The organism is Achromobacter sp. GD03932 (genome assembly GCF_029839485.1).
Lineage (GTDB): Bacteria > Pseudomonadota > Gammaproteobacteria > Burkholderiales > Burkholderiaceae_B > Achromobacter > Achromobacter bronchisepticus_A.
Window position 1 is genome coordinate 1 of the sequence record NZ_JAOCAT010000003.1, and the last position, 56,643, is coordinate 56,643.

Annotated in this window: 48 protein-coding genes and 3 tRNA genes (1 of these 51 only partly in view); 31 read left to right on the forward strand and 20 right to left on the reverse strand. The window is 66.7% G+C overall.

What is annotated here, in order from left to right:
* Positions 1–8: 8 nt before the first annotated feature.
* The 6 genes from N5C88_RS03285 to radC form a co-directional block, all read right to left on the reverse strand.
* A complete protein-coding gene (locus tag N5C88_RS03285; RefSeq protein ID WP_059379294.1) occupies positions 9–1,409 on the reverse strand; it encodes an MATE family efflux transporter in 1,401 nt (466 codons plus the stop codon).
* Positions 1,406–3,136 (reverse strand): hypothetical protein, encoded by a 1,731-nt coding sequence (locus N5C88_RS03290; RefSeq protein ID WP_059379293.1) that lies wholly within the window; start codon positions 3,134–3,136, stop codon positions 1,406–1,408. The genes N5C88_RS03285 and N5C88_RS03290 overlap by 4 nt, the downstream gene beginning before the upstream one ends.
* Before the next feature lie 123 nt (positions 3,137–3,259).
* Entirely contained in the window at positions 3,260–3,526 is a 267-nt protein-coding gene (locus tag N5C88_RS03295; protein WP_054450976.1) for a type B 50S ribosomal protein L31, read from the reverse strand.
* Positions 3,527–3,785: 259 nt separating this feature from the next.
* Entirely contained in the window at positions 3,786–4,634 is an 849-nt protein-coding gene (gene kynA / locus N5C88_RS03300) for a tryptophan 2,3-dioxygenase (RefSeq protein WP_054450977.1), read from the reverse strand.
* A gap of 179 nt (positions 4,635–4,813) precedes the next feature.
* Positions 4,814–5,440, reverse strand: coding sequence for an arylformamidase (gene kynB / locus N5C88_RS03305; RefSeq protein WP_059379291.1), 627 nt, complete (start codon positions 5,438–5,440; stop codon positions 4,814–4,816).
* 85 nt (positions 5,441–5,525) lie between these two features.
* Entirely contained in the window at positions 5,526–6,203 is a 678-nt protein-coding gene (radC, locus tag N5C88_RS03310) for a DNA repair protein RadC (protein ID WP_280014683.1), read from the reverse strand.
* A 50-nt stretch (positions 6,204–6,253) separates the two neighbouring features.
* Here radC and N5C88_RS03315 point away from each other — a divergent pair, with 50 nt between their 5' ends.
* The 3 genes from N5C88_RS03315 to maiA are packed head-to-tail and all read left to right on the forward strand — an operon-like array spanning position 6,254 to position 8,407.
* Positions 6,254–6,730, forward strand: a complete 477-nt coding sequence (locus N5C88_RS03315) for an FKBP-type peptidyl-prolyl cis-trans isomerase (protein ID WP_118934218.1) — start codon at positions 6,254–6,256, stop codon at positions 6,728–6,730.
* Positions 6,730–7,707, forward strand: coding sequence for a 4-hydroxy-3-methylbut-2-enyl diphosphate reductase (ispH, locus tag N5C88_RS03320; protein WP_118934220.1), 978 nt, complete (start codon positions 6,730–6,732; stop codon positions 7,705–7,707). The genes N5C88_RS03315 and ispH overlap by 1 nt, the downstream gene beginning before the upstream one ends.
* Before the next feature lie 55 nt (positions 7,708–7,762).
* A complete protein-coding gene (gene maiA / locus N5C88_RS03325) occupies positions 7,763–8,407 on the forward strand; it encodes a maleylacetoacetate isomerase (protein ID WP_054450982.1) in 645 nt (214 codons plus the stop codon).
* A 23-nt stretch (positions 8,408–8,430) separates the two neighbouring features.
* Here maiA and N5C88_RS03330 read toward each other — a convergent pair whose 3' ends face one another.
* The 4 genes from N5C88_RS03330 to N5C88_RS03345 form a co-directional block, all read right to left on the reverse strand.
* Positions 8,431–9,873, reverse strand: coding sequence for a DegQ family serine endoprotease (locus tag N5C88_RS03330; RefSeq protein ID WP_059379342.1), 1,443 nt, complete (start codon positions 9,871–9,873; stop codon positions 8,431–8,433).
* A 64-nt stretch (positions 9,874–9,937) separates the two neighbouring features.
* Positions 9,938–11,266 carry an ATP-binding protein gene (locus N5C88_RS03335; RefSeq protein ID WP_280014684.1) on the reverse strand — a complete coding sequence of 443 codons (1,329 nt, stop codon included), beginning with the start codon at positions 11,264–11,266 and terminating at the stop codon, positions 9,938–9,940.
* Complete coding sequence (locus N5C88_RS03340) at positions 11,263–11,922, reverse strand: response regulator (RefSeq protein ID WP_059379341.1); 660 nt, start codon at positions 11,920–11,922, stop codon at positions 11,263–11,265. Before N5C88_RS03340 ends, N5C88_RS03335 begins: the two co-directional genes overlap by 4 nt.
* A gap of 138 nt (positions 11,923–12,060) precedes the next feature.
* Positions 12,061–12,136, reverse strand: a tRNA-Thr gene (locus tag N5C88_RS03345).
* A gap of 213 nt (positions 12,137–12,349) precedes the next feature.
* Here N5C88_RS03345 and N5C88_RS03350 point away from each other — a divergent pair.
* From N5C88_RS03350 to N5C88_RS03360, 3 genes are all read left to right on the forward strand, one after another.
* A tRNA-Asn gene (locus N5C88_RS03350) sits at positions 12,350–12,425 on the forward strand.
* A gap of 78 nt (positions 12,426–12,503) precedes the next feature.
* Positions 12,504–13,502 carry a GTP-binding protein gene (locus tag N5C88_RS03355; RefSeq protein WP_280014685.1) on the forward strand — a complete coding sequence of 333 codons (999 nt, stop codon included), beginning with the start codon at positions 12,504–12,506 and terminating at the stop codon, positions 13,500–13,502.
* Positions 13,503–13,623: 121 nt separating this feature from the next.
* Positions 13,624–14,529, forward strand: coding sequence for a LysR family transcriptional regulator (locus tag N5C88_RS03360; protein WP_251877233.1), 906 nt, complete (start codon positions 13,624–13,626; stop codon positions 14,527–14,529).
* Between the two features lie 651 nt (positions 14,530–15,180).
* Here the strand turns inward: N5C88_RS03360 and N5C88_RS03365 are convergent.
* Positions 15,181–15,257 (reverse strand) — tRNA-Met (locus N5C88_RS03365).
* 62 nt (positions 15,258–15,319) lie between these two features.
* On the opposite strand from N5C88_RS03365, the gene scpB reads away from it, so the two are divergent.
* The 9 genes from scpB to N5C88_RS03410 all read left to right on the forward strand — a co-directional run bounded on the left by scpB (position 15,320) and on the right by N5C88_RS03410 (position 27,264).
* Positions 15,320–16,567: an SMC-Scp complex subunit ScpB gene (gene scpB / locus N5C88_RS03370; RefSeq protein WP_118934228.1), complete on the forward strand. Its 1,248-nt coding sequence runs from the start codon at positions 15,320–15,322 to the stop codon at positions 16,565–16,567.
* 35 nt (positions 16,568–16,602) lie between these two features.
* Positions 16,603–18,390, forward strand: a complete 1,788-nt coding sequence (locus tag N5C88_RS03375; RefSeq protein WP_280014687.1) for a pseudouridine synthase — start codon at positions 16,603–16,605, stop codon at positions 18,388–18,390.
* Between the two features lie 391 nt (positions 18,391–18,781).
* The gene (gene rimP, locus N5C88_RS03380; protein WP_059379281.1) at positions 18,782–19,285 is read left to right on the forward strand and encodes a ribosome maturation factor RimP; all 504 of its coding nucleotides are present in this window, start codon (positions 18,782–18,784) and stop codon (positions 19,283–19,285) included.
* Entirely contained in the window at positions 19,282–20,760 is a 1,479-nt protein-coding gene (gene nusA, locus N5C88_RS03385) for a transcription termination factor NusA (RefSeq protein WP_118934803.1), read from the forward strand. The genes rimP and nusA overlap by 4 nt, the downstream gene beginning before the upstream one ends.
* 91 nt (positions 20,761–20,851) lie before the next feature.
* The gene (gene infB, locus N5C88_RS03390) at positions 20,852–23,902 is read left to right on the forward strand and encodes a translation initiation factor IF-2 (RefSeq protein WP_280014688.1); all 3,051 of its coding nucleotides are present in this window, start codon (positions 20,852–20,854) and stop codon (positions 23,900–23,902) included.
* Positions 23,903–23,926: 24 nt separating this feature from the next.
* Positions 23,927–24,328: a 30S ribosome-binding factor RbfA gene (gene rbfA, locus N5C88_RS03395; RefSeq protein ID WP_006388333.1), complete on the forward strand. Its 402-nt coding sequence runs from the start codon at positions 23,927–23,929 to the stop codon at positions 24,326–24,328.
* Between the two features lie 37 nt (positions 24,329–24,365).
* Positions 24,366–25,118 carry a tRNA pseudouridine(55) synthase TruB gene (truB, locus tag N5C88_RS03400; RefSeq protein WP_059379278.1) on the forward strand — a complete coding sequence of 251 codons (753 nt, stop codon included), beginning with the start codon at positions 24,366–24,368 and terminating at the stop codon, positions 25,116–25,118.
* On the forward strand, positions 25,115–26,938 hold the full coding sequence (typA, locus tag N5C88_RS03405) for a translational GTPase TypA (RefSeq protein ID WP_059379277.1): 1,824 nt from the start codon (positions 25,115–25,117) through the stop codon (positions 26,936–26,938). The genes truB and typA overlap by 4 nt, the downstream gene beginning before the upstream one ends.
* Before the next feature lie 158 nt (positions 26,939–27,096).
* On the forward strand, positions 27,097–27,264 hold the full coding sequence (locus tag N5C88_RS03410; protein WP_223283508.1) for a hypothetical protein: 168 nt from the start codon (positions 27,097–27,099) through the stop codon (positions 27,262–27,264).
* Between the two features lie 4 nt (positions 27,265–27,268).
* Here the strand turns inward: N5C88_RS03410 and cynR are convergent, their stop codons facing one another.
* Positions 27,269–28,180: a transcriptional regulator CynR gene (gene cynR / locus N5C88_RS03415; RefSeq protein ID WP_059379275.1), complete on the reverse strand. Its 912-nt coding sequence runs from the start codon at positions 28,178–28,180 to the stop codon at positions 27,269–27,271.
* A 153-nt stretch (positions 28,181–28,333) separates the two neighbouring features.
* Here cynR and N5C88_RS03420 point away from each other — a divergent pair, with 153 nt between their 5' ends.
* The 4 genes from N5C88_RS03420 (at position 28,334) to N5C88_RS03435 (ending at position 32,784) form a co-directional block, all read left to right on the forward strand.
* The gene (locus tag N5C88_RS03420) at positions 28,334–29,560 is read left to right on the forward strand and encodes a muconate cycloisomerase family protein (protein ID WP_280014689.1); all 1,227 of its coding nucleotides are present in this window, start codon (positions 28,334–28,336) and stop codon (positions 29,558–29,560) included.
* A gap of 42 nt (positions 29,561–29,602) precedes the next feature.
* Entirely contained in the window at positions 29,603–30,517 is a 915-nt protein-coding gene (locus tag N5C88_RS03425; RefSeq protein ID WP_280014690.1) for a dioxygenase, read from the forward strand.
* 109 nt (positions 30,518–30,626) lie between these two features.
* On the forward strand, positions 30,627–31,973 hold the full coding sequence (locus tag N5C88_RS03430; RefSeq protein WP_280014691.1) for an MFS transporter: 1,347 nt from the start codon (positions 30,627–30,629) through the stop codon (positions 31,971–31,973).
* 22 nt (positions 31,974–31,995) lie between these two features.
* Positions 31,996–32,784: a 1,6-dihydroxycyclohexa-2,4-diene-1-carboxylate dehydrogenase gene (locus tag N5C88_RS03435; RefSeq protein WP_059379271.1), complete on the forward strand. Its 789-nt coding sequence runs from the start codon at positions 31,996–31,998 to the stop codon at positions 32,782–32,784.
* A gap of 35 nt (positions 32,785–32,819) precedes the next feature.
* Here N5C88_RS03435 and N5C88_RS03440 read toward each other — a convergent pair whose 3' ends face one another.
* Entirely contained in the window at positions 32,820–33,767 is a 948-nt protein-coding gene (locus tag N5C88_RS03440) for a LysR substrate-binding domain-containing protein (protein WP_251877218.1), read from the reverse strand.
* Positions 33,768–33,871: 104 nt separating this feature from the next.
* On the opposite strand from N5C88_RS03440, the gene N5C88_RS03445 reads away from it, so the two are divergent.
* Both N5C88_RS03445 and N5C88_RS03450 read left to right on the forward strand, forming a co-directional pair.
* Positions 33,872–34,855, forward strand: a complete 984-nt coding sequence (locus N5C88_RS03445) for a tripartite tricarboxylate transporter substrate-binding protein (protein WP_118934812.1) — start codon at positions 33,872–33,874, stop codon at positions 34,853–34,855.
* 43 nt (positions 34,856–34,898) lie between these two features.
* Complete coding sequence (locus N5C88_RS03450) at positions 34,899–36,323, forward strand: M20 family metallopeptidase (RefSeq protein WP_280014692.1); 1,425 nt, start codon at positions 34,899–34,901, stop codon at positions 36,321–36,323.
* A gap of 111 nt (positions 36,324–36,434) precedes the next feature.
* Here the strand turns inward: N5C88_RS03450 and N5C88_RS03455 are convergent, their stop codons facing one another.
* Positions 36,435–37,061: a TIGR00730 family Rossman fold protein gene (locus N5C88_RS03455; protein WP_059379267.1), complete on the reverse strand. Its 627-nt coding sequence runs from the start codon at positions 37,059–37,061 to the stop codon at positions 36,435–36,437.
* Between the two features lie 64 nt (positions 37,062–37,125).
* Between N5C88_RS03455 and polA the strand changes: the two genes are divergently transcribed.
* From polA to N5C88_RS03470, 3 genes are all read left to right on the forward strand, one after another.
* The gene (gene polA / locus N5C88_RS03460; RefSeq protein ID WP_280014693.1) at positions 37,126–39,843 is read left to right on the forward strand and encodes a DNA polymerase I; all 2,718 of its coding nucleotides are present in this window, start codon (positions 37,126–37,128) and stop codon (positions 39,841–39,843) included.
* 117 nt (positions 39,844–39,960) lie between these two features.
* Complete coding sequence (locus tag N5C88_RS03465; protein WP_059379265.1) at positions 39,961–40,800, forward strand: ZIP family metal transporter; 840 nt, start codon at positions 39,961–39,963, stop codon at positions 40,798–40,800.
* 72 nt (positions 40,801–40,872) lie between these two features.
* The gene (locus tag N5C88_RS03470; RefSeq protein ID WP_088139343.1) at positions 40,873–41,661 is read left to right on the forward strand and encodes a dienelactone hydrolase family protein; all 789 of its coding nucleotides are present in this window, start codon (positions 40,873–40,875) and stop codon (positions 41,659–41,661) included.
* A 79-nt stretch (positions 41,662–41,740) separates the two neighbouring features.
* On the opposite strand, the gene N5C88_RS03475 is transcribed toward N5C88_RS03470, so the two are convergent.
* Entirely contained in the window at positions 41,741–43,402 is a 1,662-nt protein-coding gene (locus N5C88_RS03475; protein WP_059379264.1) for a Na/Pi cotransporter family protein, read from the reverse strand.
* A gap of 173 nt (positions 43,403–43,575) precedes the next feature.
* On the opposite strand from N5C88_RS03475, the gene N5C88_RS03480 reads away from it, so the two are divergent.
* A complete protein-coding gene (locus N5C88_RS03480) occupies positions 43,576–44,967 on the forward strand; it encodes an L-serine ammonia-lyase (protein ID WP_059379339.1) in 1,392 nt (463 codons plus the stop codon).
* 40 nt (positions 44,968–45,007) lie between these two features.
* Here N5C88_RS03480 and N5C88_RS03485 read toward each other — a convergent pair whose 3' ends face one another.
* Positions 45,008–46,135, reverse strand: coding sequence for a lactonase family protein (locus tag N5C88_RS03485; protein WP_280014694.1), 1,128 nt, complete (start codon positions 46,133–46,135; stop codon positions 45,008–45,010).
* 232 nt (positions 46,136–46,367) lie between these two features.
* On the reverse strand, positions 46,368–47,249 hold the full coding sequence (gene htpX, locus N5C88_RS03490; protein ID WP_013392481.1) for a protease HtpX: 882 nt from the start codon (positions 47,247–47,249) through the stop codon (positions 46,368–46,370).
* Positions 47,250–47,400: 151 nt separating this feature from the next.
* Here htpX and N5C88_RS03495 point away from each other — a divergent pair, with 151 nt between their 5' ends.
* Together N5C88_RS03495 and N5C88_RS03500 are read left to right on the forward strand one after the other, a co-directional pair.
* Positions 47,401–48,255, forward strand: a complete 855-nt coding sequence (locus N5C88_RS03495) for a DMT family transporter (RefSeq protein WP_054451009.1) — start codon at positions 47,401–47,403, stop codon at positions 48,253–48,255.
* A gap of 37 nt (positions 48,256–48,292) precedes the next feature.
* Positions 48,293–49,147 carry a sulfurtransferase gene (locus N5C88_RS03500; RefSeq protein WP_280014695.1) on the forward strand — a complete coding sequence of 285 codons (855 nt, stop codon included), beginning with the start codon at positions 48,293–48,295 and terminating at the stop codon, positions 49,145–49,147.
* Here the strand turns inward: N5C88_RS03500 and N5C88_RS03505 are convergent.
* Positions 49,141–50,073, reverse strand: a complete 933-nt coding sequence (locus N5C88_RS03505) for a LysR family transcriptional regulator (protein WP_280014696.1) — start codon at positions 50,071–50,073, stop codon at positions 49,141–49,143. The genes N5C88_RS03500 and N5C88_RS03505 overlap by 7 nt on opposite strands.
* A 116-nt stretch (positions 50,074–50,189) precedes the next feature.
* On the opposite strand from N5C88_RS03505, the gene N5C88_RS03510 reads away from it, so the two are divergent.
* Positions 50,190–51,422, forward strand: coding sequence for an MFS transporter (locus tag N5C88_RS03510; RefSeq protein ID WP_280014698.1), 1,233 nt, complete (start codon positions 50,190–50,192; stop codon positions 51,420–51,422).
* Here the strand turns inward: N5C88_RS03510 and N5C88_RS03515 are convergent.
* Together N5C88_RS03515 and N5C88_RS03520 are read right to left on the reverse strand one after the other, a co-directional pair.
* Complete coding sequence (locus tag N5C88_RS03515; RefSeq protein ID WP_280014699.1) at positions 51,400–51,969, reverse strand: phosphonate degradation HD-domain oxygenase; 570 nt, start codon at positions 51,967–51,969, stop codon at positions 51,400–51,402. The two genes, N5C88_RS03510 and N5C88_RS03515, sit on opposite strands and share 23 nt — an antisense overlap.
* Positions 51,970–52,007: 38 nt before the next feature.
* Positions 52,008–52,871, reverse strand: coding sequence for a LysR family transcriptional regulator (locus N5C88_RS03520; RefSeq protein ID WP_059379260.1), 864 nt, complete (start codon positions 52,869–52,871; stop codon positions 52,008–52,010).
* Between the two features lie 146 nt (positions 52,872–53,017).
* Between N5C88_RS03520 and N5C88_RS03525 the strand changes: the two genes are divergently transcribed.
* The 3 genes in view from N5C88_RS03525 to phnX are tightly spaced (at most 23 nt apart) and all read left to right on the forward strand, a layout consistent with a single transcriptional unit that may run on beyond the window.
* Positions 53,018–54,091 (forward strand): putative 2-aminoethylphosphonate ABC transporter ATP-binding protein, encoded by a 1,074-nt coding sequence (locus tag N5C88_RS03525; protein ID WP_118933358.1) that lies wholly within the window; start codon positions 53,018–53,020, stop codon positions 54,089–54,091.
* Between the two features lie 7 nt (positions 54,092–54,098).
* Positions 54,099–55,865, forward strand: a complete 1,767-nt coding sequence (locus N5C88_RS03530; protein WP_280014700.1) for a putative 2-aminoethylphosphonate ABC transporter permease subunit — start codon at positions 54,099–54,101, stop codon at positions 55,863–55,865.
* Positions 55,866–55,888: 23 nt separating this feature from the next.
* Positions 55,889–56,643: the 5' portion of a phosphonoacetaldehyde hydrolase gene (gene phnX / locus N5C88_RS03535; protein ID WP_118933356.1), read on the forward strand. It continues 67 nt past the right edge of the window; the window shows 755 of its 822 coding nt (coding positions 1–755); the start codon lies at positions 55,889–55,891; its stop codon lies off the right edge, out of view.

The following is a 56,643-nucleotide window of genomic DNA, read 5'->3' on the forward strand; positions in this document are numbered from 1 at the left end:
TGCTTTTTTTACTTGATCGTCCCACGCACGATGCGCCGGTACCAGTAGTGCAGCAAGGCCGCCGACAGTCCCAGGCCGACCATGGCCATCAGCCACATGCTGCCGGCGCCCTGGGGAGATCCAGGGACCAGGATGGCGCGCACGCCGTCCAGGCCGCCGCGACCCGGGCCGAAGCCGAACCACCAGCCGCCGACCAGGCCCACGCCCGCCAGCGCCACCACTTGCAGCAGCAGCGGCACCACCGCGACCTTGTAGGCGCGCAGCAGGTAGGAGTTGATGCACTGCATCGAGTCGAACAGGTGGAACAGGGGCAGGACGGCCAGCAGCGTGGTCGCCACCGCGGCCACCTCGGGGTTGTCGGTGTAGGCGGCCAGGATCAGCGGGCGGCCGGCCAGCAGCACCGCCGCCGTCAACAGCGCGCCCAGTATGCCCAGCGTCAGGCCGGCCATGCCGGTGCGGTGTGCATGGGCGAGGTTGCCCGCGCCGATGGCCTGCGCGGTCAGGGCCGCCGTGGCTACGCCCAGCGCCATGGGCATCATGTAGCAGAGCGCGGCCAGGTTCGACATGATCTGATGGCCGCCGGTCACGTAGGTGCCTTCGCGCGCCACCAGCAGGGCCATGAAAGTGAAGGCCGACACTTCGACCAGGTAGGAGCCGCCCATGGGGATGCCCAGGCGCAGCAGCTCCTTGAGCGTCTTCCAGTCGGGCTTGCCGACGTGCAGCTTGAAGCGGCGGTAGTAGCGGTCGTGGGTGATGACCCACAAGCCGAGGCCCAGGCTCATCCACGACACCACGGCGGTGGCCAGTCCGGCGCCGGTGGCCCCCATGGCGGGCAATCCCAGCTTGCCGTAGATGAACAGCCAGTTGAAGAAGGCCTTGAAGCCAATGGCCGTCAGGTTGATCGCCATGACCAGCTTGGGCCGCGAGACCGACGTGCCCAGCGCGTAGATGGTGCGGAACACCAGCGCGGCGGGCAGGGCCAGCACCAGGGCCTGCAGATACGAGCCGATGCGTTCGCGCACGCCGGGAGCGACCTCGCCGGACATGGACAGCCACATGTTGGGGAACAGCATCAGCACGGCGCCCACCACGGACAAGCCCAGCGCCAGCCAGACGCCCTGGCCCCAGCTGCGGCCGACCTCGAGGTTGTTGCCTGCGCCGAAGTGCTGGGCCAGGATGGGAATCAGGGCGTGCACCACGCCCATCAGTCCGACGAAGATAGTGATGTAGATCGATGCGGACAGCGCCATTGCCGCCAGGTCGGCGGCGCTGGAATGGCCGGTCATGGCGGTGTCGAGCACGCCGAAGGAGATGCCGGCCCACTGGCTGACCAGCACCGGCCAGGCCTGCCTGGCGATGCCGCGCAGGGTGGCGCCGAAACTCATCGGCGCGGCGGGAGCGGGCGTCATCGGGGGGCGCCGACTCGCAGCAGGCGGAAGACTTCCTGGCGGTCGGCGCGCCGGCCGCCTTGCCACAGCACCTCGGCGCCGTCGCTGTAAGCGGCGGTGTTGTCGCGCAAGCTCTGATTGCTGGTCTGCTGCAGCACCAGCGTGCACTTGGAGTCGAACGTGAACGTCAGGTTATCGAAGATCAGGAACGAGGCGCGCTGCCCGCTGCCCAGGCTCAGCCCGCGCACGCACTCGCCGGGGCGCGCGTTCTCTTTCAGCGCATGGGCCAGCTGGCCCGACACGGTGCGGTAGCTGCGGGCGTAGTCCACGGCCGGTTGCCACAACAGCACCAGCAGGATCCAGGTCACGGTCAGGCCGCCGGCCGACAGCACCGTGCCGCGCCACAACGCCTGCGGCCGCACCCGCAGCCGCCACACCACCAGCGCGATCCAGCCCACGGTGAAGCCCACGGCCAGCGCGAACGCCACCCAGGAGATCTCGGGTTCGTAGCCGGTGGTCTGGCGGGCGATATTGCGGGAAATCTGCGCCGGCCAGCCGAAGTGCAGGGCGACCCAGCCCAGCCAGACCGTGGTGGCCGTCAGCGAAAAGCACATGACGGCGAACCAGTCCAGCGTGTTGACCACGCCGCGGCGCAGCGTGGGCAGCGAGAACGCGCCCAGCACCGCGCAGGGCACGGCCAGCAGCACATATTCGGAATCGGAAGCTTCTTCCAAGCCGAACAGCACGACCGCCGAGCACACCAGCAGGGCCAGGGGCAGCCAGATGTGCGGCGCATAGAGCCAGGCGCGCCAGCGCCAGATGGCCAGCAGGGCCAGCGGCCAGGTCGGCCACAGGTACCAGGGCAGATCGCGCAGGGTGCGCCCGATGTCATGCCACGGCGGCACGGTGAAGGACGACAGGTTCCAGATCTTCCAGTTGCGGATCCAGTACTCGCTGCTTTGGCTGGCGGGTATCCACCAGGCCAGGATCAGAACGGCGGCCAGCAGCGCGGCCCACAGCAGCCAGCGGCGGCATTTCCACAGCCGGCTGCGCGGATAGAACGCCAGTGCCGCGCCCACCATGATGGGGATGGCGCCGACCCAGCCGCGGGTCAGGAAACTGGCCGCCAGGGCGATGCCCAGAGTGGTGCTGCCGGTGAACGGCCGGTCTATGCTGCGCGCCAGCGAATAGAAGGCAAGCGCCTGCCACGCCATGATGGCGGGCACGACGGTGGTTTCGTGGGTGCGCTGCAGGATGCCGACCGTGGCCAGCAACAACAGCAGCGCGGCGTCCGCCAGCATGCGTCCGTAGTCGCGCGGCTCGGGTTCGCCGCCGAAGGGCAGGGCCAGCGGTTGCGCCTCGGCGCGTCGGCCCAGCAGATAGGTGCCGTACCAGACGCTGGTGGCGGTGATGCCGAACCACAGCAGATTGGGCAGGCGGCCGGCGGTGATGTCGCCGATGAAGGGGCCGAACAGCCAGATGCAGATCGCGCCCACCCAGGTGATCAGGGGGCCTTCCTCGGCGTGCGCCAGATGTCCCACCTGCGGCAGCAGCCAGGTGATGCCGCCTTCGCGGATCGCCGTGATCATGGTCGCCAGCCCCACGGCATCGTCTGTTTTCCACGGGTCGCGCATGAACAGGCCGGCCACGATATAGGCCAGCGACAAGCCCAGCAGTATCAGTCTGGGCAGTTTCGCGGTGGCCACGGACGTGAGCCGGGCCGGAGTGGAAATGGAAAGTGGGGACACGGGCGTTAATGTAACCGAGTGGTCTGGTTGCGCTAGTACCCAGCGTCAGAATCGGACGGCCAGGGAGAAAAAAAAGCAGCCCGGAGGCTGCCTTTTCGCTGCGGCTCCCGGGGGAGCGACAGATCAGGAAGCGGACTTGACCGTGCCTGCGGTGCGGGCGAAGCGGGCGCGGAATTTTTCCACGCGGCCGGTTTCGACGATACGCGTCTGGGCGCCCGTGTAGAACGGATGCGATTCGGAGGTCACGTCGCACTTGAAGAGCGGGTACGTCTTGCCATCCAGTTCGATGCTTTCGCGCGTTTGGACGGTCGAACGGGTGATGAACTTGTTGCCCGTTTGCAGGTCGGCGAAGACGACTTCGCGGTATTCGGGGTGAATGCCTTCTTTCATGGTGCTTTCCTAGGGCTCGGTCGAGCCTTGCAAGTTGTTAGGGTCGCCAGCCGGGTGTCCGGTGTCCCGCCAGCCTGGCGAACCCGTCGACATGCGGATCGGGTTTGCCCAGCGGCCGGATACTCGTCGACTGTTCCAGCCACGTATCCAAAAAGTAACCCCAAATTCTAGCATGGGAATTTTGGCCAGGCCAAGAGGAAAGGACTCGCCGCGTAGCGGGCGGTCCTTGCCAGAAATTGGGGTCGGATTGTTTCGGCGCTTAGAGATCCGTGCGCAGCTTCCAGATCTCGGGGAACAGCACCACTTCCAGCATGCGCCTCAGGTAATCCACCCCCGACGTGCCGCCGGTGCCGCGCTTGAAGCCGATGACCCGTTCGACCGTGGTGACGTGGCGGAAGCGCCACAGGCGGAACGCGTCTTCCAGGTCGGTCAGCTTTTCTCCCAGCTGGTACAGGTCCCAGTAGCGGTCGGGCTGGCGGTAGACCGTCAGCCAGGCGGCTTCCACGCCAGCCGACGATTGGTAGGGCTGGGTCCAGTCGCGCTCGAGGTGGTCGGCCGGCACGTCCAGGCCGTGGCGCGCCAGCAGCCGCAGCGCCTCGTCGTACAGCGATGGGGCTTCATAGGCGCTGCGCACCTGGGCCAGCAGGTCCTCGCGGTGCGCGTGCGGCTTGAGCATGGCCGCGTTCTTGTTGCCCAGCAGGAATTCGACCTGGCGGTACTGATAGCTCTGGAATCCGCTGGAACGCGCCAGATAGGGGCGCAGCGCCGAATACTCGGGCGGCGTCATGGTCGCCAGCACGTCCCAGGCGTGGACCAGCTGTTCCATGATCTTGCTGACGCGGGCCAGCATCTTGAAGGCGGGCTGCAGCCGGTCGGCGGCCACGTTGGCGATGGCGGCGCGCAGCTCGTGCAGCATCAGCTTCATCCAGAGTTCGCTGGTCTGATGCTGGATGATGAAAAGCATCTCGTTGTGCTCGGGCGACAGCGGATGCTGCGCGCCCAGCAGTTCGTCCAGATGCAGGTAATCGCCGTAGGTCATGTCGCGCGTGAAATCCAGCTGCGCTTTTTCCTGGCGGACGATGTCCTCGGGGCGTTCGGAGTGGCTCATGCGCGGCCTCCCTTGCAGGGCGGGGCGGCGCGGCGGGCCGAGGCGGGCAGGGCGCGCCACGAGGGCGCGTGGGGGCGGACGCAGGCAAGCGCCGCATGCAAATCGGAATGGTCTTTCATGGTCGTGCTTCCAGAACCGGCGGCCGACTTCGGATCGGCCGCCATGGCCAGCGGACCAGCCTACAGTTCGCGCAAGACGGCGCGAACCGGGCTGGCATCGGCCTGGACCAGCGCCAACGGCAGTGCGATCAACTCGTAATCGCCTTCCGGCACATCGTCGAGCACCAGGTTTTCCAGTACCCGCATGTCGTGCCGCAAGATCGTGTGGTGGCTGTCCAGGGTCTTGCTGGAGGCGGGGTCGATGCTGGCCGTATCCAGGCCGATCAGCATGACGCCGCGTTCGGCCAGCCATTCGATGGTCTGGGGCGCGTAAGCGGAGAAATCGTCGGTCCACCAGTCCTGCGCGGCGTGCTTGGCGGTGCGGACCAGCACGCGGGGCGGCAGGTTCAAGGCCGCATGGGCCAGGTGGTCCACCGTGATGAGGGGGCCGCAGTCGACGGCGTGGATGACGCGGCAGGGCCCGAGGAACGGTTCGAGGGACACCGCGCCGATGGCGGCGGCGCCGTTCTGGTAATGCAGGGGCGCGTCAGCATGCGCGCCGATGTGCGGCGACATGGTGATTTCGCTGACGTTGACCGGGCAGCCGGGCGCAAGCGACCATTTCCATTGCTGGCGGTACGGCGTGTCGCCAGGAAAGACTGGCGACGCCGTGGAGACGGGCGGGGAGATGTCCCACAAGCGTTTCATGTCAGGCGGGGTGGGTCGAGAGATGCGTTAAGCCTAAAACAATTGCGGGCGCTAGTCTAACGAATTCGGGCGCCGGCCGCAGCCCCTAAAGGCCGCCGAGTTCGGCCATGGACACGACGGTGCCGGCGGCCACGATCAGGTGGTCCACCAGCCGGATGTCCACCAGGGCGAGCGCCTGCTTCAGGTGCTGGGTGAATCCGCGGTCCGCGGCGCTGGGCTCGGCCAGGCCGGACGGATGGTTGTGGGCGATGATCAGGGCCGCCGCGTGGTGGCGCAGGGCTTCGCGCACGACCTCGCGGGGATAGACCGATGCCTGGGACAGGGTGCCGCGCGCCAGTTCGCCCGTGGCGATCAGGCGCAGGCGGTTGTCCAGGTAGAGCGCAATGCAGTGTTCCACCTGGCGGTGCCCCAGCGCCATCTTGCAATATTGTTTTACCTGCAGCGGGTGATCCAGGTTGCTGTTGCGGGCCAGGTCTTCCTCGATGGCGCGGCGGGCCAGTTCCAGCAGGGCGGCCAGCATGCACGCCTTGGCGGTTCCCAGGCCGGGAACCGCGGTCAGCTCCTCGGGCGTCGTGCCCAGGAGGCCCCGCAGGCCGCCGTATCTGGCCAGCAGCCGGCTGCCCAATTCCACCACGTCCAGGCCGGGAACGCCGGTGCGCAGGGCGATGGCCAGCAGTTCCGAGTCCTGGAGCGCGGCGGCGCCGTGGCGCAGCAGTCGCTCCCTGGGACGCTCGTGTTTGGGCAGCCGGTCGGACAATTTCATAAGAGGCTCTAAAATCAAGGTTTATTCAATTGCATATACGGTGGCAGATCTTGAGCATCGCCTCTAATGAAGTGAACGTTTTGGTCCGTCCGGATTCCTACCTGACGCTGCACTACCGCATCACGCTGGCCTCGGGACCGGGCAAGGATTCCGTGTTCGCCGATACCTTCGACGGCCGTCCCGGCACGCTGCAGATGGGTAGCGGCCAATGGGCGCCCGGGCTGGAAGCCGCGCTGGTCGGCCGCGCTGAAGGCGAGCGCTTCAGCGTCACGGTGGAACCCGCCAATGCCTACGGCGAACGCAACCCCGAACTGATCCAGCGCGTCACGCGCGCCATGCTGGCCGAGCATGCCGGCGCCGACGCCGCCTTCGAGCCGGGCGACCTGGTGGAATTCACCGCGCCCAATGGCGGCCGCTATTCGGGCGTCCTGAAGGAAATCAACGACGAATCGGCCCTGTTCGATTTCAACCACCCGCTCGCGGGCATCAGCTTGCGGGTCGACGTGGCGCTCTTGGGAGTCCTCTGATGAGCCAGGTTGTCACCGCCGCCGACGCCGAAGTCCTGCTGGCGCAGCCGCGCGGCTTCTGTGCCGGCGTGGATCGCGCCATCGACATCGTCGAGCGCGCGCTTGAACTGCACGGCGCGCCCATCTATGTGCGCCACGAAATCGTCCATAACCGCTACGTGGTGGAAGACCTGCGCGCCAAGGGCGCCATCTTCATCGACGAGCTGGATGACGCGCCTGCCGGCGCCATCGTGGTGTTTTCGGCGCACGGCGTGTCCAAGGCGGTGCGGGCCGAAGCCGAAGCCCGCGGGCTGCGCGTGTTCGACGCCACCTGCCCGCTGGTCACCAAGGTCCACATCGAGGTGGCCCGCATGCGCGCCGCCGGCCGCGAGATCATCATGATCGGCCACAAGGGCCATCCCGAGGTCGAGGGCACGCTGGGCCAGGCCCAGGGCGGCATGTACCTGGTCGAGACCGTCGAGGACGTCGCCGGCCTGCAAGTGACCGATCCCGAGAACCTGGCCTACGTCACGCAGACCACCTTGTCGGTGGACGACGCGGCGGCCGTGTCGCGGGCGTTGAAAGAGCGCTTCCCCAATATCGTCGAGCCCAAGAAAAGCGATATCTGCTACGCCACCCAGAACCGCCAGGACGCGGTCAAGGTGATGGCGCCGGATTGCGACCTGGTGCTGGTGGTGGGCAGTCCCAACAGTTCCAACTCCAACCGGCTGCGCGAAGTGGCCGAACGCAAGGGCGTCGCTTCCTATCTGATCGACGGCGCACAATCGATCGACCCTGCCTGGCTGGTGGGCCGCAAGCGCATCGGCGTGACCGCGGGCGCGTCCGCGCCCGAGATCCTGGTGCAGCAGGTGATCGACCGCGTCAAGGAATTGGGCGCGGTCTCGGTACGCACCATGCCCGGCCTGGAAGAGAATGTGGCGTTCCCGCTGCCCAAGGGGCTGTCCCGCAAGTCGGCGCAGACGGAATCGCTGGAATAAGCAGACGGACGCCGCGCGCATGCGCGGCGCCGCAACAGAAAATCAAGGAGACTTCATGCAGTTGTACAGCTACTTTCGCAGCTCGGCCGCGTACCGCGTGCGCATCGCCCTGAACCTGAAGGGCTTGCCCTACGAATACCTGCCCGTGCATCTGCTGAAGGACGGCGGCCAGCAACTGTCGGCGGATTACCGCAAGGTGAATCCGACCGCGCTGGTGCCCACGCTGGTCGATGGCGACGCCGTCATCGGCCAGTCGCTGGCCATCATCGAATACCTGGAAGAAACGCATCCCGAAGTGCCGTTGCTGCCGGCGGACGCGGTCGGCCGCGCGCGGGTGCGCGACCTGGCGCTGGGCATTGCCTGCGACACGCATCCCTTGAACAACCTGCGCGTGCTGAAGTACCTGAAGCACACCCTGGGCGTGGACGAGGCGGCCAAGACCGCCTGGTACAAGCACTGGGTGCATCAGGGTCTGGAAGCCCTGGAGGCGCAACTGGCGGGCTCTTCCGCCACCGGCCTCTTCTGCCACGGCGATACGCCCACGATCGCCGACCTGTGCCTGGTGCCTCAGGTGGCGAACGCCCAGCGTTTCGACTGCGACCTGTCGGCCATGCCCAACGTCGTGCGCATCGATGCCGCCTGCCGTGCGTTGCCGGCGTTCGACGCGGCCGCGCCGGGCAAGCAGCCCGACGCGGAGTAGCGCCTAGCCGGGTGTGGACCGGCTCAGCCGATCTGCACCGGCACGAAGATCTTGTCTTCGCCGCGCTGCACCAGCAGGGCGACCGTCTTACCCGCCTTGGACAGCGCGTCCTTCACCTGCGCGACGTTGTGCACCGGCACGCCGTTCAGCGACAGCAGCACGTCTCCCGGTTCGATCCCGGCCTTGGCGGCCGGTCCGATCGAGCGTTCGATCAGCAAGCCCTCGGTGCCCGCCGCCTGCTGCTCCTGCGGACTCAACGGCCGCAGCGCCAGGCCGAGCTGACCGCGCTGCACCTCCTGGTCGCCCGCCGAGGCCTGCGTCTTGTCCTTGGGCACGCCGCCCAGGGTGGCGACCAGCTCCTTCTGCGAGCCGTTGCGCCAGACGTCCAGCTTGATCTTCTCGCCCGGCGTGGCCAGCGTGATGGTGGAGGCCAGGTCGCCCGAGGACACGATGGTCTTGCCGTCGATCTTGCGCACCACGTCGCCGGGCTGCAGGCCGGCCTTGTCGGCGGCGCTGCCTTTCTCCACGCTGGAAACCAGCGCGCCCGAGGGCGTATCCAGCTTGAAGGAGTTGGCCAGGTCCTGGTTCACTTCCTGCACCGTCACGCCCAGCCTGGCGTGCTGCACCTTGCCGTGTTCCAGGATCTGGTCCTTGATCTTGTAGGCCACATCGATCGGGATCGAGAACGACAGGCCCTGGAATCCGCCGGTGCGGCTGTAGATCTGCGAATTGATGCCCACGACTTCGCCGCGGTCGTTGAACAGCGGGCCGCCCGAGTTGCCGGGGTTGACCGCCACGTCCGTCTGGATGAAAGGCACCGAGGTGTCGTCGGGCAGCGAGCGGCCCTTGGCGCTGACGATGCCGGCAGTGGCCGTGTTTTCCAGGCCGTAGGGCGAGCCGATGGCCAGCACCCATTCGCCCACCTGCAGCTGGTTGACGTCGCCCACCTTCACCACCGGCAGGTTCTTGGCGTCGATCTTGAGGACGGCCACGTCGGTCTGGGGATCCGAGCCCAGCACCTTGGCCTTGTATTCACGGCGGTCGGTCAGCTTGACCGTGACTTCCTTGGCGTCCTGGACCACGTGCGCATTGGTCAGGATGATGCCGTCGGCGCTGACGATGAAGCCGGAGCCTTCGCCGCGCATGGGTACTTCACGCGCAGGCCGCTGGCCGCGCGCGCCGGGAATCTGGCCGAAGAACTGGGCGAAGGGATCGCCTTCGTCGGCCGACACCTTGCGCGTGCCGCTGACGCTGATGTTCACCACGGCCGGGCCGAAGTCGCGCGTGATCTGCGCGAAATTCGGCGGGCTGGACGTGCCCGGCGTTTGGATGGAGGAGGTGATGGCCGGCGCGTTGGCCGCCATCGAAACGCCGCCGGTGAAGGCGGTTGCGCCCGCGCCGCCTATGGCGCCGGCAGCCAGCAGCGCCAGCACCAGGCGCGAGGGTTTCATTTGGGTGGTCTTCATGTCGGCTCCTGCGTTCATGTTGAAGGACATGGCGCTATCTTCGGGCCTGACACTTAGGCGAGCCTTAAGTCGGAAAAACCACCTTCACGCGCAGGCCTGAGCCAGCCGGCGTGTCCTGCAGTTCTATGGCGGCGCCGTGCTGGTCGGCGATGCTGCGCGCGATCGCCAGCCCCAGGCCGCTGCCGTGCTGCGCATTGCCTTCGACGCGGTAAAAGCGGTCGAACACGCGCTCGCGTTCTTCGGGGGCGATACCCGGGCCTTCGTCGTCGATCAGCAGGGCGGCTTCAGCGGAAGTCTGTTCCAGATGGAGGTGGATGCGCTTGCCGGCGGGCGTGTACTTGATCGCGTTGTCGAGCAGATTGCGGACCAGCAGTGTCAGTGCGTCGCGGTGTCCCTGCACCCAGGCTTGCGGCGCGCCGTCCAGATCGATGCCGAGTGACTTGGCGTTGGCCTGGGGCAGCATTTCAGAGAGCGCCTGGCGCAGCACGTCGGCCAGGTCCACGGCTTCGGCGGGCGCCTGTTCCGCCGCGCTTTCGTGGCGCGCCAGGGAGAGCAGTTGCTCCACCAGGCGCGTGGCGCGGTCGATGCCCGCGGCCAGCCGTTGTTCGGCAAGCCGGCGCGCATCCGCATCGCCCGCGCGTTGCAGGGCCTGCAACTGCAGGCGCAGCGCCGTCAGGGGCGAACGCAGTTCGTGCGCCGCATCGCCGACGAACTGTTTCTGCTGCGCGAAGGCGCCGCGCATGCGCTCCAGCAGCAGGTTCAGTTCCAGCACCAGCGGCCGGATCTCATCGGGCAGGCCCTCCACGCTGACGGGCGACAGGTCTTCGGGCTGGCGCGCCGCAACCTGGGAGCGCGCGCGCTTCACTGGCCGTAGCGACCAACTGACCACGCACCAGACGATCAGCATGAGCAAGGGGGCTGCTGCGGCGATGGGGGCGATGGTGCGCAGCGCCAGCGCGCGCGCCATGCTGGTGCGCACGGCCATGTCCTGCGCCACCTGGATGACCTGGAAGGGCGTGGCCAGCGAATACACGCGATAGGTGCTGCCCTCCATCTTCGCGTCGGAGAAGCCGAGGATGATCTGGTCCGGCAACGGCCGGCGGGATCGGGAATTGAAGACGCGCACGCCGTCGGGTGTCCAGATCTGGATGATCAGGTCGTCCGCCACGGGCGATCCCGCGCCGCGCGCGTGCGCCGGGCCTGTGCTGAGCAGTCCGTCGCCCGTGCCCAGCGACAGGGCGGTGCGCTGCAGCAGCGAGTCGAAGATATCGTCGGCCTGCGCCAGGGTGCTGCGGTAGGCGATGACGCCTTGCACCAGCGCGCCGACCATGATGGCGGCCAACAGGAAGAAAAGCAGCCTGGCTCTCAGTGAGTAGCTAAGCGGAATGCTCATGTTTTGGGGATGACATAGCCGACGCCTCTGACGTTCTGGATCAGGTTCTGACCCAGCTTCTTGCGCAGGCCATGAATATAAACCTCAACCGCGTTGCTGCTGATGCCGTCTTTCCAGCTATACAGCTTTTCTTCCAGCTGGGCGCGCGAAAAAATCATGCCCGGGCGCGCGATCAGCGGTTCCAGCACCGCCCATTCGCGCGCGGTCAGCGTGACCGGAGCGCCGTCCACCATGGCGGCGTGCGACTGGGGGTCGATGGTGATGCCCTCGTGCTCGAACACCGGTTCCGCGCGGCCCGCGCTGCGGCGGATCAGGGCGCGCATGCGGGCCAGCAGTTCATCCACGTCGTAGGGTTTGACCACGTAGTCGTCGGCGCCGGCGTCCAGTCCCGCGATCCGGTCGCTCACCGCGTCGCGGGCGGTGGCGATCAGCACCGGCGTGCGGTCCTTGCGCGTGCGCAGATCGCGCAGCAGCGACAGGCCGTCGCGCTTGGGCAGGCCCAGGTCCAGGAGTATGAGGTCGTAGGTATCGGTGCGCAGCGCGAGTTCCGCGGCATTGCCGTCCTTGACCCAGTCTACGGCGTAGTGCTCGGCGCGCAGGCAGTCCAGCACGCTCTCGCCTATCATGAGGTCGTCTTCGACTAGAAGGATGCGCATGGTGATGTCCGCCAGGATGGTCCAGCAGGTTGGACGCATGGCGGCGGGCGGGAGTTCCCGGGTGGAGGGGGAGAAGGGTGGTGCGCGAACCGGCGCGGAAATGAAAAAAGCAGCCCGAGAGGGCTGCTTTTTGGAATCTGGTGCCGGCAATAGGAGTCGAACCTACGACCTTCGCATTACGAATGCGCTGCTCTACCAACTGAGCTATGCCGGCAAGACCATTTGCTCCGCTTTTCTCTTGTAAGAACCGCAAGCAAAACATCTTTGTTTTTTCCGGTCCGTCACCCTGTTTATGGGGTCCGATCTGGAAAGACCGAGATCATATCAGAGTTTTTTTGCGATGGGAAACCAAGCAGGCCAAACAGGCGAAAAAATCAGCGATTTGCACAGTTCGAATTTTTAGTTCATAATCTCGTTTCTTAGCAGTTCCCCGATAGCTCAGTCGGTAGAGCGACGGACTGTTAATCCGCAGGTCGCTGGTTCGAGCCCAGCTCGGGGAGCCAAAGAATTCAGGGCCATTCACGCAAGTGAATGGCCCTTTTGGTTTTCTCCATCGGAATGGCTTGCATGGAAGGTCGGGTATGGACGACAAGCGCATAGGCGTGACGGTGATTTCCGGTTTCCTGGGCAGCGGCAAGACGTCGCTGCTCAACCGGTTGCTGCGGGATCCGTCGTACGCCGATAGCGTTGTCATCGTCAACGAATACGGCGAGGTGGGCGTCGACCATCATCTGGTGCGCCAGGCCCGCGACAACATCGTCCTGATCGAGGGCGGCTGCCTGTGCTGCGTCGTCAGCGGCGCGGTGGTCGAAGCCTTGCGCGAGTTATTCATGTTGGCGCTCAGCCGCAAGATCAAGCCCTTTCGTCGCGTGATCATCGAAACCAGCGGCTTGGCCGATCCCGCGCCCATCCTGTTCACCCTCAAGCACGACCGCTTCCTCGCCGAGCGCTATGCGTACCGGGGCGCGATCGTCCTGGCGGACGCGCGCGGCGGATCGGACCAATTGGAACGGCAGCCCGAAGCGTTGCGGCAACTGGCCCTGGCGGATGTCGTGGTGTTCAGCAAGCCCGATCTGGCGGACGCGGCGAGTCTGGATCTTCTGGAGCAGGCGGTGGTCGCCATCAATCCAGGGGCGCGGCGCTGCGTGCAATGGCCCGATGCGCCGCTTGCGGATCCGCTGCGCGCGGGCCTCGATCTGCAGGCCAGGCGCGATGGCGTCGCTCTGGCGAATTGGTTGCGGCCCTTCGCGCAGCCGCGGGGCGCCGTTCATGGGGATGTGGGCAGTTTCTCGCTGGTACTGGCCGCTCCCGTCGGACGGGCGGCGTTTCTTGCCGGCATGTCGCGGGTTCTGGAGCGCTATGGGCAGGGCTTGCTGCGCGTGAAGGGGCTGGTGTGCTTCGAGGGCGAGGCGCTGCCGTGCGAGGTGCATGGCGTGCATGGCGAGCTCTATCCGATCAATCAGCTGGAGCGCTGGCCGGACGAGGGGCGGGCGTCGCGGCTGGTCTGCATCTTGCGGGGGCTTGAGGCGGGCGAGGTCCGTGCTGCCCTGAGCGTCGCGCTCGGGCAGCCGACCTCTTGAACGCCTGCGTCTGAACGTCTGGCCCGGTCAGGGTTCGCGGGCGGCGGTCTCGATTATGGTGTCGATGTTGCGCCGAAATACGGTATAACCGGAGCGGTCTGGTGCAAGAATCGAGACAATCATGGATCGTTTGAAAGCCATGCAGGTATTCGTGGAAGTCGCTGACAGGGGCAGCCTGTCGGCGGCGGCGATTCATCTGGACATGTCGCGCGCCATGGTGTCGCGCTATCTCGCGGAAATGGAGCAGTGGGTGGGGGTGCGCCTGCTGCATCGCACGACGCGGCGTCTGAGCCTGACGCCCGCTGGCGCCGAAACGCTGCCGCGCTGTCGGCAGATGCTGGACATGGTGGGGGATCTGCGCAATGCGGTATCGACCCCGGACGATACGCCCCGCGGCCTGCTGCGCATCACCACCAGCATGTCGTTCGGCTCGCGCCATCTGGCCAGCGCCATTACCGACTACGTCAAGCTGCATCCGGGCACCTCGGTCGACCTGATGCTGGTGGATCGCGCCGTCAATCTGGTGGAAGAGCGCGTGGATCTGGCTGTACGCATCACCAACGACCTGGATCCCAACCTGATTGCCCGCAAGCTGGCGGTCTGCCGCTCGGTGGTGTGCGCCTCGCCCGAGTATCTGCAGCGCGAAGGCGTGCCGGCGCGCATCGAAGACCTGTCCTTGCGCAACTGTCTGACCCATTCGTATTTCGGCAAGAGCCTGTGGCGTTTCGAGCGCGATGGCGAGCCGGTGGATGTGCCCGTCAGCGGCAATATCAGCGCGAACGAGGTCTCGGTGTTGGCGCGCGCGGCGCTGGAGGGCGCGGGCATTGCGATGTTGCCGACCTACTATGCCGCGGACGACATCGCATCGGGCCGCCTGCGGGCCATCCTGACCCAAAGCAAGCCCCAGGAGTTGGGCATTTACGGCGTTTATGTCTCGCGTCGCCAGATGCCCCTGATCTTGAGATCCATGCTGGATTTTCTCGTGAGCCGCCTGGAGTCCACGCCATGGGACAAGCCTGCTCCGTAGTTTTTGCGCCGCGCAAGGCGCCGTGCGGGCTTGAGGGTGGGGTATATGGCGGTATAATGAAACAACTGCTTGAATATGTTGGGCGCGGTCGGCGGATGCCTGCTGTGTGTAGTTAGAAAACATCCAAGAATCGTGGTTGCGGCTCGGGTGAGCCGCGGCATCGCGGAACCGGTTTTTCGCGTGCGCCAGGGGAAACATATCGGGTTTGTGGGGTGCGGCGGTCTGTCCGTGGCGCCCGAGCCTCGATGATTCAGGTCCTTGATATCGATTGCCGCGGGAAAGCGGCGCCGGGTTGCCGGCGTGCTCCGCGGGCTGGCTGGCGATTTGTGCCGGCTTTTCCAGAATTTGCTTGAGTGTTTGCTGCGCCAGGCGCGGCAGGCATCCCGCTCAATCCCGATTGGCGCGGTCGTTTCGGCACATGTCCAGGGTACCTCTACCCGGGGCGCATGGCGGTAAACACAGGAATCCCGTGAGAACTACGCAAACCAATGCTGTCTGTTGCTGGCGAGCCGCCGAGGCTGCCGGCGTGGCGGCGGGTGTCTGTGCTGGCGCGCCGCGCGCGCTGGTGCGGTCGGGTTTGCCGGACTCGCTGATTTTTTCCGGCGCCGCAAATGAAAAAGGCCCGGCGAAATCGCCAGGCCTGAATCAATTTGGTTGCGGGGGCAGGATTTGAACCTACGACCTTCGGGTTATGAGCCCGACGAGCTGCCAGACTGCTCCACCCCGCGTCTGAGAAATGAATAGTAGCCTTATTTTCAACCTAGCGCAAGTTAGCCCTTTTTGAATTTGAATGTCGATGAACGATAGCGAGGCAATACTCGTGTTGGAAACCGCGCTGCTTTGCGCGGCGCAGCCGATGCAACTGTCCGATATGCGCAAGCTGTTCGGGGACGATGAACAATTCGACAACAGCGCATTGCGCACGCTTCTGGAAACGCTGCAGGCCAATTGGGCCGATGGCGGGCTGGAACTGGTGCAGTTGGCCACCGGATGGCGCTTTCAGAGCCGTCCGCGCATGCAGCGCTACCTTGAGCGCCTCAATCCGGAAAAGCCGCCCAAGTACTCGCGCGCCGTGATGGAGACGCTGGCCATCGTGGCCTGGCGCCAGCCGGTGACGCGTGGCGACATCGAGGATATCCGCGGCGTCACCGTGTCTTCGCAGATCGTGAAGGCGCTGGAAGACCGCGGTTGGATCGAGGTCATCGGCCACCGCGACGCGCCGGGCCGTCCGGCGCTGTTCGGCACGACACGCCAGTTTCTCGATGACCTGGGCCTGCGCGCCCTGGACGAATTGCCGGCGCTGGAATCCGCGCAGGCCGCTGCGGCGCTCGCCGGGCTGGACCTGGGCGAAGTGCAGCAGGTGCTGGGTGGGGAAGCGCCCGCCGCAGAGGCTGATGCGTCTGCCGAGGGCGCCGAGGCAGCCGACCAAGCCATTGCCGAGGTCGAGCAAGGTGCCGAAGGTGAGATAAGTGCCGAGGGCGGGGCTGGCGGCGAAGCCGAGGCTCGTCCCGAGGGCGAACCTGCGGTCACGGCAGGCGAGCCCGACGTGTCCGAAAGCAGTATTCCGGTTGCGGAATTGTCTGTTTCGGAACAGGATATACCCATCGCTCCCGTCGATAGCGTAGAATCCATGCTTTCGCGCACAGAAGAAGGCGCGGATCCCGCCGACGAATCCACCGTCCGGGAGCAAGCCGAAGGCTTGTCCAATACGTCAGCCACGTCCGGTTTTCCCGACGATACGGCTGACAACGACATTTCCGATATGGCCGCCGATGCCCCAGAAGCCGGCGCTGCAAAGGAAAACGTCGAGAACGCAAAACACGCGGAACCGACCGACCCGATTGACGAGACCGATACCGCGGCGCCTGACGCCGCCGGGCATGAGCCCGCTTCCGGTCTTGCCGATCCTGTTCGGCCTGGCCCGGATGCCGCCTCTCCGGAATCGGACGAGGCAGGCTTCGAGCGGCCCGAGACCGATCGAGAGCCGGCGTCCCCAGATGATGACGAGCCTGCCGCAGGCAGGCCCACCCAAGTTTGAAATTCGGAGCTGTCCCAGTGACAACGAATACAGCAATGCAGGACGACAATCCCCGTTCGGATGATGCCGTTTCCAACGGCCAGCCGGAATCCGCCGCGCGTGAGCCGGCGGCTGAAGGCGAGACGGGAGCCCGCGGCAGGGGCCGCAAGCTGAGAACGCCGTTCCGCCGCCGCCGCGGCGATACCGCCGCCGAGCAGGCGCCGGCCGGCGAGGCGCAGCCCGCGGCGGCCGCCGCCCCTCAGGCCGAGCCGCAGGAATCGCGCGGCACCGAGCAGGAAGCCGAGCAGGCGCTGTCGTACCTGGAAACCGCTGACCGCATGGAGCAGCGTCTGGGCAAGTACCTGAACAGCGATTCGGTCATGCCCAAGCTGCACAAGGTGCTGGCGGATGCCGGCATCGGTTCGCGCCGCGAAATGGAAGAACTGATCGTCGCGGGCCGCGTGTCGGTCAATGGCGAGCCGGCCCATATCGGCCAGCGCGTGGCACCCAATGACCAGGTGCGCGTCAACGGCAAGCCCATCATGCGCGTCAACACGAAAAAGCCGCCGCGCGTGATCCTGTATCACAAGCCCGCCGGCGAGATCGTCAGCCACGACGACCCGGGTGGCCGCGCAAGCGTTTTTGCCCGTCTGCCCAAGCTGCGCACGGGTAAATGGCTGTCGGTCGGCCGCCTGGACCTGAATACTGAAGGCCTGTTGATCTTCACGACCTCCGGCGACATGGCCAACCGCATCATGCATCCGCGCTACGGCACGGAGCGCGAGTACGCGGTGCGTGTGCTGGGCGAGATGGACGAGGCCCAGCGCCAGTCGCTGGTCGACGGCATCGAGCTGGACGACGGCATGGCTGCCTTCGGCGCCTTGGACTACCTGGGCGGCGACGGCAGCAACCGCTGGTATCGCGTCACGCTGCAGGAAGGCCGCAATCGTGAGGTCCGCCGCATGTTCGAGGCCGTGGGCGTCACGGTCAGCCGGCTGATCCGCACCCGTTTTGGCGACGTGGTCCTGCCGCGTACGTTGCGCCGCGGCCGCTGGGAAGAGCTGGATTCTTCCCTGGTCACGGCCTTGATGGTCCAGTTGGGCCTGGTGCGCGACGACGACGAATCCGGCGGCAACCGCCGCCGCTCCAAGCAGCCGCAATCTCATGACAGCGCGCTGCCTCCGGGTTTCGGCACCATGGACCGCAACGGCATGAACGGCGCGCGCATCGGCCGCCGCGGCAAGCTGCAAGGCGGCCGCTTGGGCAGCGCAGGCCAGGCGGCCGCGTGTCCGTCGGATCCTTTTGGCACGGGCTTGATGATTGCTGGCGGTTACGCCAATGGCCACCCCCTGTCGGGCGAGGGCGCTGGCGGCAACCGCAAGGGCGGCAAGCCTGGCGGCGGCCGTTCCGCAACGGGAACGGGCGGCGGCAAGGCTGGCGGCAAGCAGGGCGGGGGCAAGCCTGGCGGCAAGTCCAGCGGCAAGCCGCGCGGTCCGCGCGCGGCTGCGGCAGGCGGTCAGCCTGGCAATGCCATGTCGGTCGAGGCTGGTGCCGGCAACGTCGCGGAAGCGCCGGCCGGCGGTCGTCGGCCGGCCGGCGGCAAGCCTGCCGGCGCGCGTGGCAATAGCGGTCGCGGCGGCAAGCCGGCAGGCGCTGGTGGTGGCCGTAGCGGCAATAAGTCGGGCGGCGCCGGCGGCAACAAGGGGCCGAACGCTGGCGGCAAGCCGCGCGCACCCCGCAATGCCTCGTCGTCTCCGCGTGGCGATGACTGGCAGCCGCGCGGCGCTTCGGCGCACGAATCCCGTCTCGGTGTGATGGGCGGGCGCGGTCGTCAGGGGCGCTGAAGGTCCGCGGGCGGCGCGCCGGACGCGCCGCCGCGCGGGATATGTCCCGCATAAGCGTAAGCCCGCGACGAATCAGGCGTTTTTCCAGTTTATCTGGTAAAATCAATGGTTTTCATGGCTTCGCGCCGTTGTCTTTTGCGTGCCCGCAAGGAAAAAGCACGCAAATACAGGGGGCGGCGAGAGCCTGGCAGTTTGCATCGGACTTTGCGCCTGGTGCTGCCTGGCCCGGATTGCGGGTTGGGGCGGCGGTCTTAATGGCCTGGGCGGCGCAAGCCAAATTTAGGTCGCAATATAGGGCACTGCCCAGCATTGCTCCTTACGTGCAGTAGGGTGGCGGCTGGGCGCTGTGCAATACGGTGGGCTGGGCGTGCAGCCCATTTTTTTTGAGTATATGGCTGATTTATTCGCATTGACCAAAGAGGCTCTGGCCGGCATGGACGTCGAACTCGTGGACGTCGAGCGTGCCGCCCTGGGCCTTTTGCGCGTCACGATCGATCGGGTCGGCGGTGTGCGCATCGAAGACTGTGAACAGGTGTCCCGCCAGTTGTCGCGGGTGTTCGAAGTCGAGAACGTCGACTACAAACGACTGGAAGTCGGTTCGCCGGGCGTCGACCGCCCGCTGCGCAACGAGGCCGACTTCCGCCGGTTCGCAGGCGAGCGCATCGAAATCAAGCTGCGCGAGGCATTGGACGGCCGCAAGGTCTTTGCCGGCACCCTGACGGTGCCCGAAGACGATGCCGCAGCCTCCGACGCGGCTGCTGGAATGCAAAAGACCGTGTTCGGTCTCGAATTTGAGGCAAAAAAGAACGAAGTCCAGGTGTTGAATTTCACGGTCGACGATATCGAACGTGCAAAACTGGATCCCGTTCTGGATTTCAAGGGCAAAAAGCGATGAGTCGCGAAATTCTTCTGTTGGTCGATGCCTTGGCGCGTGAAAAGAACGTCACGCGCGACGTCGTGTTCGGAGCGCTGGAAAGCGCGCTGGCCTCGGCGATGAAAAAGCGCTTCAAGGATGATGCTGACATCCGTGTCGCCATCGATAGGGACACGGGCGATCACGAAGGCTTCCGCCGCTGGCTGGTCGTGCCCGATGAGGCAGGCCTGCAAGAGCCCGACAAGCAGGAAATGCTGTCGGACGCGCTGGAAATCGTTCCCGGCATCAAGGAAGGCGAGTACATCGAAGAGCCGCTCGAACCCATCGAGTTCGGCCGCATCGGCGCGCAGGCGGCCAAGCAGGCCATTCTGCAGAAGATCCGCGACGCCGAGCGCGAACAGGTGCTGAACGACTTCCTGGACCGTGGCGAAACCATCGTGTCCGGAACGATCAAGCGCATGGACAAGGGCGACGCCATCGTCGAAACCGGCAAGATCGAAGCGCGCCTGCCGCGTTCCGAAATGATCCCGAAGGAAAACCTCCGGGTGGCCGACCGCGTTCGCGCCTTTGTGTTGCGCGTAGACCACGCCGCGCGCGGCCAGCAGGTGATCCTGTCGCGCACCGCGCCGGAATTCATCCGCCAGCTGTTCGAGAACGAAGTCCCCGAAATCGAGCAAGGCCTGCTCGAGATCAAAGCCGCGGCCCGCGATGCCGGCGTGCGTGCGAAGATCGCCGTGGTGGCATACGATAAGCGCATCGACCCGATCGGCACCTGCGTGGGCATGCGCGGTTCGCGCGTGACCGCCGTGCGCAACGAGCTGGGCGGCGAACAGGTCGATATCGTGCTGTGGTCGGAAGACCCCGCTCAGTTTGTCATCGGTGCCCTGGCGCCGGCCAACGTCGAGTCCATCGTCGTTGATGAAGACAAGCACGCGATGGACGTCGTGGTGGACGAGGAAAACCTGCCCAAGGCCATTGGCGCCAAGGGCCAGAACGTCCGCCTGGCTTCCGAGCTGACCGGCTGGCAGATCAACATCATGACGCCGGAAGAAAGCCTGAACCGCCAGGAAGTCGAGCGTTCGGGCCTGCGCTCCACGTTCATGAGCAAGCTGGACGTCGACGAGGAAGTCGCTGACATCCTGATCGACGAAGGTTTTACCGGTATCGAGGAAATCGCCTACGTGCCCATGCAGGAACTGCTGGAAATCGAGGCCTTTGACGAAGACACCATCAATGAGTTGCGCGCCCGTGCCCGCAATGCGCTGCTGACCGAGGCGATCGCCCAGGAAGAGCGCCTTGAGACCGCGCAGGATTTGCTCGAACTCGAAGGCATGACGCCCGAGCTGGCTGCCAAGCTGGCTGAGCGCCAAGTGCATACGCGTGATGATCTGGCCGAACTGGCGACGGACGAACTGGCGGAAATCGCCGGTCTGACCGAGCAGGAAGCCAGCGATCTCATCATGCGTGCCCGCGCCCATTGGTTCGACGAGGAATAACCAAAAGGACACGGGTCCGCGGCGGGCGGAATATCCGCCGCCGCGAGTTCACGTTGTTTGTAATAGCTGCATATAGGGAAGAGAGAGCCTAATGTCGAGTAATACCGTCGCGCAGTTCGCTACCGAGCTGAAAATGCCTGCCAATGTGCTGCTGGATCAGCTGCGCTCGGCTGGCGTTGACCTCAAATCGGTCGACGATTCCGTCACCGACAGCGACAAGGCGAAATTGCTCGAATCGCTGCGTCGCGCCCACGGCGCGACCGAAGGCAAGAAGATCACCTTGACGCGCCGCCAGACGTCCGAGATCCGCCAGGCGGATGCCACCGGCCGTTCGCGCACGATTCAAGTCGAAGTGCGCAAGAAGCGCGTGTTCGTCAAGCGTGATCCCTCCGAAATCGCCCTGGAACAGGCCGCGTCCGCGCGTGCCGAAGAGGAAGCAGCCGCCGAAGCGGCGCCGCAGGAAGTGTCGGCGCCCGTCGCGCCCGAGGCTCCCTCTGCTGCCGCTCCTCGCGAGACCGCTCCCGTCCAGGCCGAGGCTGTTGCCCCGGCCAAGGCTGAAGAGCCCGTTGCTGCAGAAGCGCCCGCGCCGGTTGAAGCGCCCGCGCCTGTTGAATCCGTCGCGGCCGAAGCGCCCGCTCCCGTCGAGGCGAAAGCCGCCGAAGTCCAGGCCCAGCCTGAACCCGAACCGACGCCGGCGCCTGCTCCTGCCGAGCCCGTGGCCGAAGAGGCCAAGCCCGAAGTCAAGACTGAATCCACCGAGCCCCAGGCTGAAGAAGCCAAGCCGGAACCCGTTGTGCTAGCCAATAAGTCCGAAACATCTTCCTCCCAGGCCGCCGCGCCTGTCGCCCAGGCTCAGCCTGCTGCGAAGTCCGAACCCGTCAAAACCGCCGCGAAGCCCGAGCCCGCCGCGCCCGCCGTCAAGGTTGGCAACCGCGCGGACAACCGCCGCGCCGGCCCGCCTCTCGCGGCTTCCGCCCAGCCGGCGGCCCGCGATGAAGCTCGCCGCAAGGCCGAGGCTGAAGCCGCCGCCCTGCGCGAGATGCTGAACCGTCCGCGCAAGGTGCTGCGCGCTCCCGAACCGGAAGCGCCCGCCGCTGCCGCGCCGATCTCCGGCACGCTGCACAAGCCGGCTGGCAAGCCGGGCGCCGCTCCTGGCGCCAAGAAGGACGCCAAGCCCGCCGCTCCCGGCGCGAAGAAGACCATCAAGACCGCCGAAGTCGCTTCGACCTGGTCCGATGACGCCTCGCGCAAGAAGCCCGCGGACAAGCCGGCAGCCCCGGCCAGCCGCGACGGCTGGCGCGCTGGCGGCAAGGGTGGCGGCAAGGGCGGCCGAGGCGGCCGCAACCAGCAGAACGATCGCCGCAACGAGCCGGCGCCGCAGGAATTCATCGCGCGTGAAGTTCACGTGCCGGAAACCATCAGCGTGGCCGACCTGGCTCACAAGATGTCCGTCAAGGCCGCCGAAGTCATCAAGCAACTGATGAAGCTGGGCCAGATGGTCACCATCAACCAGGTGCTGGACCAGGAAACCGCCATGATCGTGGTCGAGGAACTGGGCCACGTGGCGATCGCCGCCAAGCTGGACGACCCGGAAGCCTTCCTGGACGAAACCGCCAGCGTGTCGGAAGCCGAACAGCTGCCGCGCGCGCCGGTCGTGACCGTCATGGGCCACGTCGACCACGGCAAGACCTCGCTGCTGGACTACATCCGCCGCGCCAAGGTTGCCGCGGGCGAAGCCGGCGGCATTACGCAGCACATCGGCGCCTACCACGTTCAGACCGAACGCGGCATGGTGACCTTCCTTGACACCCCGGGCCACGAGGCGTTTACCGCCATGCGCGCCCGCGGCGCCAAGGCGACCGACATCGTCATCCTGGTCTGCGCGGCCGACGACGGCGTGATGCCGCAGACCCGCGAAGCCATTCACCACGCGAAGGCCGCAGGCGTTCCGATGGTCGTGGCCATGACCAAGATCGACAAGCCCTCCGCCAACCCCGAACGCGTCAAGCAGGAACTGGTTGCCGAGGAAGTGGTGCCGGAAGAATACGGCGGCGACGTGCCGTTCGTGTCCGTGTCGGCCAAGACCGGCGAGGGCATCGACGATCTGCTCGAAAACCTGCTGCTGCAAGCCGAAGTGCTGGAATTGAAGGCTCCCGTCGACGCGCCCGCCAAGGGCCTGGTGATCGAAGCCCGTCTCGACAAGGGCCGCGGCCCGGTCGCGACCATCCTGGTGCAAAGCGGCACCCTGCACCGTGGCGACGTGGTGCTGGCCGGCGCAAGCTTTGGCCGCGTGCGCGCCATGCTGGACGAAAACGGCAAGCCTATCCAGGAAGCCGGTCCGTCGATCCCTGTGGAAATCCAGGGCCTGACCGAAGTGCCGGCCGCTGGCGACGAGCTGATGGTGCTGTCCGACGAGCGCAAGGCGCGCGAAATCGCGCTGTTCCGCCAGGGCAAGTTCCGTGACGTCAAGCTGGCCCGCCAACAGGCCGCCAAGCTCGAGTCCATGTTCGACAACCTGGGCGAGGGCACGCAGACCCTGGCCCTGATCGTGAAGACCGACGTCCAGGGTTCGCAGGAAGCGCTGGTGCAGTCCCTGGTCAAGCTGTCGACCGACGAAGTGCGCGTGCAGGTCGTGCACGCCGCCGTGGGCGGCATCTCGGAAAGCGACATCAACCTGGCCATCGCCTCGAACGCCGTCGTCATCGGCTTCAACGTCCGCGCCGAAGCCAGCGCCAAGAAACTGGCGGAGAACAACGGCATCGACGTGCGCTACTACAACATCATCTACGACGCCGTGGATGAGGTGAAGGCAGCCATGTCGGGCATGTTGGCGCCCGAGAAGAAGGAAGAAGTCATCGGCTTGGTCGAGATCCGCGAGGTTTACAGCATTTCCCGCATCGGCAACATCGCCGGTTGTATGGTGCTGGACGGCCTGGTGCGTCGCGATTCGCAAGTCCGCCTGCTGCGCAACAACGTGGTCCAGTGGACCGGCCAGCTCGATTCGCTGCGCCGCTTCAAGGACGACGTCAAGGAAGTCAAGTCGGGTTTCGACTGCGGCCTTACGCTGCGCGGCAACAACGACATCCAGGTGGGCGACCAGCTGGAAGTCTTTGAAATCAAGGAAATCGCGCGTACGCTGTAAGGCGACCGCGAGGCATTTTTTCCAATGAGCCGTCACAAGTCCAAAGCCATCCCCGGCCGCAATCTGCGGCTGGCCGACCAGATCCAGAAGGATCTGGCCGGGATCATCCAGCGCGAGATCGACACGACCCGCGCTGGACTGATCACGCTCTCTGGTGTGGAACTGTCGACCGATTACGCGCATGCCAAGGTGTATTTCACGGTTCTGGGCGCCGAGCCCGAAGCCGCGACCGCCTTGCTGAACGAAAAAGCCGGTTGGCTGCATTCCCAGCTGTACAAGCTGCTGCACATACACACTGTCCCCACTTTGCGCTTCTTCCACGACGAGCAGATCGCCCGTGGCATCGAAATGTCGATCCTCATCGACCGCGCAAACCGGCCCGGCCCGCACTCGGGCGTGCCCGACGAACCTGAAGACCAGTCCTGATCGGGCTGTCGTCACTGCTTTAAACCGGATTCCGACGATGGCTAAACGACGCGGGCTTACGCTCGACGGTGTGCTGTTGCTCGACAAACCCGTGGGTTTGTCGAGTAACCACGCCCTGCAACGCGCGAAACGCGCCATGGACGCGGCGAAAGCCGGCCACACCGGCACGCTGGATCCCTTTGCCACCGGCCTGCTGGTGTGCTGCATGGGACGCGCAACCAAGATTTCCGGCGCGATGCTCAACGCCGACAAGGCATATCGCGCTACGCTGCAATTTGGCTCCGAAACCGATTCTGGCGACCTGACCGGCAATGTCGTGTCCACCGCCGAGCCGGGCTTTACCGTGGATGAGCAGGCGCTGCGCGACGCGCTGTCACGTTTCTCGGGCACGATCGAGCAGATTCCGCCCATGTATTCGGCGCTCAAGCGCGACGGCAAGCCCTTGTACGAGTACGCGCGCGCCGGCATCGAGCTGGAACGGCCGCCGCGCCAGATCACGATTCACCGCATCGAACTGCTGTCCCTGAACGGGACCGAGGCAGAGATCGATGTGGCATGCAGTAAAGGCACATACATCCGGACGCTGGCCCAGGACATCGGGCGCGTGCTGGGCTGTTACGCCCACCTGACGGCGCTGCGGCGCACGCACGTCGGGCCGTTTTCCCTGGAACGCGCCGTTGCGCTGGATGCCTTGCAGGCCATGCCAGACCCCAAGCAGGCATTGCTTGCATTGAACGAATTGCCGGAGGGCTTGCTGCCCTCCACCCTGACCTTAAAGGACTCGCTATGACTCGCGCCTTGCGCAACGTCGCCATCATCGCCCACGTGGACCACGGTAAAACCACCCTGGTCGACCAGCTGCTGCGCCAATCCGGCACCTTCCGCGAAAACCAGGCGCTGACCGAACGGGTCATGGACTCGAACGACCTGGAAAAAGAACGCGGCATTACGATTCTGGCCAAGAACTGTGCCGTCGAATACGAAGGCACGCACATCAACATCATCGACACCCCGGGACACGCGGACTTCGGCGGCGAAGTCGAGCGCGTGCTGTCCATGGTCGACGGCGTGCTGCTGCTGGTGGATGCGGTTGAAGGCCCCATGCCCCAGACCATCTTCGTGACCCGCAAGGCGCTGGCCCTGGGCCTGAAGCCCATCGTCGTGGTCAACAAGGTCGACCGTCCGGGCGCCCGCACCGATTTCGTCATCAACGCCACCTTCGACCTGTTCGACAAGCTGGGCGCCACCGACGAGCAGCTGGACTTCCCGGTGATCTACGCCTCGGGCCTGTCGGGCTACGCCGGCCTGAATCCTGACGTGCGCGAAGGCAACATGCGTCCGCTGTTCGAAGCCATCCTCGAACACGTGCCGCAGCGCGACGACGATCCCAACGGTCCGCTGCAGATGCAGATCATCTCGCTGGACTACAACAGCTACGTCGGCAAGATCGGCGTGGGCCGCATCAACCGCGGCCGCATGCGTCCCGGCATGGAAGTGGCTTACAAGTTCGGTCCCGAAGGCCAGGGCGGCCGCGGCCGCATCAACCAGGTGCTGAAGTTCCACGGCCTGGAGCGCATCGTCGTGGACGAAGCCGAAGCCGGCGACATCGTGCTGATCAACGGCATCGAAGAACTGGGCATCGGCTGCACGGTGACCGACACCGCCAACCAGGACGTGTTCCCGATGCTGCGCATCGACGAGCCCACCCTGACCATGAACTTCATGGTGAACACCTCGCCGTTGGCCGGCCGCGAAGGCAAGTTCGTGACCAGCCGCCAGCTGCGCGACCGCCTGGACCGCGAACTGAAGTCCAACGTGGCGCTGCGCGTGCGCGACACGGGCGACGACACGGTGTTCGAAGTGTCGGGCCGCGGTGAACTGCACCTGACCATTCTGCTGGAAACGATGCGCCGCGAAGGCTACGAGCTGGCCGTGTCGCGCCCGCGCGTGGTGTTCAAGGATATCGACGGCGTGAAGTGCGAGCCGTTCGAATCGCTGACCGTCGACGTCGAAGACGCCCACCAGGGCGGCGTGATGGAAGAACTGGGCCGCCGCAAGGGCGACCTGCAGGACATGCAGCCGGACGGCCGCGGCCGTACCCGCCTGGAGTACCTGATCCCGGCCCGCGGCCTGATCGGCTTCCAGAACGAGTTCCTGACGCTGACGCGCGGCACCGGCTTGATGAGCCACATCTTCCATGAATACGCGCCCATCAAGGAAGGCTCGATCGGCGAGCGCCGCAACGGCGTGCTGATCAGCCAGGATCACGGCGACGCCGTGGCCTACGCCCTGTGGAAGCTGCAGGATCGCGGCCGCATGTTCGTGAGCCCGGGCGATGCGCTGTACGAAGGCATGATCATCGGCATCCACAGCCGCGACAACGACCTGGTCGTGAACCCCATCAAGGGCAAGCAGCTGACCAACGTGCGCGCTTCGGGCACCGACGAAGCCGTGCGCCTGGTTCCGCCGATCCAGATGTCGCTGGAGTACGCCGTGGAATTCATCGACGACGACGAACTCGTGGAAATCACGCCCAAGTCGATCCGCCTGCGCAAGCGTTTCCTGCTGGAAAACGAGCGCAAGCGCGCCGCGCGCGAATCCGCCGTCTGATAATTGCGCGCAGCCTTGCTGCGCGTGACATCAGAAAAACGCAGCCCGTGGGCTGCGTTTTTTTTGCCCGGCGCCGCGCCGCGCTGTTCCTTACTCGGTCGCACACGTCGCTTCGGGCGTGGCTGGCCTGCCTGAATGAATCCGCATTGGGGGCCGGCATGGCCCGCCTGCGCGCGCCCGGCCTGCCTTCCGCCAACATGCCTGAACAGCCCGCCCTGATGGAACGGCTGAGGGATCTTATGGCCGCGAGGAACAGCAACGATGCCGTGGGCGCGGTGCTGCGCACCATCTGGGACGGGAACGCCCACCGAGATTTGCAGAGCTAGAACCTCAGTGGCTGGAAGCGGCCGCCGCGCCGGGCAGGCGCTGTACCGCATCCAGCAGCCGGGCGGCGAACTCTTGCGCGGCGCGGCTGCGCGAGGCTTCCTTGCGCCACAGGATGGCCGCGCGGCGGATGGTGGTCGGGTCGGTGAGCGCGATGCTCTTGAGCCCCGATCCGGCCGCGCCCGCCGCATGTTCGGCGGCGATGGTGGCCAGCTCACCTTGCCGGCACAGGTGGATCAGGGCGTCCACCGACTCCATTTCCACCCGCACGTCGGGCATCAGGCCCGCCTGGGCGCAGGCCGCGTCTATCATGCGGCGCGTGGCGAAGCTGCGCGGCAGCAGCGCCAGCGGCACGCCCGCGAGATCGCGCATGCGCAGGCTGCGCCGCGAGGCCAGCGGGTGGTTCTTGCCGACCACCACCTGCAGGCGCTCGTCGAACAGGGGTTGCGCCTCGATTTCTTCGCGCAGCGCCGGATGGAAGGAAATGCCCAGGTCCAACTGGCCGCTGACCAGCAGGTCTTCGATGGGGCCTGCCCGCAGATCGCGCACCTGAATCTGGACCTTGGGAAAGGCCAGGCTGAATCCGGCCACCGCGTCCGGCACGAAATGGGTCAGGAAGGTGGGAATGACGCCTATGGTCAGGGACCCCGCCTGCAGGCCGGCCAGATCCGCCAGGGCCATCTTGCCGGCTTCGATTTCCTGTAGCGCCCGGCTGGCGTGGTCGCGCAGCACCCGGCCCGCCTGCGACAGGCGCAGCCCCCGGCCGATGCGGTCGAACAAGGGCATGCCGAGTTCTTCTTCCAGTTGCCGCAGGCCGTGCGACAGGGTGGATTGCGTGACGTGCAGGGCGTCGGCCGAGCGGGTCAGGTGCTCGGTGTCGGCGACGCTGAGAAAGTAGCGCAACTGGCGCAGTTCCATCGAGAGACTCCTGGCGACCAGCCGGTCTTGGCGGCCGATGACTACAAGTATATTGTTCGATGATATCGAATGATAAATGCAATATAAATCATTGGATGCAAAACCGGCCGAGCCCTAATCTTGCCGCATCACTCACGCAGGGCTTCAGGCTTTATGACATCCGTTTCGACCCCCGCTCCGATCACGGCAGACGACGCCACCTGGCGCATCGAGCGCATCCACGCAAGAATCGTCGACATCCCGACGATCCGGCCGCACAAGTTTTCGTTCGGCGCCATCAACCGGCAAAGCCCGGTCATCGTGCAGCTGTGGCTGGCCAACGGCGCCTGCGGGTTTGGCGAGGCGGCCACGATAGGCGGACCGTCCTGGAACGAGGAGTCGCCGGAAACCATCCTGCATGCGATCCAGAATTACCTGGCTCCCGCTGTGACAGGCACCGATGCGCGCAGGTTCGCCGAACACATCAATCGCTTCGATGCCGTCTGCAAGGGCAATGCGTTTGCCAAGAGCGCGGTGGAAATGGCGCTGATCGATGCGGTGGCGCGCAGCCTGGGCGTGCCGGCCTGGCAGTTGCTGGGCGGCAAGCGCATCGAACGCCTGCCGCTGGCCTGGACGCTTGCCAGCGGCGATTCGCAGCGCGATCTGGAGGAGGCCGAGCAGATGATGCAGGCGCGCCGCCATCGCCTGTTCAAGCTCAAGATCGGCGCGCGCAGTCCGGCGGATGACGTGGCGCACGTGACCCGCATCGCGCGCGGCCTGGACGGCCGCGCCGACATGACGGTGGACGTCAACCAGGCCTGGGACGGCAACACGGCGCGCCGCTATCTGCCGCAGCTGGTGGAGGCCGGCGTGACCCTGATCGAACAGCCCGTGGCGAAGTGGGACGTGCAGGCCTTGCGCGAAGCGACGCAGTCGCTGGGTTCCGCCGCGCTGATCATGGCGGACGAAACCGTGTGCTCCGCGCAGGACGCCTACATGCTGGCCTCGCAGCGTGCCTGCCATGTGTTTTCCCTGAAGGTCGCCAAGCATGGCGGGCTGCTGCGCACGCGCGAGGTCGCGGCCGTGGCGCAAGCCGCCGGCATCGGCTGGTACGGCGGCACCATGCTGGAAACCTCGCTGGGAAGCGCGGCATCGGCGCACGTGTTCGCCACGCTTTCCGACCAGCACCACGGTTGCGAACTGTTCGGCCCGCAGTTGCTGGTCGACGACATCGTCGAGCAGCCCATGGCCGTGCGCGACTTCGAACTTCATCTTCCCGACGGCCCCGGCTTTGGCGTCGTCGTTGACGAAAAACGGCTGGAACGCTTTGACCGCGCAAGGGCTGGCCTGACGCCCGCCACGGTCGACTTCGGCCGCCGCGGCGAGACCGCCGCGACCTGACCCACCACTTTCCCGATCATTCCAAAAAGCAGGAGACGCATCATGGCTGAATATACCCAGCAACAACTACTGGACCTGGTCAACAGCTCCCAGGTCAATCCGGGCAACGACCGCGTCCGGCAGATCACGCAGCGCATCGTGTCGGACCTGTTCCGCGCGATCGACGATCTCGACATCAAGCCCGACGAATTCTGGGCGGGCGTGGACTGGCTGGCGCGCCTGGGCGCCAGCGGCCAGCTGGGATTGATCACGGCCGGCCTGGGCTTTGACCGCCTGATCGACATCCGCGAGGAAGAAGCCGACGAGGCCGCCGGCCGCGCCGCCGGCACGCCGCGCGCGATCGAGGGGCCGCTCTACATCGCGGGCGCGCCCTTGTCCGACGGCGAGGCCCGTCTGGACGAAGATCCCGCAGCCGGCACGGTGCTGGTGATGGAAGGGCAGGTGCGCGACGTGGATGGCAATCCCGTCGCCGGCGCGCTGGTGGACGTCTGGCATGCCAACGAGCTGGGGCGCTATTCGCACTTCGATCCCGATCAGGCGGACTACCACCTGCGCCGCAAGATCAAGACCGACGCGCAAGGCCGCTACCGCTTCCGCAGCTTCATTCCGCCGGGCTACGCGATTCCGCCGAACAGCCCCACGTCCGAACTGTTCGTGGCGCTGGGCCGCCATGGCAACCGGCCGGCCCACATCCACTTCCTGGTCGCCGCCGAAGGCCAGCGCACCTTGACCACGCAGGTCAACATTCCGGGCGACACCTTCCTGGACGATGACTTCGCCTTCGCCACGCGCGACGGCCTGGTGGTCGAACTGCAGCCCAATACGCCGGCCGCCGGCTATGAGAGCCTGGGCGTGAACGCGCCGTTCACACGCGTCTGTTTCGACTTTGTGGTGCAGCCGGCGCTGGACGCCGACGAGGCCCGTCCGCAAGCCCGCATGGACCGCGCCACCGCCTGACCGATGCCTGGGCGGCGCCCGCAAGCGGCGCCGCCATTTTTTCCCCAAACCACCTAGAACAACCCGCAGGCGCGAGGCCGGGTTCGGCCGCGCCATGGAGACAACCATCATGACCGCGACTTCCAGTTGGTCGATCCCCACGCTGATCGACCAGGAACGGCTGGGCGCCTTTCAATGGCGCGTGCTGATCCTGTGCTTTCTGATCGCGCTTTTCGACGGCTTCGATACACAGGCGATCGCCTTTACCGGACCCGCGATCCTGGCCGCTTTCGATTTGAAGGCGGGCGCCCTGGCGCCCATTCTGACCGCCGGCATCGTCGGCATGACGGTCGGTGCGATGACCCTGGGCCTGATCGGCGACCGCATCGGCCGCCGTCCGGCCATCATGCTGGGCCTGGCCCTGTTCGGCCTGTCCACGCTGGCCACGGCCTGGGCCACCGACACCACCCACATCCTGGTGCTGCGCTTCATTGCCGGACTGGGCATGGGCGGCTGCACGCCGGTGCTGCTGGCGCTGGCCGCCGAGTACGGTCCGGCCCGTTTGCGCGGCGCCATCATGACCGGCGTGCTGCTGGGCCTGCCGGCGGGCGCCATGCTGGGCGGCCTGCTGGCCGCCCGCATGCTGCCCGTGATCGGTTGGGAAGGCATCTTCATCGTTGGCGGCCTGGCGCCGCTGGTCCTGCTGGCCGTGGCCTTCGTGATGCTGCCCGAGTCGCTGTACTTCAAGGCCACGCGCCGCGATCCGGAAAGCCAGCGCTATATCGCGCGAGTCCTGTCGGCGATATCGAGCCGCAAGCTGGGCGCGGACACGCAGTTCACCGTGCCGGAGGAATCCGTCGCGCGGGCCGGCGTGGGCGCGCTGTTCTCGGACGGCCACGGCGCCAAGACGGTGGCGATCTGGGCGGTGTACCTGCTGAATTGGGTGGCGTGGTTCATGCTGCTGTCGTGGCTGCCCACGGTGCTGAAGGCCGCGGGCCTGCCCGCCGAGCAGGCGCCCATGGGCACCGTCATCGTCAATGCCGTCTTCATTATCTGTGCGATTCCGCTGTCCTTCGTGCTGCCGCGCGTCAACACCCGGCGGCTGCTGGGCGGCATGTTCGCGCTGGGCATCGCGGTGGCCGTCGGCCTGAGCCAGGCCGGCGACAACTGGACGCTGGTCTTCATCCTGGTTGGCGCGGCCGGCTTCGGCATCGGCGGACAGCAGATCGCGCTGAACTACCTGGTCGTGGGCGCTTATCCGACCGCCTTGCGCGCCACCGCCACCGGCTGGGCCATCGGCATGGGCCGCGCGGGCGCGATCGCGGGTTCGGCCATTGGCGGCAGCTTCCTGGCCTGGGGCGGACCGTCGGGATTCTTCATCGCGCTGGCCATGCCCCTGGCGGTTGCGGCTTTGGCGGTGCTGAGCCTCAAGCTCAAGCATGCGCGGCCGGACGGCGCGCTTTCGGCGGCGCATTGATACCGCAAAGGACGATACAAGCATGAGCACACATCTACGTTTCGAGGGCCAGGTGGCCCTGGTGACCGGCGCCGCGCAGGGCGTGGGCCGGGCAACGGCGCGGCGCCTGGCGGCCGAGGGCGCGCACGTCGTCGTGGTGGACCGGGCGGAGGAGCAGGGCGCCGCCGTGGCCGAGGAAATCCGGGCCGCGGGCGGACGCGCCAGCTTTGCCCAGGCCGATCTGGAAACCCATGCGGGCGCGCAGTCCATGGTGCGCGCGGCGCTGGAAATCAACGGCCGCATCGACGTGTCGGTGCACAACGTGGGCGGCACGATCTGGACCCGCCCGTTCTGGGAATACACGCCCGAGCAGATGCAGCGCGAGGTCAACCGCTCGCTGTGGCCGACGCTGTGGTCCTGCCGCGAAGTCATACCGGTGATGCGGGCGCAGGGCGCGGGCGCCATCGTCAACGTGGGTTCCAACGCCACGCGCGGCATCTACCGGGTGCCGTATTCGGCCTCCAAGGGCGGCGTGCACGCCGCCACCGTCTGCATGGCCCTGGAGCTGGCGAAGTCCGGCGTGCGCGTCAATTGCGTGTCGCCGGGTGCGCTGGACAATGGCGTGCGGGCGATCCCGCGCAACCAGGAGACGCCGTCCGAGCAGGAGACCGCCTGGGTGGGCGAGATGTATGCGTCCTGCCTGCGTGACACGCCGCAGGACCGGCTGGGGCAGGCCGAGGAAGTCGCTGCGGCGATCTGCTTCATGGCCGCGCCCGAGGCGTCCTACATTACCGGGCAGATCATGTACGTGGCGGGCGGCGACATAGGCTGACCCGCTGGGCTGGCTGGCGGCTCGGGGGTGTTTTTTCAGGCCGCCAGCCAGTCGAGGAAATCGCGGCCAGGTCCCTGGTCGCGCACGATCGCGCCGATCGGCTGGAATGAACCCGGCGATTCGATGCGCAGGCGCTGGAAATGCCCGTGCTGCATGTACCAGTTGCCCAAGGTCTGCGGCACCATGACCAGGGCCTGCTGCGCCTGCATGACGGCGATGAGCAGCGGCATGGGCGGGGCGGCGCTGCTGAGCCTGCACAGCCGCGGCACCACCCCGGCGCGTTCGAAGAAGGCCTTGAACACCGCATGGATGGCCAGTTCCGGGCGGGGTTCTATCCACAGTTGGGACGCCACTTGCGCCAGCGTCGGCGCGCCGTCCGCATCCAGCAGCGGGTGGCCGGCAGCGGCCACGATCACCGCCGCGTCCTCCTGCAGCGGCACGAATTCCAGGCCGGCGGGCACGGCTTCCGGACGCCGGCACAGCAGCATGTCCAGGCTGCCGCTGGCGGCCTGGGGCAGTAGCTGTTCGCGGCTGCCTTCCACCACCTCCACTTGCAATCCCGGGCGCGCGTTCAGGTAGGCGGGCAGGCGCTCGGCCAGCAGGCCGCCCGTGGCTGCCGGGATGGCCCCCAGGCGTAGATTGCCCGTGGCGCCCTGGCGCAGGGCCGCCACCGAATCCGTGGAGGCGCGCAGCGTCGTCAGCATGCTGCGGGCGCACTCCGCCATGAGCTGGCCGCTGCGCGTGGTGCGCATGCCGCGGGCATGGCGCTCGAATAGCTGCACGCCCAGCAGATCCTCTATGTCGGCCAGCGCATGGGTGGCCGCCGGCTGGCTCAGGCCGATATGGCTGGCCGCCTGCTGGATGCTGCCCAGGTCGGCGATGCTGGCCAGCAATTGCAGGTGGCGCAGGCGCCCCTTGGCGAGCAGGCGGGACAGCAGGGTGGCGGGAGCGACGTCCATGGCGCAGGCAGGAAAGATATTCAAAACACGAATATATCCACGCATTAATGTATTTGAAATAAGGATATGCCCTGGACACAATGCTGCGATCCCTTACATCGCTTCCGTTCCCCAGGAGTGGCTGGTCCATGAAGTCCCGTCTGCTGCACGCGCTGGTATGCGCCGTAACTTTCAGTGTTTCGTCCCTGGCCGCCGCCCAGGACGCCTATCCCTCCCAGCCCCTGCGGCTGATCGTGCCGTTCGCGCCCGGCGGGTCCACCGACGCGCTGGCACGCGCGGTGGCCGAGGGCCTGCGCAAGGAACTGGGCCAGAGCGTGGTGGTGGAGAACCGCGCCGGCGCGGGCGGCCTGCTCGGCACCGAGGCGGTGGCCCGGGCCGAACCCGACGGCTACACGCTGGGCATGGCCACGGTCAGCACCATGGCCGTCAATCCGCTGCTGTACGGCACCAAGCGCGTCAATCCCGAAACGCAGCTGAAACCGGTGGCCTCGGTGGCGACGGTGCCGGTCGTGTGGATGGTGAATCCGGCGTTTCCGGCGCAGGATTTTGCGCAATTCCTGGCCGAGCTGCGGGCCCATCCGGGCAAGTATTCCTATGGTTCGCCCGGCGTCGGTTCGCTCGGCCACCTGAACCTGGCGGCGATGAACGCGGACCTGAAGGTCGATGTGCTGCACGTGCCGTACCGCGGCATGGGGCCGGCGCTGACGGCCGCGGTGGGCGGCGAGGTGCAGGTGCAGCAGGACCAGTACGCGTCCGCGCAATCGCTGGTCAAGGCCGGCAAGCTGCGCGCCATCGCCGTGTCGGCGCCCGCCCGGATGCCCGACATGCCGGACCTGCCGACCATGACGGAACTGGGTTATCCGCAACTGAACGCGCTGGGCCAGACCTGGTTTGGCTTGGTCGTGCCGGCCGGAACGCCCGATGCCGTGGTGCAGCGCCTGAACCAGGCCGCGGTGCGCGCGCTGGCCGATCCCGCGCTGGTGCAGCGCCTGGCGGGCATGGGCGCGCAGCCCGACGCGGGCACGCCGCAGGCCTTTGCCGAGCGCATCGCGCAGACGCTGGCCGCCAACCGCAAAATCATTGAAACTGCCGGCATCAAGCTCGACGAGTGACCTGACCGGTTTTTTCCCCGCCATTACAGCCACAGGAGAAACAATGGGTGCCATCGATAAACTTGCGCCGTTCATCGACGCGCGCAGCGAGCGCTACGCGCAACTGAGCGACCGCATCTGGAGCCTGGCCGAACTGCGCTACGACGAGCACAAGTCCGCCGAGCTGCACATTGCCATGCTGGAGGAAGCCGGCTTTCGCGTCACGCGCGACGCGGCCGGCATTCCCACCGCCTTCGTGGCGGAGGCCGGCAACGGCGGTCCGGTGATCGGCATCCTGGGCGAGTACGACGCGCTGTCCGGCTTGAGCCAGGAAAGCGGCGCCTACGCCTGCCAGCCTTCGCCGGAGACGCCGAACGGCAACGGCCACGGCTGCGGCCACCATCTGCTGGGCACGGCCGCGCATTTCGCGGCGGTGGCGGTCAAGGAGTTCCTGGAGGCCAACGGCCTGCCCGGCACCATCCGCTTCTACGGCTGTCCGGCGGAAGAGGGCGGCTCGGGCAAGACCTTCATGGCGCGTGCCGGCCTGTTCGATGACGTGGACGCGGCGTTGACCTGGCATCCCGCATCGCACACCGGCATCTTCCACCAGTCCTCGCTGGCCAACATCCAGGCTTATTTCCGCTTCCGCGGCGTCGCGGCGCACGCGGCCAATTCGCCGCACCTGGGCCGCAGCGCGCTGGACGCGGTCGAGCTGATGAACGTGGGCGTGAACTACCTGCGTGAACACATGGTGCCCGATGCGCGCGTGCATTACGCCGTGACCAACAGCGGCGGCATTTCGCCCAACGTGGTGCAGGCCCGCGCCGAGGTGCTGTACCTGGTGCGCGCGCCCATCAATTCGCAGGCCGCCGAACTGTACGAGCGCGTGCAGAACGTGGCGCGCGGCGCGGCGCTGATGACGGGCTGCGAACTGGAGATCGTGTTCGACAAGGCCTGCTCGAACTACATCCCCAACGGCGTGTTGAACCAGATCATGTACGCCAACATGCTGGCCTTGCAGGGTCCCGACTACACCGCGGGCGAGCAGCAGGCCGCGCGCCGCATGTGGGACGCGATCTCCGCGGACGACATCGACAACGCCGGCAAGAACCTGGGCGCGGTGCTGCGCAATCCCACGCCGCTGTTTGCCGGCGTGGCGCCCTACGAGCCCGGCCGAGCCGAGATCACCTACGGTTCCACCGACGTGGGCGACGTGAGCTGGGTCGCGCCCACCGCGCAATGCTGGGGCGCCTGCTACGCCTACGGCACGCCGTTCCATTCCTGGCAGATGGTGGCGCAGGGCAAGATGTCCATGGCGCACAAGGGCATGGTGCACGCGGCCAAGATCATCGCGGCGACCGCCGCCGATCTGTACACGCAGCCGGAGGCGCTGGCGCGCGCCAAGGAAGAACTGATGGAGACGCGCCGCGGGCAGCCTTACGTCTGCCCGATACCGGCGGACGTGCTGCCGTCGTTCATGCGCAAATAGGAAGAGGGGCCCCCACGCCGCGCGCGCTTTGCGCGCTTGCTGCCCCCCGAGGGGGCGGCGCCGCCTTAGGGCGGCCTGGCGGCGGCGCGGGGCCTCAAGTTACATACGATTTCAGGCCGGCAGGGACGGCGCGTACTGCGCGTCCGAAATGACCTTGGCGTGGAATTCCACCACCTTGCGCACCACCTTCATGGGATCGTCCTCGATGATGAAGAGATCCAGGTCGTGCGCGCCTATCATGCCGTTGGCCAGCACCTGGCCGCCCAGCCATTCGACCAGTCCGGACCAGTACTCGCTGCCCACCAGCACGATGGGAGCGGGCGGGACCTTGCCCGTCTGGATGAGCGTCAACGCTTCGAAGAGTTCATCCAGGGTGCCGAAGCCTCCAGGCATCGCCACATAGGCGAAGCTGTGCATGAAGAAGGTTGCCTTGCGCGAGAAAAAATACTCGAATGACAGGCTGATGGTTTGGTATTCGTTGTTGTGCGCTTCGTGGGGCAGGCTGATGTTCAGACCGATGCTGGTGCCGCCTGCTTCGAACGCGCCCTTGTTGGCTGCCTCCATGATGCCGGGACCGCCGCCGGCGATCACCGCGAAACCGGCGTCGGCCAGCGCGGCGGAAATTGCGACGGTGGTTTCATAGTGGGGGGAATTACGGCTGACTCGTGCACTGCCGAAGACGCTGACAGCAGGCCCGATGTTCGCGAGCTTGTCTGCCGCCGTCCGTATCTCTGACATAATCAGCGGAATTTGTTTGTTGGCGGGTGTTTCCGCAGCTATTGCCATATCTGCCTTTGTAACCATGAAAAAAACCTTATTACTGGTCGACGGTTCAAGTTACTTGTACCGCGCTTTCCACGCTATGCCTGATTTGCGCAACGCGCAAGGCGAACCCACGGGGGCGCTTTACGGCGTGGTGAATATGCTGCGCAAACTTGTCTCTGATCATAAGGCAGAGTATGCCGCATGTATTTTCGATGCCCGCGGCAAGACCTTCCGTGATGATCTCTATCCGGAATACAAGTCGCATCGCCCGCCCATGCCTGAAGACCTGGCCGCGCAGATCGAACCCATCCACCGCGCCGTGCGCGCGCTGGGCTGGCCGGTGCTGGCCATCGAAGGGGTCGAGGCCGACGATGTGATCGGCACCCTGGCCAAGCGCGCCGCCGAGCATGACGTGCACACCATCGTGTCCACCGGCGACAAGGACCTGGCGCAGCTGGTCAACAGCCACGTCACCCTGGTCAACACCATGACCGGCGAAGTGCTGGACGAGCCCGGCGTGGTCAACAAGTTCGGCGTGCCGCCCGACCGCATCGTGGATTACCTGATGCTGGTGGGGGACGCGGTGGACAACGTTCCCGGCGTGACCAAGGTGGGCCCGAAGACGGCGGTCAAATGGCTTACGGAATTCGGCTCGATAGACAAGCTGGTGGAAGGCGCGGAAGGCGTCAAGGGCGTGGCGGGCAGCAACCTGCGCGAGGCCATTCCCAACTTCCCGCTGACGCGCCAATTGCTGACCGTGAAGTACGACTGCGACCTGGCCGGCCATGTGGACAGCGTGGACGACCTGACGCCGCGTCCGCGCGACGACGCGACGCTGACCGAACTTTATGAACGCTATGGTTTCCGCACCTGGCTGCGCGATCTGACTGGCGACGCCGAGCGTGTGCCCACGGGCGACGCCCGCGTCGCGCACGAGGCGCCGGCCGCGCCGGTGGAACTGGATTATCAGATCATTTCCGATTGGGCCGCGTTCGACGCCTGGATGGAAAAGCTGAAGGACGCGCCCCTGGTCGCGGTGGACACCGAGACCACCTCGCTGGACGAAATGCAGGCCAGGATGGTGGGCATGTCGCTGGCGGTGGCGCCTGGCGTGGCGTGCTACATCCCGGTTGCGCACCGCGGCCCGGACAATGCGCCGCAGCTGCCCAAGGCCGAGGTGCTGGCGCGCCTGAAGCCCTGGCTGGAAGACGCGTCCCGCGCCAAGCTGCTGCACCACGCCAAGTACGACGCGCACGTGTTCGCCAACGAAGGCATCAAGCTGGCCGGCATCGCCGAAGACACGATGCTGCAGGCCTATGTGCTGGAATCGCACCGCGGCGTGGGCCTGAATGACCTGGCCCAACGCTATCTGGGCCGCAGCGGCGTGTCCTACGAGGACCTCTGCGGCAAGGGCGCCAAGCAGATCGGCTTTGACGAAGTGGCGGTGGACAAGGCCGGCCATTACGCCGCCGAAGATTCGGACTTCACCTTGCAACTGCACCAGGTGCTGCGCCCGATGGTGGCCGCCGACGCAGGCCTGAACCGCATCTATCTGCTGGAAATGCAGGTGTCCTCGGTGCTGACCACGGTCGAGCGCAACGGCGTCAAGGTGGATGCCGCGGAACTCGGCCGCCAGAGCCACAAGCTGGGCCAGGAGATGCTGCAGCTCGAACAGAAGGCCTATGAGTTGGCAGGCCAACCCTTCAACCTGAATTCCCCCAAGCAGCTGGGCGAGATCCTGTTCGGCCACATGCAGCTGCCGGTGGTGCGCAAGACCGCCAGCGGCGCGCCATCCACCGACGAAGAGGTGCTGAGCAAGCTGGCGCTGGACTATCCGCTGCCGCAGGTGCTGCTGGAGTACCGCGGCCTGTCCAAGCTGAAGTCCACCTATACGGACAAGCTGCCGCGCATGATCAACCCGGACACGGGGCGGGTGCACACGCACTATTCGCAGGCCGCGGTGATCACCGGCCGCCTGGCCTCGTCCGATCCCAACCTGCAGAACATTCCGGTGCGCACCGAAGCCGGCCGGCGCGTGCGCGAGGCGTTCATCGCCGAGCAGGGCATGCTGCTGTCGGCGGACTATTCCCAGATCGAACTGCGCATCATGGCGCACGTGTCGGACGACGCCAACCTGCAGCGCGCCTTCGCGGCGGGCGAGGACATCCACCGCGCTACCGCCTCCGAAGTGTTCGGCGTGGCGCTGGCCGACGTCTCCACCGACCAGCGCCGCGCCGCCAAGGCCATCAACTTCGGCCTGATCTACGGCATGGGGGTGTTCGGCCTGGCGTCCAACCTGGGCATCACGCGCGATGCCGCCCAGGCCTACATCGACCGCTATTTCGCCCGCTATCCCGGCGTGGCGATGTACATGGACGATACCCGCCGCCGCGCGCGTGAACAGGGCTACGTGGAAACCGTCTTCGGGCGCCGCCTGCAGCTGCCGGAAATCCGCGGCGCCTCGGGTCCGCGCCGCCAGGCGGCCGAACGCGCGGCCATCAACGCGCCCATGCAGGGCACGGCGGCCGACCTGATCAAGATGGCCATGGTGGCGGTGCAGGACTGGCTGGAAGCCGAACAGCTGCAGACGCGCATGATCATGCAGGTGCACGACGAACTGGTGCTGGAAGCGCCCGACGCCGAGCTGGAGCTGGTCAAGGAAGCGCTGCCGCGCCTCATGTGCAACGTTGCGGAACTGCGCGTGCCGCTGGTGGCGGAAGTCGGCATGGGCAAGAACTGGGAGCAGGCCCACTAGGGCCGGAATCACCCCGTCCCAAGACACATGGGCTGCCTTCGGGCAGCCCATTTCCGTTTTTGGTATTGAAACAATATAATGTTTCGCTTCCCTCCGCCTTAAAGCGTCCCCCCAAAAATGTTGCTGCTCTGGATCTTGCTCGCCACCGTCACCGGCGGGCTTATCGCCGTCCTTGTCGCCAGCTGGCTGGCCTACAAGGTCTTCGCGCAATACCTGCACCACATGGTCAGCCTGTCGGTGGGGGTGCTGCTGTCGGTTGCGCTGCTGCACCTGCTGCCCGAGGCCTTCGAGACCGGGGTGGGCGATGCCCACGTGCTGTTCGGCCTGATGCTGGCGTCGCTGATCGGGTTTTTCGTGCTGGAGAAGATCGCGCTGCTGCGCCACAGCCATCACCACGAGGGCGACGGCCATCACCACCACAAGGGACATGACCGCCACGAGGCGGGCCGCGGCGGCGTGCTGATCCTGATCGGCAGCTCCCTGCACAATCTATGCGACGGGGTGCTGGTGGCGGCGGCGTTCCTGACCGACCCCCTGCTGGGCGTGCTGACGGCGGCGTCCATCATCATTCATGAAGTGCCGCACAAGCTGGGCGACTTCGTGGTGCTGCTCAACGCGGGCCTGGCGCGCCGCCGCGCCTTCTCGCTGATCCTCTTCACCAGCTTGTGTTCAGCCGTGGGCGGCATAATAGGGTACTTCGTGCTGCAGCAGGCGCAGCAATGGGTGCCGTATGTCCTGGTGGTTGCAGCCAGCAGCTTCCTCTATATCTCGGTGGCCGACCTGATGCCGCAGATGCACGAACGGGTATCCCTGGCCGATGCCGTCCCGCAATTGCTGCTGGTCGGCGTGGGCGTGGCGCTGATCTACAGCGTCACCACGGTCATGCACCACGGGCACGACCACGAGGCCGAAGCCGGCCTGGCCGCGCCGCAAGCGGAGCATGGCCACCGGCATTAGGATCGGCGCGAGGCCATGCAGGCGCTGGCGGGATATCCGGCTTGGTTGATCATCCCTACACAGGAGTTCTTCATGAGTTTTTCCGCCGCAGCCGGCAATGTCGCGCCCACCGTGATCCACACGGACACCCAGGGCCTGGTCCACGGGGATTTCAAGCTGCCCGTGGCCGACGGCACGATCGCCGCCTATTACGCCGCGCCCGAAGGCAAGCGCGACCTGCCCATCGTGCTGGTGGTGCAGGAGATCTTCGGCGTGCACGAGCACATCAAGGACCTGTGCCGCCGGGTCGCCAAGGCCGGCTACCTTGCCGTCGCCGCCAATCTCTACGAGCGCCAGGGCGACGCCTCGGTCTATACCGACATCCCGAAACTCATCGCCGAACTGGTCAGCAAGGTGCCGGACGAGCAGGTCTTTGCCGACCTGGACGCCAGCGTGGCCTGGGCCGCCGCGCATGGCGGCGATCCCAAGCGCGTGGCGGTGACCGGCTTTTGCTGGGGCGGCCGCCTGACCTGGATGTACGCCGCCCACAATCCCGACGTGAAGGCGGCGGTGGCCTGGTACGGCAAGCTCAGCGTGGGCCATGGCCCGCTGATCAAGCGCTTTGCCTTCGACGTGGTCAACGAGTTGCACGCGCCGGTGCTGGGCCTGTACGGCGGCAAGGACGCCAGCATCCCGCTGGCCGACGTCGAAACCATGAAATCCAAGCTGGCCGCCGGCAACGACAACGCCCGGCGCTCGGAGTTCGTGGTGTATCCCGAGGCCGACCACGCCTTCCTGGCCGACTACCGCGCCAGCTACAAGGCCGAGGCCGCGCAGGACGGCTGGAAGCGCATGCTGGAGTGGTTCAAGCGGTATTTGTAGGATGTTGGGGGGCAGTGAAAACTGCCCGGGAGCACAGTTGAAAAAAGCCGACCACATAAGGTCGGCTTTTTCGTTCCGCTCAGTTCCCCGCTTCGCGCAAGCGGCTGGGCAGCAGTTCGCCGTGGCGCGCCAACAGAGGATAGGCCGCCGCGCCGACCAGATGGGAGTTGATGCCCTTCATGTCGCGCAGGATATCCAGGTAGAGCGCGCCCACCTCGGCGGCGTCGACCTCGCCCCCTTTGATCTTCTGCAGGTGCGTGTCCGCCGCATTGGTCTCGATCGAGCGGAAGCGGGCCTTTTCTCCTGCCAGCGCACGGGCCTGGCGCAGGTCGTCGTTGACGAACAGGGCGGCGGCGGTGCGCTGGTTGGCGATGAGCTGGCCCAGCGTGTCGTCCAGGCTGGCGCGCTGTTCCGGAGAGAAGACCCAGCCCTGCTTGCGCAGCTTGGAAATGTGGCTGAGCAGACCGTGGTTGGCGATGTCGCCGGCGTGGCCGATATTGCTGGTGAACGCCAGGATGGCGTCCAGGCGCTGGATGTCCTCGCGCGTCATGTTCTCCTGGTCCAGGGTGGCCAGGTAGGTGGTGATGGCGTTTTCCAGCTTGTCCAGCGCGGCGTCCAGCTGGCGCGCCTGCACCATGCGGTGGCGGTTGTCGCGCTTGAAGCCGGCGCGGGCGTAGAGCAACAGGGTCTGCAGCATGTCGGCCATGCGCAGAGCTTCGCGTGCGGCGTTGCCCAGGGCCACGGCCGGCACGTCATGGGCCCATTCATCCAGGTACTGGGGGCGCGACGGGTCGTTCGGATCCGCGCGCTTGGGCAGCCAGCGGGTCAGCAGGGCGGCGTAGGGCGTCAGCAGCGGCAGGAACACCAGGGCGATGACGGCGTTGAACAGGGTGTGGAAGTTGGCCACCGCGCGGGCCGGGTCGGACGCCAGGTCGCTCATCATGGGCTGCAGATAGGGCAGCAGGATCAGGCCGGCCAGCACGCCCAGCACCCGCGTCAGCAGGTTGCCCAGGGGCAGGCGGCGGGCGGCGGGATCGTCCCCGGTCACGCCTTCGATCATGGGGTTGATGGCGGTGCCGAGGTTGGCCCCCAGCACCAGCGCAAACGCGACGTGCGGCGCCACCATGTGATGGCTGGCCAGCGACATGACCAGCACCACCACGGCCACGCTGGAATGCGCCGCCCAGGTGAAGGCGGCTGCCAGCAGCACGGTGGCCACCGGCTGGGTCGACAGCGCGTCCAGGATCATGCCCAGCATGGGCGCGGTCTGGAAAGGTTGGAACAGTTCGACCAGTTGGTGCAGCGATAGCAGCAGCAGCCCCAGGCCGATGAAGACGCGGCCGAGGTCGCGCGTGCGGCCGGGCGGGTAGCGGCGGAACATCCACACGCCCGCGAGGATCAGGATGGGGGCGAGCGAGGTCAGGTCGAAGGACAGCAGCTGGACGATGAGCGTGGTGCCGACGTTGGCGCCCAGCATGGCGGCCAGGGCCGGCGCCAGGCCGACGACGCCGCCGGCCGCGAAGCCCGTGATCATCAGGCCCGTGGCGGTGCTGCTCTGCAGCGCGGCGGTAATGCCCAGTCCGGCGGCGAAGGCCCGCAGCCGGGTGCCCAGGGCCTTGCCCAACGCCGCGCCCAGGGCGGCCCCGAAGGCGCGCTGTACGCCTGTTTGGACCATGTGCACGCCCCAGAGGAGCAGGGCGACGTAGCCGGCGAAGTCAAGCAGGGTAATGAGTCCGGACATCCTGGCGTGTTTCCATTCTTTTATGACAAGTAATAATTCTGTAATGATCGCATGCGCGGCGCTGCCGGGGGAACCTGTCCCCGCAATACAGCATACGCTTGCCGGGCCTGCTGCGCGCGGGCTGGCCTACGCGTATCATTGCCTCATCAATCCCAGATGCAATGGAGTTTTGCGTGGCCGTTTCCGTATTCGACCTGTTCAAGATAGGCATAGGCCCGTCTAGCTCCCATACGGTGGGCCCCATGCGGGCCGCCCTGTTGTTCGCGCAAGGCCTGGAGCGCGATGGACTCATGTCCAGCGTGGCCACGGTGCGCGCCGAGCTCTACGGCTCGCTGGGCGCCACGGGCAAGGGCCACGGCACCGACAAGGGCGTGCTGCTGGGCCTGATGGGCGAAGCCCCCGACACCGTCGACCCCGCCGCCATCGCCGGCATGATCGCGTCGGTGCGGGCCAGCCGCCAATTGCCGCTGCTGGGACGCTATCCGGTTCCTTTCGTCGAAAAGGAACACATGATGTTCTACCGCCGCGAAGCCATGGCGGAACATCCTAACGGCATGAAGTTTCACGCCTTTGACGCCAATGGCGAATCGCTGCGCGAGGCCCGCTACCTGTCGGTGGGGGGCGGCTTCGTGGTGACGGCCGGCGCGTCCAACAGCCAGGTCATCGCCGCGCACGACCAGTTGCCGTACCCGTTCCGCATGGGTCGAGAACTGATGGCCATGTGCAGCGAGAGCGGCCTGTCGGTGGCGCAGTTGATGATGAAGAACGAGCTGACCTGGCGCGACGAGGCCGAGGTGCATGCCGGGCTGGACCGCATCTGGCAGGTCATGCAGGACTGCGTGTCGCGCGGCTGCGGCATCAACTATCCGGAAGCGGACGGCGAACTGCCCGGCCCCTTGCGCGTGCGCCGCCGCGCGCCCGAGCTCTACCGCAACCTGACCCAGCGCGCCGAGCGCACCCTGTCCGATCCCCTGTCCGTGATGGACTGGGTCAATCTGTACGCCATGGCGGTCAACGAAGAGAACGCCGCGGGCGGGCGCGTCGTGACGGCGCCGACCAACGGCGCGGCCGGCATCATCCCGGCGGTGCTGCATTACTACGACCGCTTCGTGCCCGGTTCCAACCGCGAAGGCGTGCGCGACTTCCTGCTGACCGCGGCCGCCGTGGGCTTGCTCTACAAGTACAACGCCTCGCTGTCGGGCGCCGAGGTCGGCTGCCAGGGCGAGGTCGGCGTGGCCTGCTCGATGGCGGCGGGCGGCCTGGCCGCCGCCCTGGGCGGCACCGTCGAACAGGTCGAGAACGCGGCCGAGATCGGCATGGAGCACAACCTGGGCCTGACCTGCGACCCCGTGGGCGGCCTGGTTCAGATTCCCTGTATCGAGCGCAACGCCATGGCCTCCATCAAGGCCGTGAACGCTGCCCGCATGGCGCTGCGCGGCGACGGCCAGCACTACGTGTCGCTGGATTCCGTCATCAAGACCATGCGCGAAACCGGCGCCGACATGAAGACCAAGTACAAGGAAACCGCGCGCGGCGGGCTGGCGGTGAACATCGTCGAGTGCTGACGGGGGCGGGGTGACGACGATGCGGGAGGGCGAGCGGATGTCATGGCCTTGGGGGTCCTTTCCGAAGCAAGGGAAGAACGCAGGCCGGCGAGGAAATGGCAAACGGCACGCCTGCAGGCTGCAGCTGGCCGCTATCCGGGTCGATGCGCATGCAGGAAATGCGGTGTTCGTCCTGGCTGGCGACCAGCAGGAAGCCGCCGTCCGGGGGGATGGCGGCGTCGCGCGGCGTGCGCCCGCCGGCGGGCCACAAGCCTATCGGCTCGAGCCACGGGGCGGATTCCAATAGCCGAAATCCCGCGATGCTGTCGTGGCCGCGGTTGGTCGCGTAGAGCCAGCGTCCGCTCGGATGCAGGCAGAGCGCGGACGCGGAGTTGGCGTTGTGCCAATCAGCGGGCAGCGTGCCGATCCGGGTGAGCGCCTGTGCACGGGGATTGCGTGCCGTGGGCAGTTGAACGACGGTCACGCTATTGGACAGTTCGTTGAGCACGAAGGCGCGGGTACCGGCCGGATTCAGCCGCAGATGGCGCGGCCCGGAACCTGGTCCGATCTGCAGCTGCAGGTCCGGGAGCAGATCCAGCGTGGCGCCCCGCAGGGCATGGCGGGCGACGCTGTCGGTACCCAAGTCACACAGGTAGACCGCATCGCCGGACGGGGTCGGCTGGGCGCAATGCACATGGGGGCTCGCCTGGCGGTCGCTGCGCGGACCGCTGCCATGGCGCACGATGATGTCGGGCGGGGAGATGGGCAACCCCTGTCCGTCGAGCCGGTAGCTCAGGAGTTCGCCGCTGCCATAGTTGGACACGAAGAGGCGGTCCGCCGCAGGGGTCAGGCAGATGTGGCAAGGGCTGGCGCCAGGGGTAGGCACATTGAGCAAGTGCCGCAGCGTGGCCGCGTCGTCGACCGCGTAGACGTCGATGCTGGCGCCTTCTTCCTGCTCGCTCACGCCATACAGCAGGCCGAGGGACGCGGAATGGCACAGGTAAGAGGGATTGACGCTATGCCTGTGCACCAGCAATTCACGCAGAGCGGCCGTCGCGGAGTCGAAACTCAGCAGGTGGATGCCGCGCCCTATGCCATGCACATGCGGCATCGGCCGCGTATAGGTGCCCACGGCAATCAGCCAGTTGGCCGTTCCGCGGGCCGGGGAGTGCGTATTCGATTCAGCCATGGTCTGCCCTCGACATCACGTCTATCCATACGGCCAGGACCGGCGCCAGGCCCCTGAAGTTATGCCCCCACCCCATTTAAGCAGGAATATCTGATCGTCAATCGTCCTCGGGGGGCCCGCCTCGCATCCTTGGGGCGGTTTTTCTTTTGGACGGAGCCGGAAAAGACGATGGCCCGCGCAGGCGGGCCATCGAGTCAGGGTGACGGGCGCGCGGCCCGTCTGCGCGAAAGGCTTAGATCACGCGTGCATTTTGCAGCGCGGCGATGCGGGCCGGAATCGGCGGGTGCGAGGCGAACATCGCGGCCAGGCCGCCCTTGCCGGTGATGCCCGAGGCCTCGAAGGACTTGGGCAGCTCGCCCGGTTCCAGGCCGCCCAGGCGGGCCAGGGCGCGGATCATGGGTTCGCGGGCGCCCATCAGGTGGGCCGAGCCGGCGTCGGCGCGATATTCGCGCTGACGCGAGAACCAGGCCACGATGATCGAGGCCAGCACGCCGAAGATGATTTCACAGACCAGCACGGTGATGTAGTAGCCCGGGCCGATGCCGCGTTCGTTCTTGAACACCACGCGGTCGATGAAGTAGCCGACCACGCGGGCCAGGAACACGACGAAGGTGTTCACCACGCCCTGGATCAGCGTCAGCGTGACCATGTCGCCGTTGGCGATGTGCGCGACTTCGTGGGCCAGCACGGCGGCGACTTCTTCCTCGCTCATGCTTTCCAGGAGGCCGGTGGACACCGCGACCAGGGAGTCGTTCTTGAAGGCGCCGGTGGCGAAGGCGTTGGGGGCGCCTTCATAGATGGCGACTTCCGGGCGGCCGATGCCGGCGCGGTCGGCCAGTTGGTGCACGGTGTCGACCAGCCAGGCTTCGCGCTGGTTGCGGGGCGAGTTCGGGTCCAGCACCTGGGCGCCGGTGCTCCATTTGGCCATGGGCTTGCTGATCAGGAGCGAGATGATCGCGCCGGTGAAGCCGACCACCACCGAGAAGATCAACAGGGCGTTCAGGTTCAGGCCGTTGGCGGTGATGTAGCGGTCCACGCCCAGGATGCGCAGCGTGGCCGACAGCACCAGCATGACAGCCAGGTTGGTCAGGACGAACAGGACAATGCGTTTCATGTTTTTTGTGTTCCTCTGCGAGCAGGATATGCCGGGATTCGACACTGCTGCGGGCCGCCAGTTCCCCGACTCGCGGCGCCGCTTCCGGTGACGGAGAGTATAGTATCGCTTTCCCTTATTCCTCTTCACTTTTCCCTTAGCGTAGACCCCCATGCAGGCACTCTGGATGTTGCTGGCGTCCGCCATGTTCGCCATCATGGGTTCGTTCGTGAAGCTCGGCACCGAACACGGCGCCTCGCTGCCGCAAGTCGTTCTGTTTCGTGGACTGCCGTCGGTCATCCTGCTGCTGATCTGGGCCCGCGCCGGCCGCCAGTCCATCATTCCCGTCAGCTGGAAACTCCACCTGTGGCGCAACCTGTCCGGCGTCACCTCGATGTGGCTGGGCTTTTTCGCCATCGCCCATCTGCCCCTGGCCACCGCCACCAGCCTGAACTACACCGCGCCGCTGTTCATCGCCTGCTGGATGCTGGGCTGGGGCGGCGCGCAGCGCGACCCCGTGCGCATCGTGGCGGTGGCGCTGGGGTTCCTGGGCGTGATCGCGGTGCTGCGGCCCAGCATCAACGAGGACCAGTGGCTGGCCGCCCTGTTGGGGATGACCGCAGGCGCCATGTCGGCCATCGCCATGATGCAGATCCGCCAGCTGGGCCGGGTTGGTGAACCTGAATGGCGCACCGTGCTGTTCTTCTCCGTGGCCGTTTGCGTGTCCAGCCTGGCCGGACTGCTGTTCGAGGGCTGGGGACACGCCGACTGGACCGGCTACCTGTCGCTGCTGGGCGTGGGCGTGACGGGCCTGTTCGGCCAGTTGGCCATGACCCGCGCCTTCGGCCTGGGGTCGGCGCTGCTGACGGCGGCGCTGCAGTACAGCACCATCATCTTCGCGGCCTTGCTGGGCATGGGCTTCTGGGGCGAACAGCTGGACGCCCTGGCCTGGGCCGGCATGGGCCTGATCATTTTCGCGGGCCTGTTGTCGATCTGGCGCACCATGCGCGATCCGAAGCCGGCCTGAGCCGCGGTCGCCCCACACCCTTACAGGAGCACACCGAATGCCGATGACCCTGATTTCCGCCGCCGAACTGGCCGCGCGCCTGGATGCGCCGGACGTGCGCGTGTTCGACGTGCGCCACGATCTGACCAACCACGCGGCGGGCCGTCAGGCCTATGACGCGGGCCACATCCCCGGCGCGCGCTACCTGGATCACGAAACCGAGCTGTCCGCAGCCCGCACCGGCAAGAACGGCCGTCATCCGTTGCCGTCGCGAGGCGCGTTCGGCGCGCTCATGGCCGCCCACGGCGTGACGCCCAAGACCCTGGTGGTGGCCTACGACGCCAGCGGCGGCATGTACGCCGCGCACCTGTGGTGGATGTTGCGCTGGCTGGGCCACGACCAGGTGGCGGTGCTGGACGGCGGCTGGCAGGCCTGGACCGCGGCCGGCCTGCCGACCACGACCGAAGCCGGCGCCGCCGTGCGCGCGGGCCAGCCGGTGGAGCCGGGCGCCTCGCTGGCGGGTTCGGTGGATGCGCAGGCGGTGCTGGACAACATCGCCCGTCCGGCCTTCACCGTGATCGACGCGCGCGCGGCCAACCGCTACCGCGGCGAGGTCGAGCCCATGGACCCGGTGGCCGGCCACATTCCGGGCGCGTTGAACCGTCCCAACGGCGAGAACCTGCAGGCCGACGGCCGTTTCAAGCCGGCCGCGCAGTTGCGCGAGGAGTTCGCCAGCCTGCTGGACGGCCGCGATCCGGCGGTCATCGTGCATCAGTGCGGCTCGGGCATCACGGCTTGCCACAACCTGCTGTCCATGGAAATCGCGGGCTTGTCCGGTTCGCGCCTGTACCCGGGCTCCTGGAGCGAGTGGTGCAGCGATCCGTCCCGCCCGGTGGCCACGGGCGCTCAGTGACCTGACGCCTGGACCTGATGCCCGGGCTTGGACGCCCGGGCGTCCGCGAATACCCGGGCACCCAGAAAGTCCACCAGCGCCCGGACCTTCGGCGACGGGTGCTTGCTGGCAGGCCACAGGATGTGGAAGACGTTGGTCCGCTCCGATTTGCCTTTCAGGACCTGCACCAGGCGGCCATCCGCCAAGGGTTCGCGGATGGCGAAGTCCGGCAGGTAGGCAATACCCAGTCCTTGCAGCGCGAAGCAGGCGCGCGTCTCGATGTTGTTGCAGATCATCGAGACGGGCAGCTGCAGCTCTGGCTCGCCTTCGGCTTGCCGCAGAGCCCAAGTCTCCAGCTTGCCGCTGCTGGGAAAGCGGTAGTGCAGGCAGCTATGGCGCAGCAGGTCGGCCGGCGTTTTGGGCGTGCCGCGGCTGGCCAGGTAGGCGGGGGAGGCGACCAGCAGGATCTGGAACGCGCCGAGGCGGCGCGCCGACAGGCGGGAGTCGGCGGGTTCGCCCGTGCGCACCACGGCATCGAAGCCCTCTTCGATCACGTCCACCATCCGGTCGGTGAAATCCAGGTCGAGTTCGATCTCGGGATACTCGCGCATGAACTCGCCCAGCACCGGCAGCACCAGTCCGCTGACCAGCGGCAGGCTGACGCGAAGGCGTCCGCGGGGCGCGGCGGCGGCCTGCGACAGCTCCAGTTCGGCCGCTTCGATCTCGGCCAGGATGCGGCGGCTGCGTTCCAGGAACAGCGCGCCCTCGGCCGTCAAGGTGACGCTGCGCGTACTGCGGTGGAACAGGCGCACGCCCAGCTTTTCTTCCAACCGCGCCACGCTCTTGCCGATGGCGGATGCCGACACGCCCAGCAGCCTGCCGGCGGCGACGAAGCTGCGCGTTTCCGCAACCTGCACGAACACGACAAAGCCATTGAGGCTATCCATCTGGTTTCCTTGATTGCGGACATCTGGTTCCGCAGAAGAAGGAAATGTAGCCTACTTTTTCTTTAATCTCCGGGCCTATATCGTCTCGGCACCAAGCTGCAACCGAGGTGCCTGAGATGAAAAAACCTACGAATTCCCCGCGTCCGCGCACTGCGCCGGCGCGTCCCCCCGCCGGCCGCGACCGGCTGCCGCTGGGCGCCTTGCTGGCGCTGGCGATGGCCGGCTTCATCACCATCCTGACCGAGGCGCTGCCGGCCGGGCTGTTGCCGCAGATGGCGCAGGGCCTGGCCGTGTCCCAGGCCAGTATCGGCCAGACCGTCACCATCTATGCGATCGGGTCGCTGGCGGCGGCGATCCCGCTGGTCGCCGCGACCCGGGGCGTGCGGCGGCGTCCGCTGCTGCTGGCGGCGATCGCCGGGTTCGTGCTGGCCAATACAGTGACCGCGTTGTCTTTCAGCTATGTGCTGACCCTGGCCGCGCGCTTCCTGGCCGGCATGTCGGCGGGATTGTTGTGGGCGCTGCTGGCGGGCTACGCCGCGCGTATGGTGCCCGCACATCAGCAGGGCCGCGCGATCGCGGTGGCGATGCTGGGCGCGCCGCTGGCGCTGTCGCTGGGCGTGCCTGCCGGAACTTTTCTTGGGGCGCTGTGGGGGTGGCGCATCGGCTTTGGCATCATGAGCGCGCTGGCAGTGCTGCTGATGGTCTGGGTGCGCTTGCGGGTGCCGGACTTTGCGGGACAGGCCCGGGGCAAGCAACTGCCGCTGCGGCATGTCTTCCTGCTGCCCGGCGTGCGTCCGGTGCTGTTCGCGGTGCTGGCGTTCGTCCTCGCGCACAACATTCTTTACATCTACATCGCACCGTTCCTGGCATCGCTGGGCATGGCCGCAAGCACCGAGCTGGTGCTGCTGGTGTTCGGACTCAGTTCCCTGGCCGGGATCTGGCTGGTCGGGACGTTGATCGACCGCCATTTGCGGGCGCTGACTTTGGCTTGCGTCGCCCTGTTCGGCCTGGCCGCGTTGGCGCTGGGTATCGCGGGCGGCATGCCGGCCATGCTTTATCTGTCGGTGGGGGCTTGGGGCGTGGCGTTCGGCGGTTCGCCGACGCTGTTCCAGACCGCGCTGGCCAAGACGGCGGGCGACGCCGCGGACGTGGCGCAGTCGATGCTGGTGACCGCGTGGAACACGGCGATTGCCGCGGGCGGCATCGTTGGCGGCGCGTTGCTCGAACGCCTGGGCGTGGGCGCGTTCGTGCCGGCCCTGCTGGCGCTGCTGGCGGCGACGCTGGCGGTCGTCTGGGCCGCCAGGACGCATGGCTTTCCCGCCAGCCCTACCAGATGGCAGCCAGCTTGATCCGCCCCGAGATGCTTTCGGCGATTTCCAGGAAATGGTCCAGGGGCGGCGTCGCCAGCCCCGGAACCTTGGCCATGTCGTCCCACCGCCTCAGGCGGATCGCATCCGGCGCGCCCGGCATGCTCGCGAATTCCACCGCCTGGCTCGCATCGAAACTGCCCCCCTGCAGCGCCAGGCTGCGTTTCGAATCCTCCGAGAGCGACGCTTCATATTGCGGTTCCACATAGCAGAGGTAGCGCTTGGCTTCCACATGCAGCCGGATCGGATCCAGCACCGCCGAGCTGAACAGGCCGCGCAGGAAGGGCAGGACGAAGTACTGGTGCTTGTCGTCGATGCCGCGCAGCGTGGGCGTGCCGGGCCGGTCGGCGATGAGATGGCCCAGGTCGTGCAGCAGGCTGGCGGTGATCAGGTGGGCGCCGGCGCCGTTGCGTTCCGCCAGCGCCGCGGTCTGCAGCGCGTGCCGCAGGTGGCTGACGGATTCGCCGTCATAGGAGCGGTGTCCGCGCTCCAGGAAAATCTGCTCGATATCTTGCAAGGTCAAGGCCATGGTTGTCTCCTGGGTGGCCGCATAGGGGAGGGCGGCGCTCAGCCGGCGGCTGGCGCCATCTCCAGAAAGCGCGCGATCAACTGCACCGGTTGGCGCTCGCGCAGGCAGTACAGGTATTCGTGCATCACGATGTCGGCGCCCTCGATGTCCAGGGCCGCCAGGTCGGGATGGGAAGGGATCTCGCGCGAGGGGATCAGGCTGATTCCCAGGCCGCACAGGGTGGCTTGGCGGATGGATTCACGGCTGCCGATTTCCAGCGTGCGGCGCACCGTGACGCCAGCCGCCAGCAAGGCGTCCTCCGTCAGTTGCCGCGTCATGGAGCCGGGTTCGCGCAACAGCAGCGCGTGGTCGGCCAGGTCGGCCAGTCGGACCCGGCCGCGGCGCGCCAGGGGATGGTCGCGATGCGCCACTACACGGATGGGGTCGGCGGCGATCATGCGCCGGTACAGGTGCTTGTCATCCATCAGAAACGACGACGTGGCAATCTCGATGCGATAGTCATGCAGCGCCTGGAGCATGCTTTGCGAGTTGCCGATAGCCAGCGTCAGATCTATGCCCGGGTAGCGCTGGTTGTAGGCGCGCACCGTGTCCATGATGTAGTAGGGGCCGGTGGCGCCGATGCGCAGATTGCCTTCGCGCAGGTCGCTGGCGTCGCGCAGGCGGAAGTCGATCTCGGTTTCCTGCTGGACCAGTTTTTCCACCATGGGCATCAGGCTGTGGCCCGCGTCCGACAGGCGCATGCCGCGCCCCTGGCGGTGGAACAGTTCGACGCCGTAACGCGACTCCAGCTGGCGCAATTGCCCGGTCACCGTGGGCTGGCTGACGCCCAGCTGGGCGGCGGCCTTGGTGACGGTGCCGCAGCGGGCCACGGCGTAGAAGGATTTGAGTTCGGCGACAAGCACGGTGCAGGGGGCGGAATAGGGCGCAATGCGCAAGACCGCCAGTACACCAAAATAATTTGATGTTTTTATTACTGCATTTGCGCGAAGTGTCATAAACACTCAATACGCGTCTTCCATACTGCCTTCGTTCCCAAACCGGAGGCCCCATGGCCGAACGCGATACCGCATTTCTCTCTGTCAGGCATCTAGTGAAGCGCTTTGGCAGCCATACCGCGCTGTCGGACGTCTCGCTCGACATCCGCGCCGGGGAGCTGGTGTGCCTGCTGGGCCCCTCGGGCTGCGGCAAGACCACCTTGCTGCGCGCCATCGCCGGCCTGGAACGCCAGGACAGCGGCACCATCGTCCTGTCCGGGCGCGACATCTCGCACGCCGAACCGCAGGCGCGCGACTACGGCATCCTGTTCCAGTCGTACGCGCTGTTTCCCAACCTGACCGTGGCCCAGAACGTGGCCTACGGCCTGAGCGGCAAGCGCGCCCACCGCAACCACGTCGCCAACCGCGTCGAGGAAATGCTGACGCTGGTCGGCCTGGCGGGCGCGGCGGATAAATACCCGGGACAGATCTCTGGCGGGCAGCAGCAGCGCGTGGCCCTGGCGCGCGCGCTGGCGCCGTCGCCGTCCCTGCTGCTGCTGGACGAGCCCATGTCGGCGCTGGACGCCCGCGTGCGCGAGCATCTGCGCATCGAGCTGCGGGCCTTGCAGAAGCGCCTTTCCATCACCACGCTGATGGTCACGCACGATCAGGAAGAGGCCATGGTGATGGCCGACCGCATCGCCGTCATGAATGGCGGGATCATCGAGCAGTACGGCACGCCGCGCGAACTCTACCGCCAACCCGGCTCGGCCTTCATCGCCGATTTCGTGGGCGAGGCGAACTGGCTGCCGTTCGAGCGCCTGGATGCGCACCGCGCCCGTGTCGGACGCCAGGAACTGGCCGTGGATGAGGCGCTGGATGCCGCCAGCGGCAAGCTGTTCGTGCGCCCGGAAGCCGTGCGCGTCAGCACCGCGCGCCCGGACCAGCCCAACGCCATGCTGGCCGATGTGCTGGACGGCGTGTTCCTCGGCCGCGGCTATCGCCTGGCCCTGCGCCTTGAGGGCGTACCCGGCAGCACGGTGCATTCCATCGTGTCCCCTGAAATCGGAGACGCCCTGCTGGGCCCTCACGCCGCCAGCCGCTGCTGGGTGGAGCTGCCGCGCCATGCGATACGCGCCTACGCTTGATCCGGCCATGACCCGTTCCTCCAACGCCGCCGCGCCGGCAGCTGGAAGCTTCGCAACGCCTGCGCCTGCGCCAGCGCTGGGCCGCCGCCCGCTGCCGGCCTGGGTTGGCGCCTTCGGCCTGGCCGCCGGGCAGGGCGCCCTGGCGCTGGGCCTGCTGCTGTTCCTGGCGCTGCCCTTGGCCGCCATCTTGCTCAAGTCCGTGACCGACAGCGACGGCGCCTGGGCCGGGCTGTCGGTGCTTGCGGACATCATCGGCGGCGACGGCTTCATGGCCATGGTCGCGCGCAGCCTCGCGGTGGGCGTCGTGACGACGCTGCTGGTCGTGCCCTGCGCGTACGGATTCGCCTACGGCCTGACCCGCACGCGCTTGCCGGGCAAGGGCCTGCTGCGCACCGTCGCCTTGCTGCCGCTGCTGGCGCCGTCGCTGCTGCCGGGCATCGCGCTGGTGTACCTGCTGGGCAACCAGGGCCTGCTCAAGAGCCTGACGGGCGGCGCGACCATCTACGGTTTCTGGGGCATCGTCGTTGGCGAGGCTTTCTATACCTTCCCGCACGCGCTGATGATTCTGCTGACCGGCCTGGCGCTGGCCGATGGCCGTCTTTATGACGCCGCGCGCGCCATGGGCGCGGGCCCCTGGCGCACCTTCCTGACCGTGACCCTGCCGGGCACCCGCTACGCCGTGTTTTCGGCCTGCTGCGTGGTGTTCACGCTGACGGTTACCGACTTCGGCGTGCCCAAGGTCGTGGGCGGCGACTACAACGTGCTGGCGATGGAAGCCTACAAGGCCGTGGTCGGCCAGCAGAACTTTCCCAAGGGCGCGGCCATCGGCATCCTGCTGCTGCTTCCCGCGATCCTGACCTTCGCCCTGGACCGGCGGCTGCGCGCCCGCCAGGGCGCCCAGCTGAGCGGCCGGGCCCAGCCCTATGCCGCCGGCGTCAACCGCCGCCGCGATGCCGCGTTCCTGGCGCTGGCCGGCGTGCTGGCGGCGTTCCTGCTGCTGATCATCGGCGTGGCGGTGTGGGCGTCCTTCGTGAAGATGTGGCCCTACAACCTGTCGATGTCGCTGCGTTCGTACGACTTCGACAATATGGACGGCGGCGGCTGGCTGGCCTGGCGCAACAGCCTGCAACTGGCGTTCTGCACCGCCCTGGCCGGCACGGCGGTGGTCTTCACCGGCGCATGGATGATGGAAAAAGTGCCTGCCCGCAGCTCGCTCACGCGCGGTCTGCGCGGCATGGTCGGCATGCTGGCGCTGATGCCCATGGCCGTACCCGGCCTGGTGCTGGGCCTGGGCTACATCTTCTTCTTCAACAGCCTGTCGAACCCGCTGAACCTGCTGTACGGCACCATGCCGCTCCTGGTCCTGTGCACCATCGTCCACTTCTACACCAGCGCGCACCTCACCGCCGCCACCGCGCTCAACGCGCTGGACCCCGAATTCGAGGCGGCCTCCGCGTCGCTCAAGGTGCCGCGCCTGACGACCTTTGTCCGCGTGACATTGCCGATGTGCCTGCCGGCGGCGCTGGACGTGGCCCGCTACCTGTTTGTTTCCGCCATGACCACGGTGTCCGCGGTCGTGTTCCTTTACAGCCCGTCGACGGTGCTGGCCGCGGTCGCGGTGCTGAACATGGACGACGCCGGCTTCATCGGTCCTGCCGCCGCCATGTGCACCGTGATCATGGCCAGTTCGGCCGCGGCCGCCCTGGTCCTGCATCTGGCCAGCCGCGCACTGGTGGCGCGCAGCCAGGCCTGGCGCCGCCCCGCGGCCCATTGAACGATTTCTCAAGGAAGACCCTCATGACTGTTTCGCCTTTGCCCGTCCGCCTGGAAGCGGTGATTTTCGACTGGGCCGGCACGCTGGTCGACTTCGGCTCCTTCGCGCCCACCAAGGTGTTCGTGGACGCGTTCTCGCAGTTCGGCGTGGAGATGTCGCTGGAGCAGGCCCGCGGCCCCATGGGCATGGGCAAGTGGGACCACATCCGCACGCTTTGCAACGATCCCGTGATCGCCAGCCAGTACCAGGCCCAGTTCGGCCGCTTGCCCACCGATGACGACGTGACCGCCATCTATGAGCGCTTCCTGCCGATGCAGCTGGACAAGGTCGCCCAGTATTCGGCGGCTATCCCCGGCGCGGCCGAGTTGCTGCGCGCCCTGCGCCAGCGGGGCCTGAAGATCGGCTCGTGCTCGGGCTATCCCGCCAGCGTCATGCGCCGCGTGGTCGAACGCGCCGCCTCCGAAGGCCTGGAACCCGATTGCATCGTCGCCAGCGACGACGTGCCGCGCGCGCGGCCGGCGCCCGCGATGGCGCTGAAGAACGTGGTCGAACTCGGCCTGTCCGACGTCGCCGCCTGCGTCAAGGTCGACGACACCGCGCCCGGCATCGAAGAAGGACGCCGCGCCGGCATGTGGACCGTGGGCCTGCTGCTGTCGGGCAACGCCGCCGGTCTGACGCTGGAGGAATACCTGAGCCTGGACGACGCGGGCCGCCAGAAGGCCCGCACCGCCGCCAGCCTGGAGCTGTCGCCCGCCGCGCCGCACTACCTGATCGACAC

What these genes read in the sequence shown, in the direction of transcription:
- N5C88_RS03475 (WP_059379264.1), bottom strand. Translation starts at nt 43,402, where the DNA reads ATGTCCGGACTCATTACCCTGCTTGACTTCGCCGGCTACGTCGCCCTG.
- N5C88_RS03495 (WP_054451009.1), top strand. Translation starts at nt 47,401, where the DNA reads ATGCAGGCACTCTGGATGTTGCTGGCGTCCGCCATGTTCGCCATCATG.
- N5C88_RS03430 (WP_280014691.1), top strand. Translation starts at nt 30,627, where the DNA reads ATGACCGCGACTTCCAGTTGGTCGATCCCCACGCTGATCGACCAGGAA.
- rbfA (WP_006388333.1), top strand. Translation starts at nt 23,927, where the DNA reads ATGAGCCGTCACAAGTCCAAAGCCATCCCCGGCCGCAATCTGCGGCTG.
- N5C88_RS03355 (WP_280014685.1), top strand. Translation starts at nt 12,504, where the DNA reads ATGGACGACAAGCGCATAGGCGTGACGGTGATTTCCGGTTTCCTGGGC.
- N5C88_RS03530 (WP_280014700.1), top strand. Translation starts at nt 54,099, where the DNA reads ATGACCCGTTCCTCCAACGCCGCCGCGCCGGCAGCTGGAAGCTTCGCA.
- N5C88_RS03485 (WP_280014694.1), bottom strand. Translation starts at nt 46,135, where the DNA reads ATGGCTGAATCGAATACGCACTCCCCGGCCCGCGGAACGGCCAACTGG.
- N5C88_RS03455 (WP_059379267.1), bottom strand. Translation starts at nt 37,061, where the DNA reads ATGTCAGAGATACGGACGGCGGCAGACAAGCTCGCGAACATCGGGCCT.
- N5C88_RS03525 (WP_118933358.1), top strand. Translation starts at nt 53,018, where the DNA reads ATGGCCGAACGCGATACCGCATTTCTCTCTGTCAGGCATCTAGTGAAG.
- N5C88_RS03285 (WP_059379294.1), bottom strand. Translation starts at nt 1,409, where the DNA reads ATGACGCCCGCTCCCGCCGCGCCGATGAGTTTCGGCGCCACCCTGCGC.
- kynB (WP_059379291.1), bottom strand. Translation starts at nt 5,440, where the DNA reads ATGAAACGCTTGTGGGACATCTCCCCGCCCGTCTCCACGGCGTCGCCA.
- truB (WP_059379278.1), top strand. Translation starts at nt 24,366, where the DNA reads ATGGCTAAACGACGCGGGCTTACGCTCGACGGTGTGCTGTTGCTCGAC.
- N5C88_RS03510 (WP_280014698.1), top strand. Translation starts at nt 50,190, where the DNA reads ATGAAAAAACCTACGAATTCCCCGCGTCCGCGCACTGCGCCGGCGCGT.
- N5C88_RS03445 (WP_118934812.1), top strand. Translation starts at nt 33,872, where the DNA reads ATGAAGTCCCGTCTGCTGCACGCGCTGGTATGCGCCGTAACTTTCAGT.
- N5C88_RS03335 (WP_280014684.1), bottom strand. Translation starts at nt 11,266, where the DNA reads ATGAGCATTCCGCTTAGCTACTCACTGAGAGCCAGGCTGCTTTTCTTC.
- maiA (WP_054450982.1), top strand. Translation starts at nt 7,763, where the DNA reads ATGCAGTTGTACAGCTACTTTCGCAGCTCGGCCGCGTACCGCGTGCGC.
- N5C88_RS03340 (WP_059379341.1), bottom strand. Translation starts at nt 11,922, where the DNA reads ATGCGCATCCTTCTAGTCGAAGACGACCTCATGATAGGCGAGAGCGTG.
- N5C88_RS03420 (WP_280014689.1), top strand. Translation starts at nt 28,334, where the DNA reads ATGACATCCGTTTCGACCCCCGCTCCGATCACGGCAGACGACGCCACC.
- N5C88_RS03425 (WP_280014690.1), top strand. Translation starts at nt 29,603, where the DNA reads ATGGCTGAATATACCCAGCAACAACTACTGGACCTGGTCAACAGCTCC.
- rimP (WP_059379281.1), top strand. Translation starts at nt 18,782, where the DNA reads ATGGCTGATTTATTCGCATTGACCAAAGAGGCTCTGGCCGGCATGGAC.
- N5C88_RS03465 (WP_059379265.1), top strand. Translation starts at nt 39,961, where the DNA reads ATGTTGCTGCTCTGGATCTTGCTCGCCACCGTCACCGGCGGGCTTATC.
- N5C88_RS03330 (WP_059379342.1), bottom strand. Translation starts at nt 9,873, where the DNA reads ATGAAGACCACCCAAATGAAACCCTCGCGCCTGGTGCTGGCGCTGCTG.
- polA (WP_280014693.1), top strand. Translation starts at nt 37,126, where the DNA reads ATGAAAAAAACCTTATTACTGGTCGACGGTTCAAGTTACTTGTACCGC.
- kynA (WP_054450977.1), bottom strand. Translation starts at nt 4,634, where the DNA reads ATGAGCCACTCCGAACGCCCCGAGGACATCGTCCGCCAGGAAAAAGCG.
- ispH (WP_118934220.1), top strand. Translation starts at nt 6,730, where the DNA reads ATGAGCCAGGTTGTCACCGCCGCCGACGCCGAAGTCCTGCTGGCGCAG.
- N5C88_RS03435 (WP_059379271.1), top strand. Translation starts at nt 31,996, where the DNA reads ATGAGCACACATCTACGTTTCGAGGGCCAGGTGGCCCTGGTGACCGGC.
- infB (WP_280014688.1), top strand. Translation starts at nt 20,852, where the DNA reads ATGTCGAGTAATACCGTCGCGCAGTTCGCTACCGAGCTGAAAATGCCT.
- N5C88_RS03515 (WP_280014699.1), bottom strand. Translation starts at nt 51,969, where the DNA reads ATGGCCTTGACCTTGCAAGATATCGAGCAGATTTTCCTGGAGCGCGGA.
- N5C88_RS03470 (WP_088139343.1), top strand. Translation starts at nt 40,873, where the DNA reads ATGAGTTTTTCCGCCGCAGCCGGCAATGTCGCGCCCACCGTGATCCAC.
- radC (WP_280014683.1), bottom strand. Translation starts at nt 6,203, where the DNA reads ATGAAATTGTCCGACCGGCTGCCCAAACACGAGCGTCCCAGGGAGCGA.
- N5C88_RS03500 (WP_280014695.1), top strand. Translation starts at nt 48,293, where the DNA reads ATGCCGATGACCCTGATTTCCGCCGCCGAACTGGCCGCGCGCCTGGAT.
- N5C88_RS03295 (WP_054450976.1), bottom strand. Translation starts at nt 3,526, where the DNA reads ATGAAAGAAGGCATTCACCCCGAATACCGCGAAGTCGTCTTCGCCGAC.
- nusA (WP_118934803.1), top strand. Translation starts at nt 19,282, where the DNA reads ATGAGTCGCGAAATTCTTCTGTTGGTCGATGCCTTGGCGCGTGAAAAG.
- scpB (WP_118934228.1), top strand. Translation starts at nt 15,320, where the DNA reads ATGTCGATGAACGATAGCGAGGCAATACTCGTGTTGGAAACCGCGCTG.
- N5C88_RS03410 (WP_223283508.1), top strand. Translation starts at nt 27,097, where the DNA reads ATGGCCCGCCTGCGCGCGCCCGGCCTGCCTTCCGCCAACATGCCTGAA.
- N5C88_RS03450 (WP_280014692.1), top strand. Translation starts at nt 34,899, where the DNA reads ATGGGTGCCATCGATAAACTTGCGCCGTTCATCGACGCGCGCAGCGAG.
- htpX (WP_013392481.1), bottom strand. Translation starts at nt 47,249, where the DNA reads ATGAAACGCATTGTCCTGTTCGTCCTGACCAACCTGGCTGTCATGCTG.
- N5C88_RS03375 (WP_280014687.1), top strand. Translation starts at nt 16,603, where the DNA reads ATGCAGGACGACAATCCCCGTTCGGATGATGCCGTTTCCAACGGCCAG.
- typA (WP_059379277.1), top strand. Translation starts at nt 25,115, where the DNA reads ATGACTCGCGCCTTGCGCAACGTCGCCATCATCGCCCACGTGGACCAC.
- cynR (WP_059379275.1), bottom strand. Translation starts at nt 28,180, where the DNA reads ATGGAACTGCGCCAGTTGCGCTACTTTCTCAGCGTCGCCGACACCGAG.
- N5C88_RS03505 (WP_280014696.1), bottom strand. Translation starts at nt 50,073, where the DNA reads ATGGATAGCCTCAATGGCTTTGTCGTGTTCGTGCAGGTTGCGGAAACG.
- N5C88_RS03360 (WP_251877233.1), top strand. Translation starts at nt 13,624, where the DNA reads ATGGATCGTTTGAAAGCCATGCAGGTATTCGTGGAAGTCGCTGACAGG.